Raw genomic sequence first — 57,671 nt, 5'->3', positions numbered from 1 at the left:
TCCCGGCCCGTACGTTCCCACGGTGCTCGCCGGCGCCGTGATCCTCGCCTCCGACGGCAAGGCCCACGCCGAGCTCCTGCCCGGCCTCGCGGACGGCACGCTGACCGGCGCGGTCGCGCTGGGCGCCTCGATCACCGGCAGCCGGGGCGAGGACGGCGCCCTGACGATCGGCGGCACCGCCGACCTGGTCCTGGGCGGCGCGTCGGCCGACATCCTGGTGCTCCCGGTGAGCACCGACCGCGGTGAGGAGTGGGTCGCGGTGGACGCCTCCGCGGCGACCGTCACCCCGGTCAGGGCGCTCGACCTCACCCGGGGGGTGGCCAGGGTCGAGCTGGACGCGGTCACCGTACCGGCGGGGCGGGTCCTCGACGGGCTGCAGGGGCCCGGGGTCCTCAACCTGGCCGCGATCCTGCTCGGCGCGGAGGCCGCGGGCCTCGCGTCGTGGTGCGTGACCGCGGCCGCCGGATACGCCAAGGTCCGCGTGCAGTTCGGCCGCCCGATCGGGCAGTTCCAGGGCGTCAAGCACAAGGCCTCCCGGATGCTCGTCGCCCTGGAGCAGGCCCGCGCGACGGTGTGGGACGCCGCCCGCGCCGCGGACGGGGCGGGCGCCGGCACGGGGGTCACCGAGGTGTCGGCCGACGAGCTCGCCTACGCCGCGGCGATCGCGGGGGTGGTCGCCCCCGACGCGGCCGTGCTCTGCGCCAAGGACGCCATCCAGATCTTCGGCGGCATCGGCTACACCTACGAGCACGACGCCCACCTGTACTACCGCCGCGCGCTCACCCTGCGCGCCCTGCTCGGTTCCTCGGGGGAGTGGGCCGAGTCGGTCGCCGAGCTCGCCCTGAACGGCGTGAGCCGGGAGCTGGAGATCGAGCTGCCCGAGGAGGCCGCCGAGCTGCGCGAGGGCATCCGGGCCGAGATCGCCGGGTTCGCCGCGCTGGAGGGCAAGGAGCAGAAGCGGGCGCTGGCGAGCGCCGGGTACGTCATGCCGCACCTGGCCAGGCCCTGGGGCCGCGACGCCAAGCCGCTGGAGCAGGTCCTCATCTTCCAGGAGCTCAAGGCCGCGAAGATCAAGCTGCCCCAGATGATCATCGGTGCCTGGGTGGTGCCGTCGATCGCCACGTACGGCACCCCCGAGCAGCAGGAGCGCTTCCTGCCGCCCACGCTGAGCGGCGAGATGATCTGGTGCCAGCTCTTCTCCGAGCCCGGCGCGGGCTCCGACCTGGCGAACGTGCAGATGAAGGCCGAGAAGGTCGAGGGCGGCTGGCGGCTCAACGGCCAGAAGATCTGGACCTCCGTGGCGCACTTCGCCGAGTGGGGCATCTGCATCGCCCGCAACTCCTCAGAGGGGTCCAAGCACGAGGGCATCACCTACTTCCTGGTCGACATGAAGGGCCCCGGCGTCACGGTCAGGCCGCTCACCGAGATGACCGGGGAGAACCTGTTCAACGAGGTCTTCCTCGACGACGTGTTCGTCCCGGACGACCTGGTCGTCGGCGAGGTGGGCCAGGGCTGGAAGGTCGCCAGGAACACGCTGTCCAACGAGCGGGTCTCGCTCTCGTCGGGTTCCGGCGGCACCGGCTCGTCCGTCCCCGACCTGCTCGGCCTGGCCGGGCGTCTCGGCCGGGAGCTCACCCCCGCCGAGCGTCAGGAGCTGGCGCGCGTGGTCTGCGAGGGTCACTCGATCGCCGCGCTCGGGCTGCGGGTGACCCTGAAGCAGCTGACCGGCCTGGAGCCCGGTGCCGACGCGTCGGTCCGCAAGCTGCTGTCCACCTCGCACGCCCAGCACGTCTCGGAGTGCGCGGTCTCGCTGCTCGGTTCCTCGGCCGTCATCGCCGCCGACATGAAGCTCGGCGACGCGGGCTACTGGAACCGCGCGGTGCTCTCCACCCGGGCCATGACGATCTACGGCGGCACCACCGAGGTGCAGCTCAACATCATCGCCGAGCGCATGCTCGGACTGCCCCGCGACCCCGAGCCGGGCAAGTGAGCCGCCTCCCGTCGTGAGAAGGGCCGTTCCCGCCCGCCCGTGATCCCACGGGCGGGCGCCGCCGGTCAGAGCCCGCTACGTCTGGTACGGGCGGGTTTTGGCCATTCGGTTAGGCTTCGCGCATGTCGATGCGGTTCCGGCCTGGTGTGGTCGTGCGGAGCGCCGTCGCCGGTGCGATCCCGTTGCGCTGGTTCGGCGCCGCGATCCGCCGGGTCTACCCCCGGCTGGACGCCGAGCTGGCCCGTGCCGAGGAGTTCGCGCCGCGCGGCGGTACCGCCGTCGACGTGGGCGTCTGGTACGGGCCGTGGACCGCGGAACTGCGGCGGCTCGGCTGTGACGTCGTCTCGATCGAGGCCAACCCCCGCCTGGCCGCCATGCTCGGGCGGACCTTTCCCGACGTCCGGGTGGTCGCGGCGGGCGCCTCTGACCGCTCGGGTACGGCGCGGCTGTGGATACCCGGCGGCGGGCGGGGAGCGGAGGCCACGGCCTCGCTCGTCCACGGGGAGGGGAAGGGCGTCCCGGTGGACGTCCCGACCGTCACCATCGACGAGCTGGACCTGAGGGACGTCCGGTTCATCAAGGTCGACGTGGAGGGCCACGAGCTCGCCGCCCTGCGCGGCGCCGAGCGGACCATTCGCCGGGACCGGCCCGTCCTGCTCGTCGAGCTGGAGATCCGGCACCAGGACATCGAGCCGGTCGTCGACCAGCTCGCCGAGTGGGGCTACACCGGCTCCGTGCTCACCGGCGGAACCTGGGTGCCGCTGGACGGCTTCGACCTGGCCGCCCACCAGAAGGCGGCGGTCGGCGAGGTGGAGCGGAGCTTCGTCTCCCGCCTTCTCAGACCCGGCGGCGAGTACGTGAACATGGTGCTGTTCCGCCCGGCGACCCGCTAGTGCGCTCCCCTCGCGCTCCCATCCCGCGCCCGGTTCTCGCCCCGCTCCTGGCTCCCGCCCTGGTGGGGCTGGTCCTCGGGGTGCTCGCGCTCTGGCCCGCGCTCGGTCCCGGTTTCGTGCTCCGCTACGACATGGTGTTCGTGCCCGACCCGCCGCTCCCGCCGGACGGCGGCGGCTTCCCCCGCGCGGTGCCGAGCGACCTCGTGGTGGCCCTGCTCTCGTCGGTCCTTCCCGCCCAGATCACGCAGAAGGCGATCCTGCTGGGGATCTTCGTGCTCGCCGCGACGGGCGCCGCGGCCCTGGTGCCCGGGGAGCGCCGGGTCGCCCGGCTGGCCGCCGCGGCGTTCTACGCCTGGAACGTCTACCTCGCCCAGCGGCTGCTGCTCGGCCAGTGGGCGCTGCTGCTCGGGTACGCGGGCCTGCCGTGGGCGGTGCGCGCGGTCACCCGCCCGGGGAGCCGGCGGACAGCCCTCGCCCTCCTCCCCGCGGCGGTCGGAGGCTTCCAGGCGATGCTCGTCTCGGCGATGACCGTACTGCCCGTGGCGGGCCGCCGGGCCCCGCGCACCCTGCTGGTCGTCGCCGTGCTGAGCCTGCCGTGGCTGGTCCCGGCGCTGGGCAGCGCCGCCGTCACCGACCCCGCCGGGGTGCGGGCCTTCGCGCCGCGCGCGGACGGGCCGCTGGGCACCCTCGGCAGCCTGCTCACCCTCGGCGGCGTGTGGAACTCCGGAGCCGCCGTACCGGGACAGGAGACCTGGTGGTCGGCCCTGGTCCGGCTGGCGGTGGCCGTGGCGGCGGTGGCGGGGTACGTCCTGCTCGAAGGAGGGTGGCGCGGCCGGGGCTCCGGCGAGGGGGGAGAAGGCGGGCGGCCCGCGTACTGGGGCGGGCTGGCGGTCGCGTCGGCGGCGGGGCTGGCGGTGGGGTGTGCCGGCGGCTTCCTGCCGGGGGTGGTGGAGGCGATGATCGGGCTGTGGCCCGGCTTCGGGCCGCTCCGCGACGGGCAGCTCTACCTCGCCCCCTTCGCGCTGCTGCAGGCGGTCGGCCTGGCCGCGGTGACCGCGCGGCTGTCCCCGGCGGTCCGCCCCGGCATGCTCGTGCTGCCCCTGCTGGTGCTGCCCACCTTCGCGCTGGGGGCGTTCGGCCGGCTGGTCGCGGTCGACTACCCCCCGGACTGGTCCAGGGTGCAGCGGATCGTGAACGCGGATCCCGCGCCGGGGGCGCTGCTGACGCTGCCGTGGGGGGCCTACCGGGCGTTCGGCTGGAACGGGGGCCGGGTGGTGCTCGACCCGGCGGTCAAGCTCTTCGAGCGCAGGGTCGTCTGGAACGACGGCCTGCCGGTCGGGCTGGGGGACGGCCGCACGCTCACCCTCGCCACCGAGGACCCGCTGGCGCGCCGGGTCGGCGCGGTCCTCGCGAGGGCCGGCCCGCTGACCGGGCCGCTGGCCGCGGAGGGGATCGGCCACGTGCTGATCCAGAGATCGAACGAGAACCTGTTCCGTGCCAGGCTCCCCGGCGCAAGGCTGATCTTCGCTGGTCAGGACCTGCTTCTCTTCCGCCTGTGATCCGTTGAGATGCAACTATGTCGTGATTTACCAGCTGGTAACATTATTTATCACATTTTTACCGATTGACTAGCTGAAGACCTGTATCAGGTTCTACTGTCGGGCAGACCGCACGACCACGCGTTGGAGGGAGAACTCGAGTGTTGCGAGTGATTGCCGCTCTGGCGGTAGGGGCGGTGCTGGCGGTCGGAGCCTCGGTGGCCGTCACGAACGTCGCGGCGCCCACCCCCGAGCCGCCCAACAGACCGCTCTACAACTACGGCACCAGGTGACGGCCCGGGGCCGCGGGCCGGCCCCGGCAGCCACCTGAGCGCCGGTACCCCCGACGCGAGGGAAACCCGTTCCGGGTCACGTCGACGCGACAGGGCCTGGCCGCCGCATGCGCGGATTCCCCCCGGCGCCGTTCTCGCGTGCCGTACGGCTGTCGTACGGCGAGTTCACGTGGACACCCGTCGTGCGGGGACATGCCGCACGGCGTCACAGGAGATGCAGGAGATAGGAGTGGTCGTGGCCGGACAGGGCGCCAGGGCGACCTCCCGGGCCTCGGGCCCGCCGCCCGCCGCGGGCCTGGTGGTCGCGACGGCGCGGCAGCGGCCGTCCATGCGCGGGGTGCGCGTCGCCGTCCTGAACTTCCGCGAGCCGCTGCAGTCCGTGGCGGGCGGCGCCGAGGAGTACGCCTGGCAGGTCAGCCGCTACCTGGTCGGGCAGGGGGCCTCGGTCACCTTCGTCACCTCCAGGGAGGCCGGGCAGCCCGCGGCCGAGGAGCGCGACGGCATCGCGCTGCGGCGGATGGGAAACCCGTTCCTGGTCTATCTCCTGGTCCCGCTCTGGCTGCTGTGGCGGCGCCGGCGCTTCGACGCCGTCATCGACTGCATGAACGGCATCCCCTTCTTCGCCCCCCTGGTCGTGAGACGGCGCACGGCGGTCGTCTCCCTGGTGCACCACGTGCACGACCGCCAGTTCCACGCCTTCTTCCCGCGCTGGCTGGCCCGGATCGGCTGCTTCGTCGAGGGGCCGGTCGCCCGGCTCGTCTACCGGCGTCGCGCGACCGTCACGGTCTCGGAGTCCTCCAGGAACGAGCTGCGCGAGCGGCTCGGCTGGCTCGCGCCGATCCAGGTCATCCCGAACGGCAGCCCGGTGGCGCGCCCGGTCGCGAGCGTCGGGGACACGGAGGGAGACCCCGCCGTGGTCTACCTCGGCAGGCTCGTGGGCCACAAGCGTGTCGAGCGGGTGGTGGACCTCGCCGGTGACCTCGAAGAGGCCTGGCCCGGCATCCACGTGCACGTCATCGGGCGCGGCGGCGAGCGGGAGCGGCTCGCTGCCCACGCCGCCCGCCGCGGGCTGGAGGGCCGGGTCCACCTGCACGGCTTCCTGCCCGAGGCCGCCAAGAACGCGATTTTGGGGGCGGCGCGGGTCAACGTCACCGCCTCGGAGTTCGAGGGCTGGGGGCTGACCGTGATCGAGGCCGCCGCGCTCGGCGTCCCGACGGTCGCCTTCGACGTCGCGGGACTGCGCGACTCGGTACGCGACGGTGTCACGGGCTGGCTGGTCAGGGAGGGTGAGGCGCTGGCCGACGTGGTGGACCGCGCGCTGCGGGAACTGTCGGACCCGGCCAGGCGCGGGGAGATCCAGCAGGCGTGCAGGCTCTGGGCCGCCGAGTTCACCTGGGGAAGAACGGGCGCTACGATGACCGGACTAATCACCACAGAACTATCTAAAAACGGTCGCCACCTCCATGTACCCGATCCCTGTCTCGCCACGGGTGAGACCGACCCGCCATAAGTGTCCGTGACCTCTCAGGCGTGGATCACCCGCCTGGCCGCGCCCCCCGCCACGTTCGGAGCCTCCGACACCGGGCTCCGCCTCCGGCTCAGGTTGCTCGCCGGATGCCTCTTCCTCGCGGCCGTCGCCTTCAACATGGCGCCGGGCATGCTCATCGCCGAGACGAAGCTGGACATGCCGATCAACCCGATCGGCTTCCTGTCCCAGGCGCTGAACATGTGGGACCAGGACTATCTGGGACACCTGCAGAACCAGGCGTACGGCTACATCTTCCCGATGGGCCCCTTCTACACCCTGCTGATCAACGCGGGCATGCCCCCCTGGGTGGTGCAGCGGCTCTGGGTGACGCTGATCCTGTGCGTGGCCTTCGTCGGCGTCGCCCAGGTGGCGAGGGCGCTGCGGATCGGCGGGCAGCTCGCCGGGGTGCTGGCCGGTCTCGCCTACGCGCTCGCCCCGCACGCGCAGGCGCTCATGGGGTTCAACTCGGTGGAGTTCGCCCCCAGCGCGGTCCTGCCCTGGGTGCTGCTCTTCCTCATCAGGGGAGCGCGGGGCGAGACGAGCCCGCGCAGGGCCGCCTGCCTGTCGGCGCTGGCGTTCCTGTTCGCGGGCGGCATCAACGCCGCCGCCGAGCTGGCCGTGCTCGTCGTACCGATGATCTACCTGCTGACCCGGGCGCGCGGCCCGCGCAAGCGGCGGCTGATCGCCTGGTGGCTCGGCGCGATCGCCGCGGTGTCGTTCTGGTGGATCGTCCCCCTGGTGATGCTGGGCCGGTACGTCTTCTCGTTCATGCCGTTCACCGAGAACGCGTGGACGACCACGGTCGTGGGCTCGCTGACCAACGTGCTGCGCGGGATGAACAGCTGGGTGGCCTTCCTGCCGGTGGACGGCCGCCCTTTCCTGCCCGCCGCCTACGAGCACGCCACGACGCCCTGGCTCGTGCTGGTCACCGCGCTCGTCGCCGGGCTGGGGCTGGCCGGGCTCACCCTCGCGCGCACGCCCGAGCGGGCCTTCCTGCTGCTGACCGCGCTCGCGGGCGTCGCCATCCTCGTCGCGGGACACGCCGGGCCGCTCGCCGAACCCCTCAGGGCGCTGCTGGACGGCCCGCTCGCGCCGTTCCGCAACCTGCACAAGTTCAACGCGCTCGTACGGCTGCCGCTGGTGCTCGGCCTCGCCGCGCTCGTCTCGTACGTGGGGGCGCGCAGGGCCCTCGTCCGCCTCCCCGTCGCGGTGGCGGGGGCCGGGCTGGTCGGGCTCACCCTCGTCCCCGTCGCCTCGGCGGGCATCGCGCCGAGCGGCGCGTTCGCCGACGTCCCCGAGCACTGGCGGCAGGCGGCCTCCTGGCTGGACGACCGGGCCGACCAGGGCACCGTGCTGGTCCTGCCGGGAGCCCGGCGCGGCGAGTACACCTGGGGGCGACCGCTCGACGAGCCGTTCCAGCCGCTGCTGAAGAAGGCCCGCTGGGTGAGCAACACGATCGTGCCGTGGGGCACGGCCGGCTCCAACCGGCTCGTCAAGGCGATCGACGACCGCTTCGCCAACGGGCAGGGGTCGGAGGGGCTCACACGGACGCTGCGCCGGATGGGCGTGCGCTACCTGCTGATCCGCAACGACCTCGACAGGGTCGCCTTCGGCGACGCGTGGCCCGCCCGCGTGCACGAGGCGCTGGACCGTTCTCCCGGGCTGCACCGGGTGCGCGGCTTCGGGCCCACGGTCGGCTTCGAGGACTCCTCGACCGGCGCGGGCTGGCTCGACCAGCCGTACACGTCCCTGGAGATCTACGAGGTCGCCGGGGCGCGTCCCGTGGTCGGCACGGTCGCCGCGGAACGGCCGCTGCGGGTCTCCGGCGGTCCCGAGGCGCTGCTCACCATGGCCGAGGAGGGCGTCCTCGGCGACGACCGGCCGGTGATCCTCGGCGACGACCCCGGCGCGGACGCGATCCCGGCCGCCGACACCGTGCTCACCGACACCATGCGGCGTCGCGAGCTGGTGGTGAGCGACCTGCGCAGGCCGTACGGCGAGACGATGACGCCGGACGAGCCCTACGAGGGCCGGGGGCCCGCCCACGACCTCACCGACCCGGCGTGGGCCGAGCCCAAGACGGTCGCCGTCTTCACCGGGATCAGGGGCGTCACCGCCTCCTCCTCGCAGTCCAGGCTCGGCGTGACCCCCGGGACCCGCGACGGCGGGCAGCAGCCGTACGCCGCGGTGGACTTCGACCTGCGCACCGGCTGGCGCTCCACCGGCTGGGAGCCGCCCACCGAGCAGTGGCTGGAGGTCCAGTTCACCGAGCCGATCTCGGTGCCCTCGATGCAGGCCGTCTTCGAACGCTCGGAGAACGCGGTGACGGTCTCCGAGGTCATGGTCGAGACCGACACCGGCAGGGTGCGCACCCGGCTCGGCCTCGGCGCGCTGTGGGAACGGCTGAACGTCCCGCCGGGCAAGACGTCCCGGATCCGGATCCGGGTCACCGGGGTCCTGCGCGACCCCAATCCCCGGGTCGGCATCACCGAGCTGGCCATTCCCGGGGTCCGCCCCGGGCGCACGCTCGTGGTGCCGGCCGCCTCCTCGGCGGACCCCGCGTCGCCGGGACAGACGGTCGTGACCAGCCGGACGGACACCGCCCCCGGCTGCATGCTCGGCTCCTACGCCTGGACCTGCTCCGACAGGCTGCGCTTCGTGGGCGAGGACGGTTACGCCTTCGACCGGTCGGTTCCCGTCGCCACCGGGAGGCGGGTGCTGGAGGGCAGGGCGGTGCTCACCGACCAGCGGGTGGCGGAGACCCTGCTGATGCCCACCGGGAGCTTCCCGCGCGCCACCGCCTCCTCCACCGCGGGCGACATCCCGGCCACCGGCGCCTACGCGGCCTTCGACGACGACCGCAGGACCATCTGGTACGCCGGTGACAAGGACCTGGCGCCCTCGCTCTCCGCCGAGCTGGGCAGGAAGGTGACCCTGTCCCGGCTGCGCGTGGACTTCCCCGACACCAGGCTGGGCGCCCCACCGGTCCGGGTCACCATCGAGACCGACGGCGGCATCCGGTACGCCTGGGCCTCGAAGGACGGTTGGATCCGCTTCGCGCCGATGAAGGCGAGCCGGGTGAAGCTCACCTTCGCCGCCCTCGGCTCCTGGCGGATGGAGGTGCTCGGGGTGGCCGTTCCCGGTGTCGCGCCGCTGCCCACGCTGGACACGCAGCCGGTGAGGATGCCCTGCGGGTTCGGCCCGACGCTCACCGTCAACGGGGTCGAGACGCCCACCGAGATCCACGGCGGGACCCTGGGCGACCTGCTCAACGGCCGTCCGGTCGGCTACCGGGCCTGCGAGGCGGTGTGGGCCCAGGGCGGCACGCTGCGGGTGCGCGCCGCCGCGCTCCAGGGCTTCCGGGTGGACTCGATGGTCCTGCGCGCCACCGGGAGCGCCGGGAGCGCCGGGAGCACGGCGGCGGTGACCCTGCGGCCCGCGACCGTCGAGAGGTGGGGCGCCGGGGAGCGCCGGGTCAAGGTCTCCACGACGGAGCCCTCCTACCTGGCGCTCGGCGAGAACTTCAACCGGGGCTGGCAGGCGTCGTTCGGCGGGCGCGTGCTGGAACCGGCCCGGCTGGACGGCTGGCGGCAGGCGTGGCTGCTGCCCCCCGGGAGCGGGACCGTCGTGATGACGTACGCTCCCGACGGCCTCTACCGGACGTCGCTGATCGCGGGCTGGGCGCTGGTCGCGCTGGTCGTCGTGCTCGCCCTGGCCCGCCGCCGCAGGGTCAGGGACCTTCCCGCGTCACCGCCCGCGGCACTGCGGGCGGCCTGGCTGTGGCCGCTCGCCCCCGCGCTGGGCCTCCTGGCCGAGGGCTGGGCCGGTGCCGCGCTGACCGGCCTGGTGGCGGCGCTCGCCCTGTGGCTGCGGGGCGTCGCCGGGGCCGGGCACAGCACGGGCGGCCTGCCCTACCGGATCGGCCGGGTGCTGCTCACGCCGTTCCCGGTCGCGGCGGCGCTCGGCGCGGCCGGTCTCGCGCTCGGCTACGGCGGGGACGCCGGGGCGGTGGCGGCGCAGTACCTCTGCCTGGTCGCGCTCGGCCTGCTGCTCGCCGCGGCGCGCGTGCCGCCGCCGCCCCGCTCGTGGCTGCCGGCACGGGCACGGGCGCAGGACGGTCCCCTCCAACCCGCGGAGCGACGATGAACGACCAGAGGTCGCGCGGCGTGCTGCTCCTGGTCGCCGGTGCCTTCCTGATCACGCTGGCCGCGCTGGTGCGCCTCTACATCTACCCCAGCGGCCTGCTCCTGCCCGCCGAGCAGGACCGGATCACCAAGCTGACCACCGAGTCCGGCTCCTACTTCGACACCGCCACCCTGCGCACGCACCGGGGCGTCCCGCTGGAGACGGTCGTGGCCAGGTACGGGGACACGGTCAGGTCCACGCCGGACGTCGCCGTGTGGACCGAGTTCGTCTCTCTCGCCACCCGCGACGGGCGGCGCGTCGACTACCACGAGCGGCGCGCCGCCTTCGACCGCCGTACGGGGCTGGCGGTCAACTGCTGCGAGAACTACGTCGACGAGAACGCGAACCCCGCCCCGCGCGGGCTGGTGTTCCGCTGGCCCTTCGGCACCCGGCCGGTCGCCTACCAGGTCTACGACCCGCTCGTCCGGCGCCCGGTGACCGCCCGCTTCGAGGGAATCGAGACCCTGTACGGCGTCCGGGTCAACCGCTACGCGCAGCGCCTGGTCAACGAGCGGCTCGTCCAGCAGGCCATGGAGCTGCCCGGATCGGTCCTCGGCCTGGGCGGAGGGAAGCCGTTCCCCGTCAACGCCTACCTCGAAGGGACCCGCACCTTCTGGGTGGAACCGGAGAGCGGCATGGTGATCGGGTTCAGGGAGAACCTGGTCAAGACCCTGCGCACCCCCGACGGCCGGGGGCGGCTGGTCGCGCTCGCCGCCGACATGCGTACCAGTGCCGGGGACGAGCGGTGGAACGCCGGGGAGGCGCGGCAGTTCCGCCGCTGGACGACACTCGTCAACCAGGTGATCCCGCTGTCGTGCGCCGTACTCGGCGCGCTGCTGCTGGCGGCGGGCCTGCGCGTGCAGGCACGCGCCTCCACTCCCACGGGTTCCACTCCCGCGGATCCCGTTCCTGGAGGCTCCGTTACCGCGGGCTCCGGGAGCGGAGGCGCGGACGGCACCGGTGAGGGGGAGGGAGACGGGGTCAGCGGCGGCGGAGGCGGTGAAGCCGTTGGAGCCGGTGGAGCCGGTGGAGACGCAGCGCCGGAGCCTCGACCAGCCGGTGGCTGAGGTCGGCGAGCAGCACGGTGAACGCGGTGCACACCACCAGCGTCGTCAGCAGGCCGCCGGTGAAACTCTGCCGGCCGGTCAGCTCGTACCAGCCCACGATCACCACGAACTGCCACAGGAAGACGCCGTAGGAGATGCGGCCGAGATAGCGCATCACCCGGTTGCCGAGCAGCGAGCGCAGCGGCGAGGGTTCGGGGGTCTGCAGGGCCACGGGGGCCAGCAGGGCCAGCACGAAGACCGTGTAGAGGGTCATCTCGAAGATGTCCGTCCACAGGTCCTGGATCTCGAAGAGGCGGCCCCCCGCGACGGGGCTGGCCGCGACGGCGTAGACGAGGGCGGCGATGATCCAGCAGGTCACCCACGACTCGCGCAGCCCCCTGGTCAGCCGCCGCACCGGGGCGTCCGGGTCGGTCTCGGCGTGCGCCCAGAGCGAGACGACGGCCAGCGCCATGCCCGTCGCGAAGTAGAGCATCGACCGGGGGAGCCAGAGCCCGAGTTCGGGCCGGTGCACCGGGACGTGGCTGAAGATCGCCCAGAGGGGGGAGACCAGGGCGAGCGCGCAGATGCCGGTGAGCAGCAGCCGGGCCCTCGCCACCGGGTCCGCGCCGCGCCGCGCCAGGGCGCGCAGCGCGACGGCGATCAGCGGGAGGGCGAGATAGAAGGTCATCTCGACCGAGAGGCTCCACATCTGCCCGAGCCCCGGCGGGCTCGCTCCGGCCCACCACGGGTCGGGGACGTAGTTCTGCACCAGCAGCAGGAAGGGCAGCCAGCTGACCGGGTCGGCCGCCCGCGGCCACGACCACAGCGACAGCGCGACGGCGACCACGAGCCAGTACGCGGGCAGGATGCGCAGCGCCCGCTTCCACAGGTAGTCGCCGACGCCGGGCGGCGCCGCGCCCTCCGTGCCTTCCACGGCCTCCCGGGCCCAGGGCCGGTAGAGGAGGAAGCCGGAGAGCAGGAAGAAGATCGGCACCGCGATGTCGCCCCGGGAGAGCAGGGCGGGGAGGAACCCCTCCCGGAGGGAGGCGCCCGTCGTGCTCGCCACGTGGTATACCAGAACGCCGAAGGACGCGACCGCGCGGACGCCGTCCATGGCGTCGAGATGCCCGCCGACCACAGGGAGATCCCGCACGTTCCCGCCGGTCGGCTCCCGGTGAACCGGCATAGAACCTGTTTCGGTCACTTTTTGGCATCCCTGGTGACGTAGATGATTCCCGGCACTAACATATCGCGAAATGGAACTTGTTATAGGGCGATCGGGACACCTGTATAGCGGACGGCCCCTGGAGGAGCGATGCGTCGCGTCATCGGTTTGGTGTTGATCGGAATCGGGGCATTCCTCATTGTTCTCGCACCGCTCGTGCGGTTCCAGGTGGCGGCCAGTCTCATCGCCGCCCCCGCCGACCAGTACGGCATCAGCAAGCTGGAGGCCGTCGACGCCCAGTACTTCAGCCCCGGGGACCTGAAGGTGATGACGGGCGACCTCGACATCACCGTCACCACCAGGGGCGACGTCGCCGCGGCCGAGGGCGACCGGGTCGTCTGGGAGGAGGCGATGGCGGTCAACGACGTCACCAACCAGAACCCCCTTATCTCGTTCGTCGAGCGCCGCAGCGCCTTCAACAAGTACACCGGCGAGGGCGTCAACTGCTGCGACGTCAGCATCGACAAGGACCCCGTGCGGCTCCAGGGCCAGATCTACAAGTGGCCCTTCGACGTCGAGAAGAAGACGTACAGCGTGTTCAACGCGACCGCCCAGAAGGCGTTCGACGCCAGGTTCGTCGGCGAGGAGCAGGTCGGCGGGCTCACGGTCTACCGGTTCGAGCAGACCGTGCCGCCGACCAAGACCGACACCATCACCGCCCCGGCCTCCGTCCTCGGCATGGACGACCCTGGCGACGTGCAGGTGGACCGGATCTACGACGGCGTCAACACCTACTGGATCGAGCCGGTCACCGGCTCGCCGGTGCGGCAGGAGCAACAGCGCCACGAGGTGCTCAAGACCCAGGACGGGATCGAGCGCTCGCTGGCCTTCGTCGCCACCGCGAAGATGACCCAGCAGACCCAGGACGACCTGGTCAAGAACGCGGTCGACGGCAGGAACACCATCACGCTGCTCAAGACCACGATCCCGGTGGCGCTCCTGGTGGGCGGCCTGGTCCTGGTCGTCGTCGGCTTCCTGCTCATGAGGCGCCGCGGGAACGTCTGAGAGACGGCCGGGAGACGATCGGGCCTCTGACGAACCACGGAGGGAGGCCGCGGGCACACGCCCGCGGCCTCCCTTTTCTCACGTTCCCAGAAGGGGTGTCACTGGAACACGTTCCACCTTTCTTTCCGCTTCATTACTCGCGAGTAGCTTTGGGTTGTGGCGAACGAAAATATTCTGGAATAGAACGTGTTGCAGTTTGTTCCCGGCCGGTCGTACAGTCGTGGTATGCGGACACGTGTTACCGACATGCTCGGGATAGAGTTTCCGATCTTCGCGTTCAGTCACTGCCGTGACGTCGTCGCCGAGGTCAGCCGCGCGGGGGGGATGGGCGTGCTCGGCGCCCTCTACTTCACCCCCGAGGAGCTCGAAATGGAGCTCAAGTGGATCGACGACCACGTCGACGGCAAGCCGTACGGCGTCGACGTGGTCATGCCCGCCTCGTACGCGGGCTCCGACCTCGGCGTCGACTCCCCCGAGGACCTCGTGGGACGGCTCCAGGGGATGATCCCCCAGGGGCACCGGGACTTCGTCGACGGCCTGCTCGCCGCCCACGGCGTGCCGCAACTGTCGGCCGACGCGGACGCGGGGAGGGTGCTGCTCGGCTGGACCGACGCCACCGCCCGCCCGCAGGTCGAGGTGGCCCTCCGGCACCCGATCGCGCTGCTCGCCAACGCGCTGGGCCCGCCCCCCGCCGACGTGGTCGACCAGGCCCACGCCAAGGGCGTGAAGGTCGCCGCGCTCGCCTCCACCCCCCGGCACGCCGTCAAGCAGGTCGAGGTCGGCGTGGACATCGTCGTGGCCCAGGGCACCGAGGCGGGCGGGCACACCGGGGAGATCTCCACGATGGTCCTCATCCCGCAGGTCGTGGACGCCGTCGACGTCCCCGTACTGGCCGCGGGCGGCATCGGCGACGGCCGCCAGATGGCGGCCGGGCTCGCGCTCGGCGCCGAGGGCGTGTGGACGGGGTCGATCTGGCTCGCCGTGGAGGAGGCCGACACCTCCGAGGTGGTCAAGCGGCGCATCCTGGCGGCCACCTCGCGCGACACCGTGCGCTCGCGGTCCTGGACCGGCAAGCCCGCGCGGCTGCTCAAGAACGAGTGGACCGACGCCTGGGAGTCCCAGGAGTCGCCCGGCACGCTCCCGATGCCGCTGCAGTTCATGCTGATCTCCGAGGCGCTCCGCCGGATCGGCCGCTCCGACGCGACCGAGCTGGCGACCTTCCCCGCCGGGCAGATCATCGGCACGATGAACCAGGTCAGGTCCACCAGGGACGTCGTCTTCGGCATGATCGAGCAGTATGTCGAGGCAATGGAACGATTGGGCCGCATTACCGGCGAGTAGGTAGCTCATACCTGGACGAATGGGCTAAGAACTCATCAGAGCCGATGAGTTTGGAGAATGATGGCGTCGCCCCAGGTCACCGACCGTGCCCCCGATCCTCTGGCGAGGGCTTCCCGGCCCTTTCCCGGGAGCCGGCGGGTGTTCGGCGTCGCGCTCGTTCTCGTCGCGGCCCAGCTGGTCTGGCGGGCCGTGGTCCTGCACCGGGGCGGCTTCTTCGGCGACGACCTCAACATGGTGGGCCGGGCCGCGGCCGAGCCGTTCGGGCTCGACTACCTCTTCGGCGTCTACTCCGCGCACGTGATGCCGGTCGGGATGATCGCCAACAAGGTCGTCACCTCGCTCGGCGCGTACAACTGGACGGTGACCGCGGCGGCGCTGCTGCTCTTCCAGCTCGCCGCCTCGCTCGCCGTGTACCGCATGCTGCGCGTGCTGTTCGGGGCCCGCTGGGCGATCCTGGCGCCCCTGTCCCTCTACCTGTTCACGCCGCTCGCCCTGCCCGCCTTCTACTGGTGGGCGGCGGCGGTCCAGGCCCTGCCGCTGCAGGTCGCCATCGCGATGGCGGTCGCCTCCCACGTGACGTTCCTGCGGTCGGGGCGTGGCGTGGACGCGGTCGTGACGGGGCTGTGGTTCCTGTTCGGGCTCGGCTCCTTCCACCTCAAGGCCGTCTTCGCCATCCCCCTGCTGCTCGTCCTGGTCACGGTCCTGTACTTCCCGGTCCGCGAGCGCCTGCGCTCCCTGGCGGTCGTGTTCGGCGCGTACGCGGTCATGGCGGGCGCCTACTCGGTCCTGTTCGTCCTGCAGCTCGACCGCCTGCACGGCCAGACCATCGGGGCGCCCGCGTCGGAGGTGGCGGGCCGGGCCATGGCGCGGATGCTGGGTGTCACCCTCCCCGTGCTCGCGGCCGGGGGCCCCGGACCCTGGTGGTACAAGTTCTACGCGGTCCCGCCGCAACTGATGATCGGCGCCGCCTGGCTGCTCGTCGCGGTGGTCGTCGCCGTCACCCTGTTCTTCCGGCGCGGGGCGTGGAAGGCGTGGCTGATCCTCGCCGTCTATCCGCCCCTCCTCATGGTGCCGATCCTGGCCGGACGCTCCCTGGACCGCGCCCTGGGGGAGGAGGCCCGCTACCTCGCGGACGTGACCCCGGTGATCGCCCTCTGCCTGGCGCTGGCGATGCTCCCGCTGCTGGGCGAGGCGCGCCCGTACCGCAGGCGGATCCCGGCCCGCGCCGCCGTCAGGACCGCCTGCGCGCTGCTGGCGGCCGGGGTCGCCGCCTGCTCCGTCTACTCCGCGCACAGATACGTGACGGGGACGGAGCCGGGCCGGGCCGAGATCCGCTCCTACCTCGCCTCGGTGCGGGCCACGCTGGCCGCCGCCCCGCCGGGCAGTGACGTCTACCCCCAGCAGACCCCCTACGACCAGTTCGGCTTCGGGTACGGGGACGAGGGCCTCAGCAACCTCACCCTCAGTCCGCTGGCCCCGCCCGAGCTGGCCGCCCTCATGCGCAACCCCCGGCCGGCCGCCGCCCCGCTCGTGCTCGACCGCACCGGGCGCCGTCTCGTCCCGGCCCGTCTCGCCGGCCCCTACGTCGCCGCCCCCGGAGGCTGCTTCCCCCAGCGGGGCGGCGTGATCTCGGTTCCCCTCTCGCACAAGGGCGGCATGGTCGTCCTCGGCCTGGACTACCGCTCCACCGCCCGGACGGCGGCCTACGTACGCGTCGGGAAGCAGGAGACCGAGGTCGTCTTCGAGCAGGGAACCGGCAGGATCCACATCCCCTTCACGGCCCCCGGCGCCTCCGTACGACTGGAGATCCTGTCGGCCGAGACCCAGGTCTGCGTCATCGGCGGCCTCTTCGGCGGCCCGGTCCCGCGCTAGACGAGAAGAGCCGCACCCGATTCGGTCACCGGCACGGCAGGCCGCCGGCGGATCCGCGGTCGCCCTGCGCTCCTCGCGGGCGGTGCCGCGGCGTCGCACCCTTCTGTCTGAAAGGTCACGACTTTCGTCGATTTGTGGCAAAAAGGTATGGGCAAGCGGAAGATCTTATTTTATATTACGGCCCAGAGCAGCGTTAGCCCCTCCGTGTCACATCGAACAAGACCCGGCATCCGCCATTCGACCAGTCGTATCGGCGATGCCGCACCCCCACGCCGCGCCGAACGCGGCACCCTCACCGAGATGGGACCGGCCATGCGGAAATTGCCCCTGTTATCCGTCTCAGTGCTCACCGCACTCTCATGGGTCGTCGTCCCCGCTCAGGCGCGCGCGGCGGTGCCGCCGCAGGAGCCGGGCGTCACCCTGCGCACCTACGACGTCCAGGTCGAACTGTCCAAGCTCTGCACGCTCAAGCCCGGTCAGACACCCAACGTGGACAAGCTGATGCCCACGGTCGACTGGGTCTCCGACGCCGACTTCGGCCTGACCGACATGTTCGTCACCGAGGCCGTCGGCAACATCTCCATCGCCGCCGCGGGCACGTACGAGTTCCGGCTCACCAGCGACGACGGCTCCCGGCTGCGCATCGACGACACCGTCGTGATCACCAACGACGGGCGGCACGGGCCGATCGCCGTGGACGGCACGATCACCCTGACCGCCGGCTACCACGCGTTGCGCGTCGACCACTTCGAGCACCTGTACGGCCAGCAGCTCAAGCTGGAGTGGAAACCACCCGGATCCTCGGAGTTCACCCTCGTGCCGAACTCGGTGCTGAGCACGGACGCGGACGTGGTGCGGGTCACCGCCCCCGGGCGCAAGGAGTGCGAGAGCGGCGCCGACTCGCCGGGCGACGGGCTGCCGCTGGAGTCGGTACACCCTGACTTCACGCTCACCGACCTGCGACCGGCCGGTTTCCAGCCGCAGGTGACCGCGATGGACTGGCTGCCCGACGGCCGGCTGGCGATCGCCACGTGGGGTGGCTCGGAGACCAAGCTCGGCGAGGTCTACCTGCTCGACAACGTCACGGGCAAGACCTCACCCGCGCAGGTGACCACCAAGAAGATCGCCGGCGGGCTCCAGGAGCCCATGGGCATCAAGTACGTGGACGGCAAGCTCTACGTGTCGGAGAAGTCCCGGCTGGTGGAGCTGAACGACACGAACGGCGACGAGGTGGCCGACAACCTCAGGACCGTGGCGACCTGGCCGTTCGGCGGCAACTTCCACGAGTTCGCGTTCGGGATGCTCTACCGCGACGGCCACTTCTACATCAACCTCTCCGTCGCCATCAACTACGGCGGCGCCACCACCGACCCGCAGCCGGCGCGGGACAGGGGCACGACCATCAAGGTCGACAAGGCCACCGGCGAGATCGAGTACGTCGCCGGCGGTCTGCGCACGCCCAACGGGCTCGGCTGGGGTCCGAACGACGACCTGTTCGTCATGGACAACCAGGGCGGCTGGCTGCCCGCCTCGAAACTGGTGCACGTCAAGGAAGGCCGGTTCTTCAACCACTACACCAACCCCGACGGCCGGTTCGACAACAACCTCGTGAGCGCGCCCGTGCTCTGGCTGCCGCACAACGAGATCGCCAACTCCCCCAGCACGCCGCTGCTCGTGAAGCAGGGCCGGTTCGCGGGGCAGATGTTGTTCGGCGACGTCACCTACGGCGGGCTCCAGCGCGGCTTCCTGGAGAAGGTCAACGGCGAGTACCAGGGCGCGGTCTTCCGCCTCACCCAGGGCCTGGAGGCAGGGGTCAACCGGATCAGCCTGGGGCCCGACGGCGCCATCTACGCCGGAGGTCTCGGCGCCGGCGGAAACTGGGGCCAGACGGGCAAGCTCACCTACGGGCTGCAGAAGCTGACCCCCGGCGACGACAAGGCCTTCGACATCCTGAAGATGCGGGCGATCAAGGACGGCTTCGAGCTGGAGTACACCCAGCCGCTGTCGGCCGAGACCGCCGCGTCGCTGGCGACCAAGTACCAGGCCACCCAGTGGCGGTACGCCGCGTCCTCCACCTACGGCGGCCCCAAGGTGGACGAGGAGCCGCTGACCGTCACCTCCGCGGACCTGACCTCCAACGGGAAGAAGGTCACGCTCAAGATCGCGGGCCTCAAGCCGGGGCGCGTGGTGCACCTGCGGTCACCGCGTCCGTTCAGCTCGGCATCGGGGCAGCCGCTGTGGAGCACCGAGGCCTGGTACACCCTCAACTCGATGGTCGACGGCCCGGAGACGGACACCGTGTACGAGGCGGAGAGCGCCTCGCACAGCGGCGGCGCGAAGCTGAACACCGACCACCTGAGCTACTCGGGAAGCGGCTTCGTCGACGGCTACCAGGCCGTGGGAGCGGCCACGCAGTTCGCCGTGAACGTGGCCAGGGACGGCACGTACCACGTGGGCCTGCGCTACTCCAACGGCCCGCACCCCGCGCCCGGCACCAAATCCCTGAGCGTGTACGTCAACGGGACCAAGGTCAGGCAGGTTCCGCTGCCCACCACGGAGACCTGGGACCTGTGGGCCACCCGGGTCGAACCGCTCACCTTGCGGGAAGGCGCCAACCTCATCACCTACAGGTTCGACAGCGGCGACAAGGGCAACGTCAACCTCGACTCCGTCACCGTGGCCGCGCAACGGGTGTTCGAGGCGGAGAACGCCACGCTGAGCGGTGGCGCGAAGGCGAACCAGAACCACCAGGGCTACACCCACAAGGGCTTCGTCGACGGCTACTGGAACGAGGGCGCGAGCACGTCGTTCTCCGTGTGGTCGGACTCGACCGGCCCGCACAACGTGGGGCTCCGCTACGCGGCCGACGCCGGCAGGTCGGTGAGCGTGTACGTCAACGGCGAGAAGGTCAGGCAGGTGCGGCTGGCCGCCACCGGCGGCTGGGACACCTGGGCAGTCCAGACGGAGCCGCTCAACCTGAACCGGGGCACGAACACGATCGCCTACAAGTACGACTCCGGCGACACGGGCAACGTCAACCTCGACCACATCACCGTGTCGAAGGCGCAGCGGATCACGCTGTTCGACGGGTCCAGCCTGGCGGCGTGGGAGAAACGGGCCGGCGGGGCGGCGACCTGGCCGGTCGCGAACGGCTTCGTGGAGTCCTATGGCGGCGACATCCGTACCCGGCAGACGTTCGGCGACTTCAAGCTCCACGTCGAGTGGTACGAGCCGGACTACCCGCCGGACGTGACCGGGCAGCAGCGTGGCAACAGCGGCGTCTTCCTCCAGGAACGCTACGAGGTTCAGGTCCTCGAGTCGTACGGTGACACCACGCCGGCCGCCAACGAGGCGGGCTCGATCTACTCCAAGCGCGCGCCCGACCGCAACATGGCCACCGCCCCGGGAACGTGGCAGACCTACGACATCACCTTCCGCGCGGCCCGCCACACCAGCGCGGGAGTGAAGGTCGACGACGCGCGGGTCACGGTCGTCTGGAACGGCGTGGTGGTGCACGACGACGTGGCCATCGACGGCGGCACGGGCGACAACATCCCGGAGAGCGCGGCGTCGGGCGGGATCCGCCTCCAGGACCACGGTGACCCCGGCGAGAATCCCCGCTTCCGCAACGTGTGGATCGAACCCGTCTCCTGACCTCATCCGGCCGGCAGGCCGTCCCGCCCTTCGCGCGTGGCCGGCCTGTCGGGCCATGAGCACGCCGCTCCTGGCCGCCGCGTTCCCGACACGGCCACCGGCGCGATCCGGAACCCGGCTCCGTCCGTGGCGGTGCCGTTCACGCCGGCTCGGGCCGTACCGCCTCCCCGGCCAGCTCCTGGACGCCCTTGAGGAGCCTGTCCACGTCGGACTCGTCGGTGTACGGCGCGATCCCGGCCCGGATCGCCCCGGTATCGCCGAGGCCCAGGCGGCGGGAGCACTCCAGCGCGTAGAAGCTGCTCGCGGGAGCGTTGACGCCGCGCTCGGCCAGGAAGCGGTAGGCGTCGGCCGGCCTGACGTGGTCGACGGAGAACAGCGTCGTGGGGGTACGGCTGCGCGACGCCGCGCCGTGGAAGGTCACCCCGGCGATCCCGGCCAGACCGGCGTCGAGCCGGTCGAGCATCACCCGCTCGTGCTCCTCCAGCGCGGCCATCGAGCGGGCCAGACGTTCGCGCCGGGTCCCCTCGCCGGGCACGAGGCCGGCGAGGAAGTCGACCGCCGCCGTCGTGCCGGCGAGCAGTTCGTACGGCAGCGTGCCCAGCTCGAAGCGCTCGGGCACCGCGTCGCTGGAGGGGAGCAGCTTGTCGGGGCGGACGGTCTCCAGCAGGCCGGGGTCGGCGGCGAGCACGCCCAGGTGCGGGCCGAGGAACTTGTACGGCGAGCAGGCGTAGAAGTCGGCGCCCAGCCGTCCGACGTCGACCAGGCTGTGCGGCGTCAGGTGCACGCCGTCGACGTAGAGCAGCGCCCCGGCCTCGTGCACCCGCTCGGCGATCGCCGGGACGTCCGGGCGGGTGCCCAGCAGGTTCGACGCGGCCGTGACGGCCACCAGCCGGGTGCGCCCGGTGAGCAGGCCGGAGACGGCCTCGACGTCCAGCTCGCCGCTCGCCGGGTCGAAGTCGGCCCAGCGCACCGTGACCCCGCGCGCCTCGGCGGCCTGGACCCAGGGCCGGATGTTCGCGTCGTGGTCCAGGGTGGTGACCACGACCTCGTCACCGGGGTGCCACTCCCTGGCGAGCGCGCGGGCCATGTCGTAGGTGAGCTGCGTCATGCTGCGGCCGAACACGATGCCGCCCGGCGTACCGCCGAGCAGGTCGGCCATCGCCCGGCGCGCCCCCGTCACGATCCCGTCGGCGCGCCGCTCGGCGGTGGTCTCGACCCCCCGGTTGGAGACGGCGGACCGCAGCGCGCCGGCCACGGCCTCCGCGACCGGCTCGGGCACCTGCGAGCCTCCCGGCCCGTCGAAGTGCGCCGCGCCCTCGTCCAGCGCGGGAAAGCGCGCCCGTACGGTCGCCACGTCGTATGTCACGAATTCTCCAATATCATGCGGATCTATCAGCTTTTCAACAGATTTGTTCCTTGAGTCGGATCTTCATGGTACGAGGAGAAGGTCACGGCCGGATTTGTCTCTTGTTCTCGGAGCGGTCGGAGTCGAAGGCGCGAGTCGTACGCGGGTGGGTTCCGAATTTCGGGGCGGGAGGAGTCCCCGTGCCGGGGTGTGCACCGTACACGCCAAGACGGACACCGTACCGGGACGACGGGTGCGCCGCACCGCGACCCTCTGTTCGGGAAATCAGCTGTTTCCGCTGCCGGCGGAGATGAGGGTATTTCCCGAACACGGCAAGCCTGAAACCGTCGCCCTGTATGCCTCCCTTCTGGTGGCTGATCTCGTTCGGGCGTTGCGACCTGGCTGAACTTCGGTCTCGGTGGCTCGCGGGGCGTTCCTGACACCTGGTCCCGGTAGGTGGCCCGGGGCCACGCCGCGCGGGAAGACCGAGAGAGGTCATTCGCCCCGGTAGGCGGCCGGGCGCTTCTCGCGGAAGGCCCGGGAGCCCTCCTTGGCGTCCTCGGAGCCGATGACCGGCCAGCCGATGGCGTCGGAGACCTTCAGTGCCTCGTCCTCGGGCAGGCCCAGGGTCTCGCGGTAGGCGCGGAGGATGGCCTGGACGGCGAGGGGGCCGCACTCGGCGATCTGGGCGGCGATCTCCAGGGCGGCCGTCAGCGCCTCGCCGTCGGGGACGACCCGGTTGACCAGGCCCATGGCCAGCGCCTCCCGCGCGGTGACGGCGCGGCCGGTGAGCAGGATGTCCATGGCGAAGGCGTACGGGATCTGGCGGGGCAGGCGGATCGCGGAGCCGCCCATGGGGAAGAGGGCGCGACGGGCCTCGAACAGGCCGAGGGTGGCGGACTCGGCGACCACCCGCATGTCGGTGCCGACGAGCAGCTCGGTGCCCCCGGCCACGGCGTACCCCTCGACCGCGCAGACGATCGGCTTCGTCGGCAGCGCGCCGGAGTCGCGGAGCAGGCCCTTCCAGTGGAAGTCGGGGATGGCCGCGGCCCGCTCCCTGACCCGGGCGTCCTGCGACGGGCTGCCCATGGCCTTCAGGTCGGCGCCCGCGCAGAACGTCCCGTGCGCGCCGGTCAGCACGGCGACGCGGACCTCGGGCTCCTCCGAGACGTACGCCCAGGCGTCGGCCAGACCGACCAGCATGTCGGTGGAGAGCGCGTTCCTCGCCTCGGGCCGGTCCATGGTGACGACCACGACGTGACCGTCGCGCTCGACCCGGCAGTGCGGTGTGCTGATCGGCAGGAGTTCCACGGGACGACCTCCGTTGATTCACCAGGTGCTGATGGGAAATTCTGGATGCGTATCGTTCCCGCGCGGCCTGGCCGCCCGGGGTGGGACCGGGGTTCCGGCGACGCCGGGCGAGACGCCTTCCGGGGATGCCGGTCCTGCATTGAAAGGGCGGGGCCCGTGCTCAGTCAAGCGCTTGCTAGGCGTACCTCACGGGGTTAGTCTGCCCATGCGTACAAGAACAGATTCTTGTTCTAAATACCCCGTTCCGCCAGGGCTTGTCGCGATAAAGAGAACGTGATTCACTCCGGCGTGCCGGGGCCTTTCCAACCGAGAGGATTTCCGATGGGTACGCTCGGTTTCTGGAGATTGGCGCAGGCGGACCCCGAGTGGGTGGCCGCCGTCGACCCGGACGGCACCGAACACCGCGCCGGCGACCTGCTCGCCCGTGCCAACCGCCTCGTCCACGGCCTGAGGGAACTCGGCCTCAAGGCGGGCGACGGCATCTGCGGGCTCGTGCCCAACGGCTCCGACGGGCTCACCCTCTACCTCGCCGCCCTGCAGGCCGGCTGGTACTACACGCCGATCAACTGGCACCTCACCGGACCCGAGATCGGCTACATCGTCGCCGACAGCGAGGCGCGCGCCTTCTTCGTCCACGAGCGCTACGCCGAGGAGGGACTGCGCGGCGCCGCCGAGTCGGGCATCGCCGCCGAGCGCGTCTTCGCGTTCGGGCGGGTCGAGGGGGTGCGGTCCGCCGCGGAGCTGACCGACGGGCGACCGGACACCGCCCCCGCCGACCGTACGGCGGGCGCCACCATGCACTACACCTCCGGCACCACCGGCAAGCCCAAGGGCGTGCGCCGCCCGCTCAGCGGCCTGGACCCGGACGACGCCGCCGAGCTGATGTCGTTCCTGCTCACCCTGTTCGGCATCACCCCGGGCAAGGAGAACGTCCACCTGGTCACCTCGCCGAACTACCACACCGCCGTCACCCAGTTCGGGGGGACGGCCCTGCAGATGGGGCACACGCTCGTCTACATGGACAGGTGGGACGCCGAGGAGACGCTCCGGCTCTGCGAGAGGTACCGGGTCACCAACTCGCACATGGTCCCCACCCACTTCAAGCGCCTGCTCGCGCTCCCCGCCGACGTGAGGTCCAAGTACGACCTCTCCTCGCTCAGATGGATGATCCACGCCGCGGCCCCCTGCCCGGTCCCCGTCAAGTGGGCCATGTTGGAGTGGTGGGGCGACTGCATCTACGAGTACTACGCGGCCACCGAGGGCGGCGGCACCATCGCCACCCCGGAGGGCTGGAGGAGCCACCCCGGCACCGTCGGCACCGCCTGGCCGATCAGCGAGCTGCTCATCGTGGACGAGAACCTGGAGCCCGTGCCGACGGGGACCCCCGGCACCATCTACATGAAGATGATGGGCGTCCAGTTCGAGTACAAGGGCGACCCGGCGAAGACCGCGGCCAACCGGTTGCGCGACCACTTCACCGTCGGCGACATCGGCTACCTGGACGAGGAGGGCTTCCTCTTCCTCTGCGACCGCAAGGCCGACATGATCATCTCCGGCGGGACCAACATCTACCCGGCCGAGATCGAGAACGAGCTGATGGTCCACCCCAAGATCGCCGATGTGGCCGTGTTCGGCATCCCCGACGAGGAGTGGGGCGAGCAGATCAAGGCCGTGGTCGAGCCCGCGGCCGGCGTCGTCCCCTCGCCCGAGCTGGCGGCCGAGCTCGTCGAGTCGCTGCGGGGCCGCCTGTCGAGGATGAAGTGGCCGAAGTCCGTCGACTTCATCGCGGAGATGCCCCGCGAACCCAACGGCAAGCTCCTCAAACGCAAGCTGCGTGACCCGTACTGGGAGGGACACGAACGTGCCATCTAGCGAAGACACCCGGGCGCCGCTGCGGGCGCGGCACGTGCTGGAGTTCCCCGGCGGATACACGCGCACGACGGGACCGGTGATCGGGCGCTTCCTCACCGAGCTGCGGGACGGGCGGCTCGTCGGGGTCCGCACGGCGGGCGGGCGCACGCTGGTGCCGCCGCTGGAGTACGACCCGGAGACCGGCGACGCGGTGACCGGCGAGTTCGTCGAGGTCGGCCCGGCCGGCACCGTCGAGAGCTGGGCGTGGGTGACCACCCCGAGGAAGAACCACCCGCTGGACCGGCCGTTCGCCTGGGCCCTCATCCGGCTGGACGGCGCCGACACCTCGCTGGTGCACGCGGTGGACGCCGGGGACGTCAGGGCGATGCGTCCCGGGCTGCGGGTACGTCCCCGCTGGCGGGCCGGGCGCACCGGGCACGTCACCGACATCGAGAGCTTCGTCCCCGAGGTCACCAGGATCGTCTCCGAGGTCAGCGCCGAGTACACCGTGACGCCGGGCCTGGCGCTGACCCGCTTCCTGGAGGGGGTCGCCGAGGGCGTCCTCATCGGCTGCCGGTGCGGCACCTGCCACAAGGTCTACGTGCCCTACCGGCTGTCCTGCCCCGAGTGCGGGGTGGCGGTCAGCGAGGAGGTGGTCGTCCCGGACACCGGCACGATCACCACCTTCGCCATCAACAACCTGCCCGACCCGCGGGCCCCCGAGGTGCCGTTCGTCTCGGCGTACATCCAGCTCGACGGCACCGACATCCCGATGATCGCCCTGGTCGGCGGGATCCCGGCCCACGAGGTGCGCCAGGGCATGCGGGTGCGGGCCGTGTGGGTGCCCGAGGAGGAGCGGACGATGTCCATGTCGAACATCAAGTGGTTCGCCCCCACCGGCGAGCCGGACGCGGAGCTGTAGATGCGGGAGATAGCGGTCGTCGCGTTCGCGCAGACCCGGCACAGTGCCGTCGACGAGGGACAGAGCGAGGCCGAGCTCATCCTGCCCCCGCTGGAGGAGGTGAGGGCCGCCACCGGGCTGCGGAAATTCGGTTTCACCTGCTCGGGGTCGTGCGACTACCTGGCGGGCGCGCCGTTCTCGTTCGTCTCCGCGCTCGACGCGCTCGGCGCCTGGCCGCCGATCTCGGAGAGCCACGTCGAGATGGACGCGGCCTGGGCGCTGTACGAGGCCTGGGTCAGGCTCCAGCACGGCGACGTCGACTCGGCCCTGGTCTACGGCTTCGGCAAGTCGTCCCAGGGGGACCTGCGGGAGATCATGACGCTCCAGCTGGACCCGTACTACCTGGCCCCCCTCGGGCTGGACCAGGTCTCCTTCGCCGCGCTGCAGGCGTCGGCCACCGGGGCGGACCGGGCCGAGCTGGACGAGATCGTGCGGCGCAGCCGCGCCGACGGCAGGGCCAACCCGTACGCTCTCGACCTGCCGGACCCCATCCCGGATCCCACTGCGGAGGAGGCGGAGGTCGCGCCGCTGCGGCCGTACGACATCGCCCCGATCACCGACGGCGCCGCCGCGGTGGTGCTGGCGGCCGGTGACCTGGCCAGGGAGCTGTGCGAGCGCCCCGCGTGGATAACGGGGATCGCCCACCGTATAGAGCCGCACTACCTGGGCATGAGGGACCTCGCCCGGTCGGCCTCCGCCGCCGACGCCGCACGCGCGGCGGGGGCCGGCAAGGGTGACGTCGACGTGGCCGAGCTGCACGTCCAGTTCAGCCACGAGGAGCTCATCCTGCGCGAGGCGCTGGAGCTCCCCGAGGGCACGCGCGTCAACCCGAGCGGCGGCCCCCTCGCCGCGAACCCGGTCATGGCCACCGGCCTCATCAGGATCGGCGAGGCGGCCGGGCGCATCATGGACGGCACCGCGGGCCGCGCCCTCGGGCACGCCACGAGCGGCCCCTGCCTCCAGCACAACCTCGTCACCGTGATGGAGGCTTAGAGATGGGCAACCCCTGCGCGGTCATCGGTGTCGGCCAGACTCACTACACGACCAAGCGGCGCGACGTCTCCCTCGCCGGGCTGGTCCGCGAGGCGGCCCTGCGCGCGCTGGAGGACGCGGGCCTGACCTGGAAGGACATCGACGCGGTCGTCATCGGCAAGGCGCCCGACCTGTTCGAGGGCGTGATGATGCCCGAGGCCTACCTCGCCGACGCGCTGGGCGCCGCGGGCAAGCCGATGATGCGGGTGCACACGGCGGGCTCGGTCGGCGGGTCCACCGCGCTCGTCGGCGCCTCGCTGATCCAGGGCGGCGTGCACGACCGGGTGCTGGTGGTGGCGTTCGAGAAGCAGTCGGAGTCCAACGCGACCTGGGCCCTGTCCACCCACCTGCCGTTCAGCGCCTCGCTGGTCGTCGGCGCGGGCGGCTACTTCGCCCCGCACATCCGCGAGTACATCCGCCGCTCCGGCGCCCCCGGGCATGTCGGCCACCTGGTGGCCGTCAAGGACCGGCTCAACGCGCTGAAGAACCCGTACGCGCACCTCAAGATCCCCGGCATCGACCAGAAGATGGTCGAGTCGACCCCGATGCTCTGGGAGCCGATCCGCTACCTCGACACCTGCCCGTCCTCCGACGGCGCCTGCGCGATGGTGCTGGCCGCGGAGGACAAGCTCACCGGCAGCACCCCCGCCTGGGTCCTCGGCACCGCGATGCGCTCCGAGCCGATCTTCCGTGCGGGCCGCGACACCGTGAACCCGCAGGGCGGCAAGGACTGCGCGGCCGACGTCTACCGGCAGGCCGGGATCACCGACCCGCGCCGGGAGATCGACGTGGCGGAGGTGTACGTGCCCTTCTCCTGGTACGAGCCGATGTGGCTGGAGAACCTCGGCTTCGCCGCCGAGGGGGAGGGCTGGAAGCTCACCGAGTCCGGGGCCACCGCCCTGGACGGCGACATCCCGTGGAACGCCTCGGGCGGCGTGCTGTCGAGCAACCCGATCGGCGCCTCCGGGCTGATCCGGTTCGCCGAGGCGGCGCTCCAGGTGCGGGGGATGGCGGGGGAGCACCAGGTGGACGGCGCCAGGCGGGCCCTCGGGCACGCGTACGGGGGAGGCGCGCAGTTCTTCGCGATGTGGATGGTCGGCAGCGACAAACCCTGATCCCCCAGGAGGGGTGCGAATGGAGTTCAACCACGCGGATCTGTTCGAAGGACTCGCCGACGCGATCGGGGACCGCACGGCCGTCGTCTGCGGCGACCGGCGCGTGACCTACGCCGAGCTGGACGCGCACGCCAACCGGCTCGCCCACTTCCTCCAGAGCAGGGGCGTGCGCCCCGGGCAGCACGTCGGGATCCACCTGTACAACGGCGTCGAGTACGTGGCAGGTCTGCTGGCCGCCCTCAAGATCCGGGCGGTGCCGGTCAACGTGAACTACCGCTACGTCGAGGCGGAGCTGCTCTACCTCTACCGGGACTCCGACATCGTGGCCCTGCTGTTCGACGTGGAGTTCGACGCCCGGGTGGCGGCCACGGCCCCGGACGCCCCCCTCCTGGAACACCTGATCGCGGTGGGGGGACCGTCCCGGGTCGAGGGCGCGGTGCCGTACGAGGAGGCGCTGGCCGGGCAGCCGGAGACGCGCGGGTTCCCCGAGCGCTCGGGCGACGATCTCTACATCATCTACACCGGCGGCACGACCGGCATGCCCAAGGGCGTGATGTGGCGTACCGAGGACCTGTTCTTCGCCTTCGGCGGCGGCAACCCCTACGGCGAGCCGCGCGCCACCCCGGGCGAGGTGATCGAGGCGGCCGCCGCCGCGGGCGAGATGACCATGCTGGCCGCGGCCCCCCTGATGCACGGCGCCGCCCAGATGGGCACGTTCATCACCTGGTGCATGGGCGGCACGATCGCGTACGTCCGCAAGTTCGACGCGGCCGAGGTGCTGCGGACGATCGAGCGGGAGAGGGTCCTGACGCTCAACATCACCGGGGACGCGATGGCCCGGCCGCTGGTCGAGGAGATCGCCACCGGCGCCTACGACCTGTCCTCCCTGTTCGCGCTGAGCTCCACCGGCGCGATCCTCAGCGGTTCGGTGCGCGAGCGGCTGGAGGAGCTGCTGCCCGGCAAGATGATCATCGACAGCTTCGGCTCCACCGAGTCCGGTTACACCGCCTCGGCGGTTCCCGGCTCCTCGCCCGAGTCGGGGCTGCGCTACCAGCCGAACCCCCACGCCCGCCTGGCCGTGCTCAACGAGGTCCTGGAACCGGTCAAGCCCGGCTCGGACGAGCTGGGCACCGTGGCCAGGAGCGGCCGCATCGCCTCCGGCTACTACAAGGACGAGGCCAAGACGGCCCGCACCTTCGTGACGGACGGGGACGGGGTCCGCTGGCTGCTGACCGGCGACATCGCCAAGGTCGAGGAGGACGGCACCATCGCGATCTTCGGCCGGGGCTCCGCCTGCATCAACACCGGCGGGGAGAAGGTCTTCCCCGAGGAGGTCGAGGCGGTGCTCAAGGGCCACCCGGCGGTCTTCGACGCGGTCGTGACCGGCATCCCGGACGAGCGGTGGGGCAACCGGGTGGCGGCGGTGATCGAGCCGCGCCCCGGCACGGCGCCGACGGCCGAGGAACTGGAGGCCCACTGCCGGGAGAAGATCTCCGGCTACAAGGTGCCCAGGACCTTCGCCTTCGTCGACGAGATGGTCCGCTCCCCGGCGGGCAAGGCCGACTACCGCTGGGCCAGGACGACCGCCGAGGCCGCCCGTTCCTGACGGTCCTCCCGATGTCACCCGCCTCCCCGTGTCCCCTGGCGAGCCGATGAGCGGTCAGGGGCCCGGCGGTGGTTCTTCGGGCGACGAGGGCGACGGCGGTCGGGGGTCCGGCGGTGGTTTTCCAGCGATGACGGCGACGGCGGTCAGGGGTCCGGCAAGGGTTTTCTGGCGATGACGGTGACGGCGATCAGGTGGTCGCGGTGCAGCCGGAAGGTGCGGCGCATGGCGAGGACGCGTCGGCGGGCGTCGGGATTGGCGAGCAGGTTCCGGATGAAGCGCAGCGCGCCGAGCGGGCCCTCGTCGGCGATGATCCGCCGTGGCCGCAGCAGGGCCATGGGCGCGGTGTCGACCCGCTCGACGACCAGTCCGTGCGCCTGGAGCAGGGACCGCCATTCGGTGATCGTCTGAGGGCGGGCGTTGACCTTGACGGCCCGGGCGAGAGCCTGGCGGATGCCCGTCTTGGCCGCCTCGGGCAGCGGGTCGGGAGTGAGCCCGAGTTCGTGGACGGCGTAGCGGCCGCCGGGGCGCAGCAGGCGGGCGGCCTCGGCGACGACGGCGTGTTTCGCCCGGTCGCCCCGCATGGTGAGCATGGCCTCGCCGATCACCACGTCGGCCGAGGCGTCGGGCAGCCCGGTGGCGGCGGCGTTGCCGAGGACGACGCTGCCGTGCCCGGCGACGACGCTGCCGGCCGCGGCCACCGCCGCCGGGTCCTGCTCGACGCCGAGGTAGGAGCGCGGGTGCCGGTCGAGGATCTCCCGCGCGGTACGCCCGAGCCCTGGGGCGAGCTCGACCACGTCGGCACCGGTGATCCCCGCCCGGGCCAGGAGGACCCGGGTGAGTTCGGCGCCGCCGGGGCGCAGGACGCGTTTGCCGAGGCGGGCGAGGAGGGAGTGGCCCGGCGCGTCGCCGTCGGCGCGGTCACCCGGCAGGGATGCCCGGCCGGCCGTCCGTGGTTCGGGGCCGGTTGCCGGTGGTTTCGGGTCGCCCGCCCGTGGTCCGGGGCCGGTCGCCCGCGACCCGAGCGGGGGCGGAGGCGGGACCGTGGTCATCGGGCGGGGCCTCCGACGACGGGCTCCAGCACCAGAGCCTGGCGGCTGCGGTGGACGGTGAGGTAGCCCAGCCCGTCCGGTCCGGCGGTAAAGGCGCGCCGGGAGCGCCTGGGCAGCCACACCAGCGCGCCGGGCCGCAGGTCCAGGGTGTCGAGTTCGGTGGTGAGCCGGCCGGTGCCGTGCAGGACGTGCAGGAGGACGTCGAGATCCGGGCCGGTGTGCGCGTCGATGGTGGCCTCCGGGGCGAGCTGGATGACGTTGGCGTCCAGGTCGCGCTCGCGCATCTCCAGTTTCCAGGCCGCGCCGGTCACGCCAGGGGTGACCGTGCCGGTGTCGTGCAGGACGCGGGGCAGCGGGGTGGCGGCCAGTTTGGTGATCCGGATCCGCCAGGTCTTGGGGCCCTTGTCGAGATAGTCCCAGCTGTAGCCGCCGGGGTGCTCGGCGTCGAACTCGTCGCGCAGGTGCCGGGGATCGTGGTTGTTGACCAGCACGAAGGAGTCGCCGACGGCGAGGGCCCCGTAGGTCGCGAAGATCGTCGGATGCTTGTCGGGCTTGCTCAGGGGGCGTACGTCAAGTTCCTGGTCGTTCATGGTTTTTCCTCTCGTCCCCCTATTTATACAACTGGATTTTGTATAAACTCAAGTCCATGACCCATATGATCGGACAGCCGTGTGTGGCCGTGCCTGACTGGGCCCGCGTGGAGGAGCGGCCGGTGGAGGGCACGTCATGACCGAGATGCAGGCGTTCGCCATCGGCGCCGCCGTGACGTTCGTCTGGCTCGGCATGGTGCTGGCGATCTCCTTCCTGGAGGCGCCGCTGAAGTTCCGTGCTCCCGGTGTGACCACGAAGATCGGGCTCGGCATCGGACGGCTGGTCTTCCGCGCCCTCAACACGGTCGAGGCCGTGCTCGCCACCGTGCTCCTGAGCGTGCTGGCGGTCGAGACCGCCGTCGTCTCCAGCCTTCCGCCGTCCGGCGCCGTCACCCCGGCGGCGGTCGCGGTCCTGACCCTGGCCGTGCAACTGGCGGTGGTACGGCCACGGCTGGCGCGCAGATCCGACCGCATCCTCGCCGGCCGGGACGCGCCGCGCTCGAAGGGCCACCACGCCTACATCGCCCTGGAGGTCGTCAAGGTCGTCGCCCTGCTCGTCGCCGGGGTCGTGCTCCTGATGAGCTGAACGCCCCCCGCGTGCGGGTTCCCGGTCCGGGGAGGGCTGGAGGGGAGATGGGGAGGACCGGGAAGAAGCCGGGAGGGGCCGGGAGGGGGAAGGCCGCGTACTCCGGGGAGGCGTGAACCGCCCGGATGCCCGATCCGTTTCCGGGATGTGATGCGTTTTCTGCGGACCGTCGTCCTGCTCCCGCTCCTTCTCGTGGTCGGCTGCTCCGGGAACGGCACCACCGTCTCCGTCGAGACCACCGCGCCCGCCGGGGAACGGCCCGGTGCCGTCGTCGTCCGGTACGTCAGCTGCGGCGGGATGACGTGCGAGGGCGGCGACAGCATGAGCGTCACCGCCGACGGGCGGGCCGTCTCGCTGCGCGACGCGGAACTCGTCGTCGTCCCGCTCCCGGAGGCCGAACTGCGCGACCTGCGGGCCGGGCTCGTCGAATCCCTGGCCGGGCGGGAGGGCACGATCGACCGTACCGGAGGGGCCACCGACCAGCCCTTCGCGGTCGTCACCGTGGTGGACTCCGGCGGGAAGACCCACGAGACCCGGCTGGAGGGGACGCCGACGGCGGAGGACGAGCCGGTCGTCGCCGCCACCGAGCGCCTCTCGAAGCTGACCGCCAGGATCCGCTCCACCGGCACGCCCGACGTCACCGCGCCGATCACGGTGACGATGTACGAGGACCCGAGCGCCCGGCCAAGGCGGCAGGCGACCTGGCCCGAGGGGATCACCACGCCGATCGAGGCCGCGACCGGCGGCAATTTCGGCACCCGGACCTACCGGGGACGCGAGGCGACGACGCTGCGCACCGCCCTGGGGAAGGCGGGGGACAACGTGACGGTGGCCACCGGGGGCAAGACCCTGATCGCCCGCTGGGAGGCGGTGCTTCCGTGATTTCGGGTGGAACCCGCGTACCGTCCCCGTAACGCGAAGGGTTGTATTCAGGGCGAGCCGGTTCCGGATACAGGGGGCAGGCGTCGCCGGCCTTCGCGTTCGGCTATCGCGCCTGCCCGGTCGGCACCTGCCGCCACATCTCCCGCGCCTCGCGGAGCGTCCACCGCCCGGCGAAGGCGTGCTCTGGCGGCCTGTTCTGGATCATGTAGGCACCGCCGCAGGAGATCAACTCGTAGAAGACCATCCGGCAGGAGCATGTGTGCTCCACGACGCGGTAGCGACCCTGCGGTACCGAATCCCCGTCGAGCGTCTGGCGTTCCGAGGTGACGCGTACCGGGTGTGCGCTGACACCAGGGCAGGGCCATTCGCTGCGGGCGTCCTTCGGATCGCGGTTCGGGGTCTCGCGTGCGCCCCCGCTCGACACGGCATGTACAGAACCCTTTTCACCCTTTGGCAGGCGTCTGCCGGTGACAGCGTGATCACGAATCCTGCGTTCCTCTGAAGACGTGGAGAAAACCCTGGTCGGTAGGAAGACGGCCTGCGGTGCCGGTCGCGGTGGCGTTCCGAGCGGGACCGGCAGGGCATACACGTAGCGGATCGGTCAGGACGGAGGTGGAAGACGGCTGCGTCCCGCCTGCCCCGGCCGGTTGGTCTCTGGTTAGGAAAGCGCTTACCTTAGGAGGATGGTCCGGCGTGGCAGGATCCGTTGAGGAAAGGCTTTCGTTTTGATCCACTCAATCGACCCCAGGACCGGCGAGTCCGTCGGAGATCCCTTCCCCCTGACCTCGGACGACGAGGTGGACGCGATCGTCGGGGCGGCTCTCGCCGCCGGGTCCGCCTGGCGTTCCGCGGACCGGGCGGCGGCGCTCGACGCGGTCGCGGCGGCACTGGAGGTGAACGTCGAGGAGCTCTGGCGGGCGGCAGACGCGGAGACCGCGCTCGGGGAGACCCGGCTGCGCGGGGAGGTGGCGCGGGCCGCCGGCCAGTTCCGGCTCTTCGCCCAGGTGCTGCGGGACGGCGGGCACGTGGAGGCGGTGATCGACCACGCGACGGCCCAGCCGCCGGTCCCCGACCTGCGGCGGATGAACCACCCGCTGCCCGGCGTGGCCGGGGTCTTCGCGGCGAGCAACTTCCCGTTCGCCTTCTCGGTCGCGGGCGGCGACACGGCCTCGGCGCTGGCCGCCGGATGCCCGGTGGTGGTCAAGGCCCACGACGGGCATCCGGCCACGTCGGAGCTGTCGTGGCAGATCATCCGGCGCGCCCTGCCCGACCCGGACCTGCTCGGCCTGGTCCGCGGGCTCGACGCGGGGAAGCGGCTGGCCGTACACCCGTCCGTGGCGGCCGTCGGGTTCACCGGCTCCATCCCCGGGGGCAAGGCCATCCAGGCGCTCATCGCCGAGCGTCCCGACCCCATCCCGTTCTACGGCGAGCTGGGCAGCGTCAACCCCGTCGTCGTGCTGCCCTCGGCCGCCCGCGACGGCCTCGCCCAGGGCTTCGCCGCATCGCTCACCCTCGGCACCGGCCAGTTCTGCACCAACCCCGGGTTGGTGTTCGTCCCCGACGACGCCGAACTCCTGGTCTCCGTCTCCGAGGCGGTCTCCGGGACCGTGGGCGGGCCGATGCTCACCGAGCGGATGCAGGGCGGCTACCTGCGCGGGCTGGCCAGGCTCGGCAAGCTCACCCCGCTCGCCGAGGGGCGGCCGGGCGAGGGGGCGTTCGCGGTGACCCCGCAGGTGTTCGTCACCGATCTGGCGACGTTCGCCGCGGACCTGCCCGATCTCGTGGAGGAGTGTTTCGGCCCGGCCGCCCTCGTGGTCGTCTACCCCGACCCCGCGGACCTGCCTCCCGTACTGGAGAGGCTGGACGGCTCGCTGACCGCCACCATCCACGCGACCGACCCCGCCGAGGCGCGCGGGAGCGCCGAGGTGCTGCTCAAGAAGGCGGGGCGGCTGATCTGGAACGGCTGGCCGACCGGGGTGGCGGTCCGCTGGGCCATGCACCACGGCGGTCCCTGGCCCGCCAGCACGGCCGCCGCCCACACCTCGGTCGGCGCCGCAGCGATCCGCAGGTGGCTGGTGCCGACCGCCTACCAGGACTGGCCGGCCGAGCTCCTGCCGCCCGAGCTGCGCGACGACAACCCGCTGGGCATCCCCCGCCGGGTCGACGGGGTCCTCGTCGAGGGACGCGCCTGACATTTCCCGTCGCCTGACATTTCCCGTTGTCTGGCGGCCCCGCCGCCTGACGTTCCCGCCGGTCTCCGGGCACCCCGGAGACCGGCTCGGCGCCGTTCCCTTTCGCGTCGCTCACGTTTGTCTCGTCTCCTTTCGTGCAGCTCCCGTTCGCGCGGTTCCGGCCCGGCGTCTGCTGGTTCTTCGAGGTTGAGCGGGGCCGTCCACGCTAAGATCGCTCCCCGTGCTTCCGGATGGTTTATGGCGGATTATCAGGATTGGGATAGTAGGCCTGATCCTTGCGGCGGCGGCCGCGGGCCTGGTGCTCGGCGACGCCTGGCTCTGGATGGCCGCCGAATGGTCGCCGCCGCCCTATACGGAGGTTTACGCGCCCGACGGGTTTGACACCCCGACGACTGTGGCGCTGCTCGTGGCCGCCCTGGTGAAGGCCGCGCTCCTGTGGCTGATCCTGCGTGCCCCCGCGCCGGGACCGCTGGACCGCCGGGAAAAGGCGCTGCGCCGCCTGCTGTATCTGGCGGTGGCGTACACCCTCGTGCCGTGGTACCAGACCGGGCTGCTCCCCGACGCGGTCGAGGCGGCGCTGCAGCTCGCGCTGTGGACCGCGATCGACGTCCTCTACCTGCTCGTCATCCGCTGGCGGTCCCGCATACTGCGCGCGGCGGCCGGGGTGATGTTCGCGGCCGGGGTGGCCGGGATGGCCAACGAACTGCTCGACGAACTCGACCTTCCAGAACTTGGATCGGGCGTCGTCGTCGGACTGGGCCTGATGCTGGCCGGAGTGGCGGCGACCATCCTCACGATCGTCGGGCAGCGGCGCGACGGGCGGTGGAGCCTTGGCACGCTGGTCGCCGGGTGGTTGTCGCTGGGCGTCTACGCGCTGGTGATCCCGCTCAACTTCCTCACCGAGGGGATCTCCGGTGGGAGGCTGGCGATTCTGGTCATGATGGACGCGGCGGGGCTCGTCAGCACCGTGTGGATCGCGGCGACCGCCCGTGAAATGCCCGCCGGGGGCCACCCGGCGGACCTTCCGCCCGCGCGGCGGCGCGTGGTCCGCGTCGCGGTGGCGGCCGTGGCCGTACTGCCGGTCATCGCACTGATCCACCCGGAGCAGACCCCGCACCTCACCTACACCGGCTGGTCGATGGACTGCTATGCCCGGCCCAGCTTCGGCGACCTGAAACCCGCGGAACGCGACGCCGCGTTCCTGTGCCGGGCGCGGAGCACGGACGGCGGGGGCCCGCCCATGTTCCCGGACAGCCTGTCGGACCAGCAGATCCTCGCCTCCGGGCGGGCGCTGTGCCGTGCGAAGGACCCCGACGAGCAGAAGGCGATCCTGACGCGGGCCGGGAGCGAGCGGTCCGCCTGGGGCGTGGACCGGTGGGACCTCGTCTACATCTGCCCGGAGATCGTCGGCGCGACCCATCCCGAGCTGCTGCGGTCGACCGCGGAGGCGGAGGCGGCGAACACCGCCTACATCGCCGAGGAGAACGCGAAGTGCCGCGACCCGTGGCCCCGGACGAAGGGGGTCGTCCAGGCCACGGCCAAGTACTTCCTGTTCGCCGACGGCGATCACGGCTATCAGGTCCACGACCCCGAGGACGAAACGGCCGGCGAGGCGGCGGAGCAGGCGATAGACAGGCTCTACGACGACAACACCCTCATCGGGGTGGCCGGTAGCACGGTGCTCATCGGGCACATCGAGGACGTCATCGATCTGTGCCTTACGGTGAAGGCCCTGCGCACCGCGCCACCACGGCGGACGGCCGGATGGGATCAGGTCAACGAGGTGCCGATCGTCAGCCGCAGCGGCAGGCTCACCGTGCCGGAGATGGGCGAGGGCGGGGACGTGGGCGCGGGTGCCCCGATGCCGAACCTGGCGATCGCGGGGAAGGGCCGCTATCGGCTCCGTGTCTACGTGCGGGTCGACGCGGGGGAGGAGCGGCACCTGGTCGTCGTGTTCCCGGGTGCGTCGAGGAAGAGGCTCACGCTGAAGCCGTGAGCGGTGGCGGGACGCGTACGGCTTCCGCGACCCCGCGAACCGGCGGTTCCGCACCCGCCGCGCCACCCCTCGCAGGAGCCGTGGACGCCTCGGCCCTGCCTGACCTCCCAAGGCCGGGTCTGTTTCGGCTTGCTCTAACACCTAATTAAAACGTAACAACAAAAAGAGTCTTACCAGAGTGTGGTTCTGTCGGAAATGTCGTGTTAATCGGCCATTGACGGTCACGAAATGCTGATCTACTGTCCAGTCAGCTTTAAATCGATTTACTCCGTCTTGGTTCGCCCTGCCTTTTCGCCCCCCACGGATCGCAAGGAGACGGCATGCCATTCCCCTCCCTCCACCCTGGCCGGTTACGCACGGTCCTCTGGACACTGGCCCTCTGCGCGCTGGTGGCGGGGCTGCTGCCCGCCGTCGCCGCCCCGGCGCGGGCCGCCGCCCCGGTCGGGCTCGCCGGGGCGAGCTGGATCTGGTCCCCCGGCGGCGACGCGCGGCAGTCCGTCCCCGCCGGCACCCGCTACCTGCGGCGTACGTTCACCGTCCCGGCGGGCGCCGTCACCGAGGCGCAGCTCGTCGCGACCGGGGACGACACCCTCGACGTCTGGCTCAACGGGGTCCCGCTGGCGACCTCGCCCCGGGCCGAGCACTCCTGGCGGCGGTCGCTCTACGTCGACCTCGCCGCCGCCGTCCGCTCCGGCGCCAACACCCTCGCCGTGGCGGCCCGCAACACCTCGGCCGGAGCGGCCGGGGTGATCGGCAGGCTGCGGGTCGTCACCGCGGGCGGCACGGTGGAGCTGGTCACCGACGGCGCGTGGAAGGCCGCCGAGACGGTCACCCCCGGCTGGACCGAGCCCGGGTTCGCCGACTCCTCCTGGCCCGCCGCCGCCGTCTCCGGGGCGTACGGCATCACCCCCTGGAACAGCGACGTCGCCGCCCCCGACCTCGCCGCGGCCTCGCCGCTGACGGTCACCGCGCCCGTCACCGAACGCCGGGCCACCCCGATCGGCGTCGACACCGCCCGGCCCCGGTTCGGCTGGCAGCTCACCTCGAGCGCCCCCGGGCAGATCCAGGCGGCGTACCAGATCATCGTCGCCTCGACGGAGGCCCGCGCGCAGGCCGGTACCGGCGACGTGTGGGACAGCGGGCGCGTCGCGTCGGGGAAGTCGGTGGACGCGGCCTACGAGGGCGGCGCGCTGGCCTCCCAGACCCGCTACCACTGGCGGGTACGGGTCTGGGACACCCAGGGCCGCGCCGCCGGGTGGGGCCCTGCGCACTGGTTCGAGACCGGCCTGCTCGCCCCGGCGACGGAGTGGCGGGCGGCCTTCGTCGGCGCGCCCGGCACCGCTCCCGGTCTGTCCGGTGCGAGCTGGATCTGGTACCCGGAGGGCGACCCGGCGGTGAGCGCGCCGCAGGCCACCCGGTTCCTACGCCGCCAGTTCACGCTCCCCTCGGGGGCGATCACCCGGGCCAGGCTCACCGTCACCGGCGACGACACCGCCGACGTGTGGGTCAACGGCGTCCAGGTCAGCACCTCGCCGCGCGCCACCGACTCCTGGAAGTCCGCCGCGGTCGTCGACGTCGCCTCCCGGCTCCAGGCCGGGACCAACACGCTGGCCGTCTCCACCCAGAACACCACCGTCTCCCCGGCCGGGGCGATCGCCGCGCTGGAGGTCGTCGCCGGCGGCGCCACCACCCGGATCGTCACCGACGGGGCGTGGAAGGCCTCGCAGAGCGGCCCGTCCGGCTGGCAGCAGCCGGGCTTCTCCGACGCCTCCTGGCCCGCGGCCCGGGTCGTCGCCGCCTACGGCTCAGGGCCGTGGGCCTCGAACGTCTCGGCCGCCGAGGCGGCCCCGTACGTCAGGAAGGGGTTCGCGCTCGGCAAGCCGGTGGCCGAGGCGCGGTTGCTGGTCACCGCGCTGGGCCTGCACGAGACCCGGATCAACGGAACGAGGGTCGGCGAGGAGGTCCTCGCCCCGGGCTGGACCGACTACGACAAGCGCCTGGCCTACCGCGCCTTCGACGTGACCTCGCTGGTCCGCCAGGGCGACAACGCCGTCGGCGCGCAGCTCGGCCGGGGCTGGTACGCCGGATCGCTCGGCTTCGCCGGAAGCCAGAAATACGGCACCCAGCCCTGGTACTCGGCGCAGCTGCGGGTCCGCTTCACCGACGGCACCGAGACCACCGTCCTGACCGACTCCTCGTGGCGGACCGCGCCGGGACCGATCACCGCCGACGACCTCTACCACGGCGAGGAGTACGACGCCCGCGCCGCCCGCACCGGCTGGGACACCTCCGGGTTCGACGACTCCGGCTGGAGCGCGGTAAGGGTGCGCGCGGAGGCCGAACCCACCCTCGTGGCGGCCGTCGACCCGGGCGTGGTCGTGCAGCAGGACATCGCCGCGCGGTCGGTGACCCAGCCGAGGCCCGGCGTGTGGGTGGTCGACCTGGGGCAGAACTTCACCGGCTGGAACCGGTTGCGGGTACGCGGCCCGGCGGGCACCACGGTGACCATGCGGCACGCCGAGGTGCTCAACGCCGACGGCACGATCTACACCGCCAACCTGCGCGCCGCCCGGCAGACCGACAGGTTCACCCTCGCCGGGACCGGCGCGGACGAGGTGTACGAGCCGAGGTTCACCGTGCACGGATACCGGTACGTGGAGCTGACCGGCTTCCCCGGCACGCCGACCACCGCGAGCCTCACCGGCCGGGCCGCCTGGACCGGCGGCGCGCCGACCGGCGTCTTCGACTCCTCCAGCGCGCTGGTCGACCGGCTCCAGCACAACATCGTGTGGGGCGCCCGCTCCAACATGCTGTCGGTGCCCACCGACTGCCCGCAGCGCGACGAGCGGCTCGGCTGGACCGGCGACATCGCGATCTTCGCGCAGACCTCGACGTTCAACTTCGACGTCCACGGACTGCTGGACAAGTTCTCCGACGACCTGACCGACGCCCAGCGCGCGGACGGCGCCTTCACCGACGTGGTCCCCGACGTCTGCTGCGGCGCGGGCAAGGCGGGCTGGGCGGACGCGGGCGTCATCGTGCCGTACACGCTGTGGCAGCGCTACGGCGACCTGCGCGTCGTCGACGAGCACTACGCGGGGATGAAGCGCTGGGTCGACTACTCGCGTTCCACCTCGGGGTCCGACCTGATCCGCAACCAGGACACCTACGGCGACTGGCTGAACGTCGGCGACAACACCGCCAACGACCTGATCTCCACCGCCTACTTCGGGTACAGCGCCCGGCTGCTGTCGCGGATGGCCGCGGCCACCGGGCGGACCGCCGACGCCGCCTCCTACGGCACCCTGGCCGACCAGGTGGCCCAGGCGTTCACCGCCAGGTTCGTCGCCGCCGACGGAACCGTGTCGGGCGACACCCAGACCGGGTACGTGCTGGCGCTGTCGTTCGGGATGGTGCCGCAGAACCGGGCCCAGGCGGTGGCGGACAGGCTCGCCGCGAAGGTGGCCTCGCGTGACGGCCACCTCAGCGTGGGCTTCCTGGGCGTGGAGAACCTGCTGCCCGTGCTGGCCGAGAACGGCCACCTCGGCACCGCGTACCAGATCCTGCTGCAGCCCGACTATCCCGGCTGGGGATACATGAGCAGTCGCGGGGCGACCACGATCTGGGAGCGCTGGGACGGCATCCGCACCGACGGCTCCTTCCAGGACCCGGGGATGAACTCCTTCAACCACTACGGCCTCGGCTCGGTGGGCGACTGGCTGTACCGGACGGTGGGCGGTCTGGGCCCCGACACCCGCGACCCCGGCTACCGCCGGATCACGATCGCGCCGCGCCCCGGCGGCGGGCTCACCTCGGGCAGGTCCGACCTGCGGACGCCGTACGGCAGGGCGCTCAGCGACTGGTCGATCGGGGGCGGGACGCTGACGCTGCGGGTGGAGATCCCGGCGAACGCCACGGCCACCGTCCGGGTCCCCTCGGCCTCGGCCGCGGCGGTCACCGGCCCGCCGGAGGCGGTGCCCGTGGGCCACGAGGGCGGCGCGGCCGTCTTCCGGCTCGGCGCCGGCTCGTACACCTTCACGGCGCCCGCCTGACAGGCGGGAACACCCGCGGGCCCCGGGGAGCCGGGGCCCGCGGGGGCGGACCCGGGTGCCGTCCGGGGGCGCGCGGCGGTCCTCGGCGGACCGCCGCACGCTCGCGTGCGGCGGCCGTCAGCGGATCTCGCCCACGCCCGCGTGCCGGGAGACCGAACGGATCACCGACGAGGCCGGGTCGATCCCGGTGTGCAGGGTCGGGGTCCAGCCCGCGTCCGTGCCGAGGTCGGGGTCGTTGACGGCGTTGTGGACGGCGACGAGGTCGACGGGGGCGACCCGGCCGCCGACGCGGAGCAGGTTCCCCCGCGCGGTGAGGGCGGTGCCGCCCCAGTTGTAGAGGAGGTCCGCCGGGTCGACCGCCCGGCCCAGCCGGAAGAGGTTGTTCTCGGCGAAGATCTTCGACTGCACGCCCACGCCGAGGGCGTACTGGAAGGTGGAGGCGTCGGGGATCTCGTAGTAGTTGTTGTAGACGTGCACCTGGCCGAAGCGCACGCGCGGGAGCCGCTGCAGCACGTTGTCGAAGTGGTTGTGGTGGACGGTGACGTTCAGCTTGCCCGTGTCGTTCGCCGGGTTGTTGGTCGAGCCGATCAGCATCGTCTTGTCGTGGCCGGAGAACCGGTTCCAGGAGGCCGTGACGAAGGTGGAGGCGTGGGTGATGTCGAGCTGCCCGTCGTGCACCTGGTAGGGCCTGCCGAAGTACCGCGGCTGCCCGGAGTCCGGGTTGTCGCCGTCGGTGAAGGTGTTGTGGTCCACCCACACGTGCGTCGAGCCGGTCACCGAGATGTTGTCGTAGAGGGAGTTCCAGTTGCCCTCGGCGCCGTCGGTCGGGGTCCACCGCGGGAAGCAGTCGGCGGTGTCCTCGAAGAGGATGTTGCGGATGATGACGTTGTCGACCTTGTCGACGTGCAGGTTGACGCCGCGGATCCGCGCGTTCCCGCCGAGGCCGACGATGGTGGTGTCGGAGCCGACCTTGAGCTTGATATCGGCGGTCTGCCTGGCGGCCGAGGCGACGCGCGCGTCCTCCAGCGGGCCGGAGGGGTCGGTCTCCCTGCCCCACACCGCGGGGTCGTACGCGGCGAGGTAGGCCTCCAGGGTGTAGCCGCCGGTGGCGTAGTCGGCGCAGGTCCTGTCGGTGTCGACCGTCCCCTTCACGTAGATGATCTTCGGCGAGGGGGCGGCGAGCGCGGTGGCCAGCTCGGTGCGGGTGGAGACGGTGTGCACGTTCGACGCGGGCGCGGCGGCGCCACCGGTCGTGCCGGGGCCCTCGGCGGCCCAGCCGTCGTTCGCGGGCAGGGTCCGGCGGCCCAGGTCCGGCCGCCGGCCGGCGGTCTCCGGCGAGGTGGTGCCGCCGGAGGCGGTGGTCTCCGGGATGTCGGCCCTCAGGGCGGTGGCGGACGCGGGCGGGGCGGCGAGGATCGCCAGGGACAGCAGGGTGGTGAGCGCGACGGCTCGTTTCACGGGAATTCCTCCGCGGGTCAGGTGGGAGGGAGGCTCCGTACGGCCCCCGAGAGCCTTCCGGATGGTGGAGGCGGGCGCGCCCAGGTCAGGGATGGACGCGCCCGCCTCGCTGTGACGGCTCGGCCGCCGTCGCGCCGCGTGTACGACGCCTGCGCTTCGGTCAGCCTGGCCGCGAACGTGTCCAGGAGGTTCCGGGGGCCGGGCCGCCGCCGGAGGGCGGCCGCCCCACCCCGGGACGGCGCTCGCTCCAGGGCACCCGGAGTTCCGAGTAGAGCGCCAGCCGTTCCGCGCTCGTCGCCGTCACCTCGGCGATCCTGGGCAGCACCCGGCGCTCGTCGCCGATCTCCTGGAACACGTCAGGTATGGCCAGGGGCTCGGGCGCCAGCCGCACCGCGTCGAGGACGCGCATGAAACCGGCGGTCCTCTCCAGCGGTACGAGCAGGCCGGTGCCGTCGCGGACGTGCGCGACGAGGTTCTCCAGCAGGTCGGTTCTGGGGTGGACGATCGAGGTCCCGTCGAACTCGACCCGGTCCTCGGTGTAGGTCAGCCGGATCCGCCCGCTCTCGCCGTGCACGATGAGGTACGGCTCGTGCCGCCGGTCCGCGCACAGCGAGACCGCGACCGTCACGACCGTCCCGTCGTCCATCCGTATCCGCGCGCACGAGGTGTCGTCCGCCTCGATCATGTTGGCCCGGTAGAGCTCGACCTCGACGTCCTCGACCTCGGCGCCGGAGACGGCCAGCGCGGTCGCGGTGGCGTGCGCGAGCGGGTTGGTGAGGACGCCGTCCATCACGGGAACGCCGCCGACCTCGCGCCTCCCGGCCCACGGCGTCCGGCCGTAGTAGGAGTAGGGGCGCTCCCAGGCGCCCGCCGCGCCGATCCCGGTGACCCGGCCGATCGCCCCTTCGGCGACCATCCGCCGGACGGCCGGGATCGCCTCCGAGCCCAGGCTCTGGAATCCCACCTGGCAGGCGAGCCCGGTCTCCCCGGCCACCGCGACGATCCGGAGGTAGTCCGCGTACGTGGCGGCGGGCGGCTTCTCCAGCAGGACGTGCGAGCCGGCGCGCAGCGCCTTCTCCGCCAGCTCGGCGTGGGTGTGGATGGGCGTGCACAGGATGGTCACCTCGGCGCCGGTGCGTCCGATCAGCCCGGCCAGGTCGCCGGAGAACTCGGTCCCCTCGGGCAGGTCGCCGACGGGCCGCACGTCGCACACCCCGGCCAGGTCCACCAGCCCGGCCTCGGCCAGCCGCCGGACGTTCGACAGGTGCCACCAGCCGTGCCCGTGCGCCCCGGCGAGCACCACGCGAACCGGTTCCATCACGCCACCTCCCATCGCGGTCCCGGACTCCAATGTCCTGCAACCGGTTGCAAGAAACATTGAGGACATCTTCCGGCAACGTCAAGGGCCCAATTTGGTAAATCACTCCTCATCTGCGGATTTTTCGGTATTTCTGATAGTCGGCGGTGTGCAACCGATCCCGTACCGCTTCGCAAAGCATCTGATTCCGGCGTTGACAGTCACGCAACCGCTTGCACTAATGTGCTTCAGGGCCCCGGTGCCGGGCCAGGGCGAAGGAGCATGGTGGCAGCGACGATCAGGGACGTGGCGCGGGCGTCGGGGGTGCACGTCTCGACGGTGTCCCGCACCTTCTCGGCGCCGCATCTGGTCAACACCGAGACCCGCAGCCGCGTGCTCGCCGCCGCCGAGGATCTCGGCTACCGCCCCAACCGCGCCGCGCGGGCCCTCACCACCGGCAGGACCCACAACATCGGCCTCATCGTCGCCGACATCTCCAACCCGTTCTTCCCGCCGCTGATCAAGGCCGCCCAGGCGCACGCCAGGGCCCGCGACTACCACGTGTTCGTGGCCGACACCGACGAGGACCCGCAGGTCGAGGAGGAGCTGATCCAGACCCTCGCCAAGCAGGTCGACGGGGTCCTGCTCTGCAGCCCCCGGCTGTCCAACCGGGCCATAGAGCGGCTGCACGCCGACGTGCCGTTCGTGGTGGTCAACCGGCGGATGAAGGGCCTGCCGACGATACTGATGGACGTCGGCCAGGGCGCCCGCCTCGCGATCGAGCACCTGACCGGCCTCGGCCACCGCAGGATCGCCCTGCTCTCCGGGCCGAGCGGCTCGTGGACCAGCGGCGAGATGCGCGCTGCCGCGACCGCGATGGACGGCGTCGAGCTGGTCACCCTCGGCCCGAACGCGCCCACCGAGCAGGGCGGCCTCGCCGTCGCCGGCGAGGTGGTCGCCTCCGGGGTGACGGGCGTGCTCGCCTACAACGACCTGGTGGCCATCGGGCTCATCGAGGGCCTGTACGAGCGCGGCGTGCGCGTCCCCGACGACATCAGCGTGGTCGGCGTCGACGACATCGTGTCCGGGCGGCTGAACCGGCCCAAGCTGACCACCGTGGCCATGCCCACGGCCGCCGCCGGGCGGATGGCGGTGGACCTGCTCCTGCAGTCGTTCGGCGACGGCGCCACCACTACCCTGGCCACTCTGGACACCAGCCTGGTCGTCCGTGAATCCACCGGAGAGGTGCGCACATGAGCTTCGGAACCACCCCGTCGGGTGAGCGGGTCGAGCGGCACGTGCTGTCGAACGGGCGGATGCGCGCCGCGATCCTCAGCTACGGGGCGATCCTGCAGTCGCTGGAGGTCTCCGGCGTCGACGTCGTCCTCGGCTACGACAACCTCGGCGACTACCTGACGCGCAGCCGCTACTTCGGCGCCGTGGTCGGCCGGTACGGCAACCGCATCGCGGGCGGGCGTTTCACCCTCGACGGGCGCGACCACGAGCTGCCGGTCAACAACGGCCCCAACAGCCTGCACGGCGGGACGCACGGCTTCGACACCCGGGTGTGGCGGATCACCGGCGCCTCGGACACCACCGTGACCCTGGAGCACGTGAGCCCGGACGGCGAGCAGGGCTACCCCGGCACGCTCACCGTCTCGGTCACCTACACGCTGACCGGCGACGCGATCCGGCTCGACTACCACGCGGCCACCGACGCGCCGACCGTGCTGAACCTCACCAACCACTCCTACTTCAACCTCGCCGGGGGCGGTGACATCCTCAAGCACGTGGTCCGCATCGACGCCGACCACTACCTGCCGGTCGACGCCACGCAGATCCCGACCGGGGAGCTCGCCCCGGTCGCCGGCACCCCGTTCGACTTCACCTCGCCGTACGAGATCGGCGAGCGGATCGCCGACCCCCGGCTGGGGGGCGGCTACGACCACTGCTACGTCCTGCGCGGCGGCATCGAGGTCCGCGAGCCGGCCGGAGGGCTCACCATGGAGGTCACCACCACCGAGCCGGGCGTGCAGTTCTACACGGGCAACTTCCTGGACGGCGTCGCCACCGCGTACGAAAAGCACGCGGGCCTGTGCCTGGAGACCCAGCACTTCCCCGACTCGCCGAACCAGCCCCACTTCCCCTCGGCGGTCCTGCGCCCCGGCGAGCGGTTCGCCTCCACCACGACCTACCGCTTCGTCTGACGGGCCCCGGGCGGGGTCCTTCCCCCGGCAGGTCCCGGGGCCGATGTCCGGCCGGGCTCCCCGGCGGGCCGGGAGGGGAAGGCCGGGGGGGGCGGCGGGGACGCCGAGGCTCGCGACTCAGGCCTTGGCCACGGAGTTCTCGCCGCCGAAGGCCGCGAGGGCTCCCAGGCCGAGATAGACGAGGCCGCTGGTGACGTCCAGCCGGCGGCGGGCGCGGGCCGAGCGGCGCAGGCGGCCCGCCATGGCCGAGGCGAGCAGGGCGAAGGCGCCGTCGCTGGCCATGCCGAGCACCGTCCAGATCAGGCCGAGCAGCACGATCTGCGGGGCGATCGGCCCGGCCTCCGGATCGGCGAACTGCGGCAGGAAGGCGAGGAAGAAGATCGCGGTCTTCGGGTTGAGCACGTTGACCACGAAGCCCTCCCAGAACATCCGGGATCTGGTCGCGGTCCGCGGCTCGAAGGACTCCTCCCCGTTCGAGCGGGTCATGAGCTTGCGCACGCCCAGCCAGACCAGGTAGGCGGCGCCGAGATACCTCACGATCGTGAACCCGGTCGACGAGGCGGCGAGCAGGGCGCTGATGCCCAGGGCGGCGGCGGCCACGTGGACCAGCGAGCCGAGGTGGATGCCGAGCACCGACACCAGCCCGGCGGACCGGCCCTGGGCGACGCTGCGGGTCACGATGTAGAGCACCGCCGGCCCCGGCACGAGCAGCAGGGCGAGGGTCGCGGCGGCGAAGAGCGCGAGTGTCGACAAATCCGGCATATCCGGATCGTAGGGGCCCCGGTTCCGCCGGCGCCTCGCATTTTCACCGCCGGACGGACCCCGCCCGGAGCAGGTAGCCCAGCAGGACGGCCGTACCGGCCAGAGCCTGGGCGGCCAGGAAGCCGGTGAGGGAGGACGGCTGGAGGCCCAGGGCGAGCGCCAGCGGGAGGCATCCGAGCACCGCGAGATCCACGCCGGTCAAGCCCCAGATGAGCGGGCCCGTCGGTATCGACCCTCCCATCGCCTCGATGATCGGCATGGAGTGGTCGATCGGGTTCCGGCGGGCCATCCGCAACCCTCCGGCGGCCAGCGCGGGGGCGGCGAGTGGTCCGAACAGCCACCACGGGCCCGTGCCGAGCACGCCCGTCAGGGACACGCAGGCCAGGGCGACGGTCAGCCAGGCACCGCCCAGCAGCGCCGGCAGCAGCGATCTGGCGGCCAGGGCCTCGCGGGCGCCGACCCCGAGGAGCCGGGCCAGAGCCGGGTTGTCGCCGTCGCGGCGCGCGCCCGAGACGCCCGCCACCGCGGCGGCCAGCGCCCCGGCGAACACGACTCCCGTCACGACCGCGCCTGCCTTGCCGGCCGTGAGCGCCACCGGCGCGGGCAGCGCCGCGCCCCCGAGCAGGGCGGCCAGCCGGCCCGGGCGCCGTCCCAGGCGGCGCCAGTCCTGCCAGGCCAGGGCGAGCGGTGCGGGCAGCGACGGCCAGGGGCGCGAGCGCAGGGTGCGCCGCCGCCAGTGGTTGTCCTCGGCGATCCAGGTCAGGGCCGCCGGGTCCATGCCGACGGCGGCGGTGGTCACGTGACCCGCCCGGGTGGAGGCGGAGAGCACGGCCCGCGCCGGAATCCCGGCCAGGGCCGACCACGCCCTCCACACGAGCAGGGCGGCCGCCGCAGCGGAGAGGGCGGCCACCGGAACGCCCTGTGACGCGGGCGCGTTCGCGACCTCGGCCACGAGGCGCCGCGCCGGGCCGCCCGCCGCCGCCAGCGCCGACAGCGCCGCCAGGAGGGCGGTCACGACGACGGCCGCGTTCAGCCACGGCTGCCAGCTCTGCGACGACTGGGAGAGCACGGTCAGCGCCATGCCGCCGGCACTCGCCGAGACCCCCAGGATCACGGCGGTGACCAGCCGCAGCGCCAGCCGGTCCGGCGCGCCCAGGACGGCGAGCGCGCCCACCCCGAGCGCGATCCCGGCCAGGACGGACACCGCCAGGAGGATCGTCGCCGTCCGGCCCAGCACGCCTCGGCGGTGCAGCGGGGACAGCAGCAGCCAGGCGGCATCGGCGGCAGGCAGCGCGACGGGACCGAGCGCGCGGGCGGCGAGGAGAAGACCGGCGTAGGCGAGCATGACCAGGGCGAGGCCGGCTCCCATCCGCGACGGGTCCACCCGCCGGGAGAGCGAGGCGAGCTCGGCGGAGACCGGCTGGACCAGCACCGCGAGCAGCATCGCCAGCCCGAACAACCTCGTGTAGCGGTCCAGCCAGCTCACGGGGGCGCCGCCGCGCACCCTGACGAAGGCGCGGACGCTCCGGACCGTGGCCACACCCTGCTCCGCGTTCACGCTCGGCGTCGCGTTCGTACCCTGCTCCGTGTTCATGTCCGCTCCGGGTCCGCATCCGGCGTCGCGTTCACACCCTGCTCCGCGTTCGCATCCGGCGTCGCGTTCATTCCGTGCTCCGCGTTCATGGTCGGGCCGTCACCTGCCCGGCGGCCAGCACGACCTGGCGGGCCCGGGTGTTCTCGGCGAGCCGGTGGTCGTGGGTCGCCATGACCACCGTGCCGCCGGCGCCCGCGTAGTCCGTGAGGAGCGTGGCCAGGCGCCCGCGGAACACCTCGTCGAGCCCGCGCTCCGGCTCGTCCAGGAGCAGCAGCCTGCTCGGCCTGAGCAGGGCGGCCGCCAGCGAGAGCCGCTGCCGCTGGCCGGTGGAGAGGGTCGGCGGTGACGCGTCGGCGCGCTCCAGGAGATCGAACGACTCCAGCGCCGCCTCGACCTCCAGCCGGGCCGGAGCGTGGACGGCGTGCATCAGCTCCAGGTGCTCGCGTGCCGTCAGACCTGGGTACCAGGCCGGTTCGTCCTCGACCAGGGCGACGTCACGCCAGAAGCCGGCGTCGTCCCTCGGAGGGCCGCCCAGGACCCGCAGGGTGCCGGAGGGTGTGGGGTGCAGCCCCGCCAGGCAGCGCAGCAGCGTCGACTTTCCCGCGCCGTTCGCGCCGATCACGGCGACGACCTCGCCGGGGGCCGCCGTCAGGGCGACGTCGCGGAGCACGGGGTTGCCGCCGAGCTCCACGCTGAGACCGCTGACCGTGATGATCGCTGTGGACACCGTTCGAGACTAGCCACCGCCGGCCCCGCGCGGGCCACGACGATCGCCCGGGTTCGGCCGGTGACGGCCTGCCCGCGCGTGCGACGGGCACCGGTCACGGGCGTTCTACGGGGACATCACCGGAGTCATCGCGGTCACCGAGGTCACCGGAGGCGCCGGGGGTACGGAGGTCACCGAGGTCAGGGCGGTCAGCAGGGCGGTGGTGGCCGGGGGGTCGGGGGGCTCGCCGTAGGTGGCGGCGTAGACGTGGCGGGTCGAGCCGGGAAGCTCGATCATGTTGATCTTCGGATGCCGGTGGGCGTGCAGGGCGAGCCCCGGCAGGGCGCTCACCCCGATCCCGGCGGCGACCAGGGCCTGGACGGCGACGACGTCGTCGGTGGTGAAGGCGATCTCCGGCTCGAAGCCGGCCCTGGCGCACAGCTCCAGCAGGTGGGTGCGGCACCGGTCGCAGCCGCCGATCCACCGGGAGTCGCGGTAGGAGGTCAGCTCGCCGGCCGGGCCGGCGGTGACCAGGTAGCTGGGGTCGTCCAGCAGGTGGAGCAGCCGGATCCCGTCGGCCTCGGGGGCGGTGTCGTCGTAGCGGAAGATGACCGCCACGTCCACGTAGCCGGCCTTGAGCATCCGCAGCGCGTCGGGCGGCTCCGTCTCGGTCAGCCGCAGCTCCAGGCCGGGGTGCCCCCCGGCGAGGACGGCGGCGGCCTCCGGCACGAACGTCCCCAGGGCGGAGGGGAAGGCGGCCAGCCTGACCCGCCCGGCACGCAGGCCCACGTGCGCCGACAGTTCCGCGGACGCGGAGTCGAGGCGGCCGATGATCTCGACGGCCCGCTCGGCGAGCAGCCGGCCGGCCTCGGTCAGCCGGATGCCCCGGCCGACCCGCTGGATCAGCTTGGCCCCGGTCTCGGCCTCGAGCTTCGCGAGGTGGTGGCTCACCGAGGGCTGGGAGTAGTGCAGCTCCCTCGCCGCCGCGGTCACCGAGCCGTGCCGGGACACCGAGGCGAGGACGCGAAGTCGCACGATATCGAGCATGTATTAACTTTATCTATGGATGAGCGGGAAGATGGGCATTGGACGCTATGTATCTCCTCGCCGCATCCTTGAGGCATGACAACCTTGACGCTCACCCGCCCGGGCCTGGCCGAACTGGTCGCGGGGGTCCGAGACCTCGTGGACCCGTCCGCCGACGCTCGGACCACGGCCTTCACCGTGGCCGGGCTGCTGCGTGAGAGGCTGCCGTCCCCCGGGATCCTCACCGAGGAGGAGCGCCTCGGCGACCCCGACCGCTATGTCGGCCACACCCTCCACGCCGAGGAGAACTTCTCGATCGTGGCCGTGGTCTGGCGGCCCGGACAGAAGACCGCGATCCACGACCACATCGCGTGGTGCGTGTTCGGCGTGCTGCAGGGCGTGGAGTACGAGACCCTCTACCGCGACCACGGCGACCACCTGACCGAGATCGGCAGGGCCGCCAACCAGACCGGTGAGGTGAGCGGTTTCGCCCCGCCCGGTGACATCCACCGCGTCCACAACACGGGTGACGAGACGGCCATCTCGCTCCACATCTACGGGGCCGACCTCAGCGCCGCCCCCACCAGCGTCCGCCGCGTCTACGAGCTGCCCGTTCGCTGAACGGGTCGTTCCGCGCCCCGCCCGTCCGGTGAGGCGGGGATCACGGGCCCGGCTTCCCCATCGAGATCGAGCCGGGCCCACCCCCGGCCACCCGCCGCGGCGTGGCCGTCGAGCCGTCCCGAGTCCGCCGGCGAGGCGTGCCATCAGAAGTTGGACACCACCGCGGTGAACACCTGGTCGATGCTTCCGGATTCGCGGGAGTCGTACGCGGCGGCGGCGGTCGCCTCGGAGATCTGCCTCAGCACGCCGAGGTCGGCGTCCTGGCCGTAGGCGATCGTGAACATCCGCACCGTCTCCTGACCCGGTTCGGTACGCAGGCCGGGCAGCAGGTTCTCCAGGGAGAGGCTGTCGGGGTCCTCGTTCTTACCGTCGGTCAGGAAGACCACCGCCTTGATCGCGTCACCGTTCCGCAGCTCGCGCACCTGCTCGTGGGCCGCGAACGCGGTGTCGTACAGGCCGGTGCCGCCGTCGGGGGTGAGGCCGTCGAGCCTGGCGCGCAGCCTCCCGCGGTGGGCGGCGTCGACGGCGGCCAGCGGGGCCAGCTCCAGGTGGTCCTTTGCGCCGTCGCGCTCGGTAGAGAACATCCACAGCCCGACCCTGTCGTGCGGGCCGAACCGGGACAGCGCGTTGATCGCGGCCTGCCTGGCCAGGTCGAGCTTGCTCTTGCCGGTGCCGGGCACGGGGGCGCCCATCGAGCCGGAGACGTCGAGGACCAGGAGGACGTTCGCGGGTTTGCGCAGGTCGGCCCAGCCGGTGAGCATCTTGTCGAGCACGTTCGGGGCGGGCGGGCTCAGCGTCGTCTTCGGCTCGGCGGGCAGCAGCCCGTTCGCCTGGGTGATCAGCTTGCCCGCCTTGCCGTCGTGCGAGCGGAAGGCGAACTCGGCGAAGCGGGCCTGCTGCTCGGGAGCCCGCAGGTGCGCGAGGAAGTCGGCCGCCACCGCCCGCTTGGCGTCGTCGACCCACGGGGCGGTCAGCACCGCGTACGGGTTGTCGGACATGAGCGTGCCCTCCTTGGGATAGATCGCCGCCAGCGGCACCCTGGGCTTGGCGTGCCTGCCCAGCGTCGCGGGGTCACCGGTCGGGTTGCCCTGGTTGTAGTCCCAGACCGACTTCTCCTCCACGGCCACCGCGGAGATGTAGCTCAGGCCCGCGCCCGCGTCGTCGGCCCGCTGGAGGTTCGACAGGAACGTCAGCGTCGTGTCGCCGTAGTGCACGATCGAACGTTCCACATCCCGCACGAAGTCCCTGACCTTCGCGTCGGCCACGTTCTTCTCCGTCAGGTCGCCGGACAGGCCGGTCGCCGCGAAGTAGGCGCCGACGGTGGCGTTCAGGCCGCTGGTGGAGAAGTTGGGGTTGGTCTTGCCGAGTTTGAACCGTCCCCATTCGGGGTGGCCGTACTTCGCCCACGACCCGGCGGACACGGCGAGCAGATCGGACCAGCCGAGCTTCCTGGCCGGCCAGCCCAGCGCCTCGGCCATCGGCAGGGGCATCGCGACGACCAGCGGCGTCGTGGCGATCGACGGGTTGTCGGCGACGAGGGAGGCGGAGTCGTTCGCCGAGGCGCGCTGCTGGAGCAGGGTGATCCAGCCGCTGCCGGCGGGCGACCACACGTCGGGGCGGGGGCCGTCCCGGCGCTCGTCCCAGCCCCTGGCCAGCGCCTGCATGGCGTCGCCGCTCGCCTTGGTCTCGACGACGACGTCTGCGCACCGCCCGCCCACTCGCCTGCCGTTGTAGCCGGAGGCGATCGTCCGCAGCAGTTCGGCCTTCTCCGACGAGGCGGCGACGGTCAGGGTGACGCCCCCCTCGCAGGCCTTGGGCTGTTCGGTGGCCCCGCGTGCCGTTCCGGCTCCGGGCGCGTTCGCGTCGACGAGGATCCGCAGGGCGACGGTCAGGGCTCCGGCGAGAATGATCGCGACGATGAACGGGGCGAAGTTCCTCCGCCGTCGCTGCGGTTGCTGGTACAACCCTGCCTCCCGGGGAGATGTCTGTACCTGTCCGACGAACGACTCGCCCCGAGAGTTCTCCGCGACCGGAGTTCGTCGCGGATGCCGGAACCGGCGTGCTCCGAGGCGCTCCCGCGGTCGGGTGAGCGTCTCGGGTGACCGCACGCCAAGGGCCCTCCCGGCGATCGCCGGGAGGGCCCGATCGTCGGACCTCGGGCGTCAGACCGCCGTGGAGCCGTACTCCTGCAGGAAGAGCGCCTCGGCGGTGGCGGTGCGGCGGAGCTCCTCGATGTTCACGCGCTCGTTGGGGGCGTGGATCGCCGCGTCGTCGTCCTCGGCGCCGAAGAGCAGGATCGTGGCGGCGGGGAACTGCCTGACGAAGGTGGAGACGAGCGGGATCGAGCCACCGGCGCCGACGTCGCGCGGGGGACGGCCGAAGGCCCGTTCCATCGCCCGGTTCAGCGCGGAGCGGGCCGCGCCGCCGGTGTCGGCCAGGTAGCCGGAGCCCATGGTGTAGTCGCCGACGTCCACCTGGACGCCCCAGGGGGCGACCTGCCGCAGGAAGTCGACGACGGCCTCGACGGTGGTCTTCGGGTCGCCGGCCGGGGGCACCCGCACGGTCACCCGGGCCCTGGCGACGGCCTGGACGGCGTTGATCGCGCCGGAGACCGTCGGCACGTCCAGGCCGGTGACCGTGATCGCGTACGAGGCCCACAGGCGGTCGGCCAGCGAGCCGGAGCCGACCGTGGAGACGCCGTCGAGCACGCCCGCGGTGGCACGGAAGTCCTCCTCCGACGGGCCGGAGCCGAGGAAGCTGCCGCGCGGCAGGCCGGGGACGCGGATGTCGCCGTGGTCGTCGTGCAGGGCGGCCAGCATCCGGATCAGCGCCGCGAGGGCGTCGGGGGCGGCGCCGCCGAACGAGCCGCTGTGCAGCGACTCCTTGAGGGTGCGCACCTCGATGGTGAAGCCGCCCACGCCGCGCAGCGAGGTCGTCACCGCGGGGTCGCCCACCCGGGGGTTGCCGGTGTCGGCGACCACGATCGCGTCGGCGCGGAACAGCTCGGGGTTGCGCTCGACGAAGGATTCCAGGCGCTCGCCCGCGTACTCCTCCTGGCCCTCGACGATGACCTTGACGCCGACCGGGAAACGCCCCTGGAAGGCGCGGAGCGCCGCGACGTGGGAGATGACGCCCGACTTGTCGTCGGCCGCGCCGCGGCCGTGGATCGCTCCATCGATCTCGGTCGGCTCGAAGGGCGGGGTGCGCCAGAGCGCGAGGTCTCCGGTGGGCTGCACGTCGTAGTGCGCGTACAGCAGCACGGTCGGCGCGCCGGGCGGGGCGGGGGCCTCCGCGTAGACGGCGGGAAAACTGCCCTCGACGGGGATCTGCTGGACACGCGGCAGGCCGGTGCTCCGCAGCAGTTCCTCGGTCACCGCGGCGGCCGCGTGCACGGGCTCCTCGGGATGGCCGGGGAAGGCCACCGAGGGGATGGCGACGAGCCTTCTGAGGTCCGCTATCGCCTGGGGCATGCCGGCGGTGACGGCGTTCTCGATCTCGTCAGGAGTCACGACTTTCCCCCGCATCTCAATATCTGGTGCGTCCTATTGGATCACAGCCGCAGGTACGGCCGCTCTCGTGCACGATTCCAGCACACCAGGGTTCCGCCAAGTGGAACCGGGGTTTGGGCAATGGTCGGGCACTCTTCTCACCTGATCGCGGATTTCGTCGTTGTTACATGGACGTTTTGCGGATTCCGAGGTTCTCGCACTTTAATGCCACGTTTTCACTTGGCAAGAGCTGTTCTGGCAGGCAGACTGTTGGAAGCTCAGCTCAACGAGGGAAGATCGTGATGACGCACCCTGAAAACACCGACGTGACCTCGCTCATGAAGGCCGCGCAGGACAACCTGTGGATGCACTTCACCCGGCACAGCTCGTACGAGGGCGCCGAGGTGCCGATGATCGTGCGCGGTGAGGGCTCCTACATCTACGACGTGCACGGCAAGCGCTACCTCGACGGCCTCGCCGGCCTCTTCGTGGTCCAGGCGGGTCACGGCCGCAGCGAGCTGGCCGAGGCCGCCGCCAAGCAGGCCCAGGAGCTGGCGTTCTTCCCGCTCTGGTCGTACGCGCACCCCAAGGCCGTCGAGCTGGCCCAGCGTCTCGCCGCCGAGACCCCCGGCGACCTCAACCGTGTCTTCTTCACCACCGGCGGCGGCGAGGCCGTCGAGAGCGCGTGGAAGCTCGCCAAGCAGTACTTCAAGATCACCGGCAGGCCGCTCAAGCACAAGGTCATCAGCCGCCAGATCGCCTACCACGGCACCCCTCAGGGCGCCCTGTCGATCACCGGCATCCCGGCCTTCAAGCAGATGTTCGAGCCGCTCGTCCCGGGTTCCGTCAGGGTGCCCAACACCAACCACTACCGCGCCGACGAGATCACCGGCGTGCCGGGCATGACGCCCGAGCAGTACGGCTACTGGGCCGCCGAGCGCGTCGCCCGCGCCATCGAGATGGAGGGGCCCGACACCGTGGCCGCCGTCTTCGTCGAGCCGGTGCAGAACGCGGGCGGCTGCTTCCCGCCGCCCCCCGGATACTTCAAGCGCCTGCGCGAGATCTGCGACGAGTACGACGTCCTGCTCGTCTCGGACGAGGTCATCTGCGCCTTCGGCCGCCTCGGCACCATGTTCGGCGGGCAGAAGTTCGACTACGTCCCCGACATCATCACCTGCGCCAAGGGCATGACCAGCGGCTACTCGCCGATCGGCGCCATGATCGCCTCCGAGCGCCTCTTCGAGCCGTTCAAGAACGGCACCGAGATGTTCGCCCACGGCTACACCTTCGGCGGCCACCCGGTCTCCTCGGCCGTCGCGCTGGCCAACCTCGACCTGTTCGAGCGGGAGGACCTGCTCGGCCACGTCACCCGCAACGAGCCGGTCTTCCGCTCCACCCTGGAGCGGCTCCGCGACCTGCCGATCGTCGGCGACGTGCGCGGCTCCGGCTACTTCTGGGGCATCGAGCTCGTCAAGGACAAGGTCACCAAGGAGACCTTCGACACCGAGGAGTCCGAGCGCCTCATCAGGGGCTTCCTCACCCCCGCCCTCTACGAGGCGGGCCTGTACTGCCGCGCCGACGACCGGGGCGACCCGGTCATCCAGCTCGCCCCGCCGCTCATCTGCGGCCCCAAGGAGTTCGACGAGATCGAGTCCATCCTCCGATCGGTGCTGACGGAGGCATGGAGCCGCCTCTGAGCGCGCACGGCCGCGCCCCCTCCGGACCGCCACGCGCGGCCCGGAGAGACGCGCCGCACCCGCCGGGGGTCGCGCCGTCCGGGCCTCCCCGGCCCGCCGCGCCCTCGCCGGCGCTCGCCGTCCGGCGCCATGTCCGCCGGAGTGAGACCGCACCGCACCCGCGGAAGCCTCGCTGTGCCACTCCGTCGAAACAACGAAAGGAAATCCCATGAAGATCGGCGTGCCTGCCGAGGTCAAGAACCACGAGTACCGCGTCGCCGCGACCCCGGCGGGCGTGCACGAGCTCGTCCGTCACGGCCACGACGTCTACATCCAGCGCGGTGCGGGCCTCGGCTCGCACCTCACCGACGAGGAGTACCTCTTCGCCGGGGCCAAGATCCTCGACAGCGCCGACGAGGTGTGGGACCAGGCCGAGATGATCCTCAAGGTGAAGGAGCCCATCGCGGAGGAGTACCACCGCATGCGCCCCGGCCAGGTGCTCTTCACCTACCTGCACCTCGCGGCCGGCCGCGAGTGCACCGACGCCCTCCTCGACCGCCAGGTCACCGGCATCGCGTACGAGACCGTCCAGGTCGGCAACACCCTGCCGCTGCTCGCCCCGATGTCCGAGGTCGCGGGCCGGCTGGCCCCGCAGGTCGGCGCCTACAACCTGATGCGCTTCAACGGCGGGCGCGGCGTACTGCCCGGCGGCGTGCCCGGCGTGGCCCCCGCCAAGGTCGTCGTCATCGGCGCGGGCGTCTCCGGGCTCAACGCCGCGCAGATCGCGGTCGGCATGGGCGCGGACGTCACCGTCCTCGACCTCAACATCGACCGCCTGCGCTTCGTCGACGCCATCTACCAGGGCCGTCTCAAGACCCTCGTCTCGACCTCGTACGCGATCGAGAAGGAGGTCCTGGAGGCCGACCTGGTCATCGGCGCCGTGCTGATCCCCGGGGCCAAGGCCCCGACCCTCGTCTCCAACGAGCTGGTCTCCCGCATGAAGCCGGGCTCCGTGCTCGTCGACATCGCCATCGACCAGGGCGGCTGCTTCGAGGACTCCCGCCCGACCACGCACGCCGAGCCGACCTACCAGGTCCACAACTCGATCTTCTACTGCGTGGCCAACATGCCGGGGTCCGTCGCCAACACCTCCACCTACGCGCTGACCAACGCCACGCTGCCCTACGCGGTCAAGCTGGCCGGTCTCGGCTGGAAGACCGCGCTCCAGCGGGACGCCTCCCTCGCGCTGGGCCTCAACACCCACGCGGGACGGCTCACCAACGAGCAGGTCGCCATCGCCCTCGGCCTGCCGCACGTGCCGGTCTCCGAGGTCATCGCCGCCTGAGACCGGGGTCCGTACGTCCCGCGCCGGCCGGGCGCGGGACGCGTGACCCCGCCGGGCCGCGGGGGCCGGTTCGCGAGGGGAACGGCGCCGGTCACGGTCTCGCCCCCTCCCTGCCCACGCCTCGTTCACGCCTCGTTCACGGAGACCAGCCGGAACGCAGGGCGCGTGCGGTGACCAGGACGTGCTCGATCTCCACCGGGGTCGGCCAGGGGGCGCCGCCGGGGCGCAACAGCGTGGCCCGTACGGACGCCAGGTGCTCGATCGCGCCCGACGGCAGCCCGCTCCGCTCGGTCAGCCACGCCGTGACGTCGGTGTGGTCGCGCAGCGGCCGGGTGACGAACTCCCAGGTGCCG

Annotated in this window: 41 protein-coding genes (2 of these 41 cut by a window edge); 26 read left to right on the top strand and 15 right to left on the bottom strand. The window is 72.1% G+C overall.

Annotated elements, in window-relative coordinates; genetic code table 11:
• From ACVCAG_RS15645 to ACVCAG_RS15615, 7 genes are all read left to right on the top strand, one after another.
• On the top strand, nucleotides 1-1,990 hold the 3' portion of the coding sequence (locus ACVCAG_RS15645; protein ID WP_440084072.1) for an acyl-CoA dehydrogenase family protein. It extends 248 nt beyond the left edge of the window; only the last 1,990 of its 2,238 coding nucleotides appear in the window; its start codon lies beyond the left edge, outside the window; it ends in the stop codon at nucleotides 1,988-1,990.
• A 122-nt stretch (nucleotides 1,991-2,112) separates the two neighbouring features.
• Complete coding sequence (locus ACVCAG_RS15640) at nucleotides 2,113-2,883, top strand: FkbM family methyltransferase (protein WP_440084071.1); 771 nt, start codon at nucleotides 2,113-2,115, stop codon at nucleotides 2,881-2,883.
• Nucleotides 2,883-4,442 carry a hypothetical protein gene (locus ACVCAG_RS15635; RefSeq protein ID WP_440084070.1) on the top strand — a complete coding sequence of 520 codons (1,560 nt, stop codon included), beginning with the start codon at nucleotides 2,883-2,885 and terminating at the stop codon, nucleotides 4,440-4,442. Before ACVCAG_RS15640 ends, ACVCAG_RS15635 begins: the two co-directional genes overlap by 1 nt.
• A gap of 140 nt (nucleotides 4,443-4,582) precedes the next feature.
• Nucleotides 4,583-4,714, top strand: a complete 132-nt coding sequence (locus tag ACVCAG_RS15630) for a hypothetical protein (RefSeq protein ID WP_344745256.1) — start codon at nucleotides 4,583-4,585, stop codon at nucleotides 4,712-4,714.
• Nucleotides 4,715-4,928: 214 nt separating this feature from the next.
• Entirely contained in the window at nucleotides 4,929-6,224 is a 1,296-nt protein-coding gene (locus tag ACVCAG_RS15625) for a glycosyltransferase (protein WP_440084069.1), read from the top strand.
• Nucleotides 6,225-10,388, top strand: a complete 4,164-nt coding sequence (locus tag ACVCAG_RS15620) for an alpha-(1->3)-arabinofuranosyltransferase domain-containing protein (protein ID WP_447189966.1) — start codon at nucleotides 6,225-6,227, stop codon at nucleotides 10,386-10,388. It begins immediately after the preceding gene.
• On the top strand, nucleotides 10,385-11,494 hold the full coding sequence (locus tag ACVCAG_RS15615) for a DUF3068 domain-containing protein (RefSeq protein WP_440084067.1): 1,110 nt from the start codon (nucleotides 10,385-10,387) through the stop codon (nucleotides 11,492-11,494). The genes ACVCAG_RS15620 and ACVCAG_RS15615 overlap by 4 nt, the downstream gene beginning before the upstream one ends.
• On the opposite strand, the gene ACVCAG_RS15610 is transcribed toward ACVCAG_RS15615, so the two are convergent.
• Complete coding sequence (locus tag ACVCAG_RS15610) at nucleotides 11,409-12,626, bottom strand: acyltransferase family protein (RefSeq protein WP_440084066.1); 1,218 nt, start codon at nucleotides 12,624-12,626, stop codon at nucleotides 11,409-11,411. The genes ACVCAG_RS15615 and ACVCAG_RS15610 overlap by 86 nt on opposite strands.
• Nucleotides 12,627-12,809: 183 nt before the next feature.
• Between ACVCAG_RS15610 and ACVCAG_RS15605 the strand changes: the two genes are divergently transcribed.
• From ACVCAG_RS15605 to ACVCAG_RS15590, 4 genes are all read left to right on the top strand, one after another.
• Complete coding sequence (locus ACVCAG_RS15605) at nucleotides 12,810-13,703, top strand: DUF3068 domain-containing protein (protein ID WP_447189965.1); 894 nt, start codon at nucleotides 12,810-12,812, stop codon at nucleotides 13,701-13,703.
• Between the two features lie 225 nt (nucleotides 13,704-13,928).
• A complete protein-coding gene (locus ACVCAG_RS15600) occupies nucleotides 13,929-15,044 on the top strand; it encodes a nitronate monooxygenase (RefSeq protein WP_440084064.1) in 1,116 nt (371 codons plus the stop codon).
• A 138-nt stretch (nucleotides 15,045-15,182) separates the two neighbouring features.
• Entirely contained in the window at nucleotides 15,183-16,916 is a 1,734-nt protein-coding gene (locus ACVCAG_RS15595) for a hypothetical protein (protein ID WP_440084063.1), read from the top strand.
• Between the two features lie 342 nt (nucleotides 16,917-17,258).
• A complete protein-coding gene (locus ACVCAG_RS15590) occupies nucleotides 17,259-20,570 on the top strand; it encodes a family 16 glycoside hydrolase (protein ID WP_440084062.1) in 3,312 nt (1,103 codons plus the stop codon).
• A 139-nt stretch (nucleotides 20,571-20,709) separates the two neighbouring features.
• On the opposite strand, the gene ACVCAG_RS15585 is transcribed toward ACVCAG_RS15590, so the two are convergent.
• The gene (locus ACVCAG_RS15585) at nucleotides 20,710-21,936 is read right to left on the bottom strand and encodes a cysteine desulfurase-like protein (RefSeq protein ID WP_440084061.1); all 1,227 of its coding nucleotides are present in this window, start codon (nucleotides 21,934-21,936) and stop codon (nucleotides 20,710-20,712) included.
• Nucleotides 21,937-22,410: 474 nt separating this feature from the next.
• Complete coding sequence (locus ACVCAG_RS15580) at nucleotides 22,411-23,226, bottom strand: crotonase/enoyl-CoA hydratase family protein (RefSeq protein ID WP_440084060.1); 816 nt, start codon at nucleotides 23,224-23,226, stop codon at nucleotides 22,411-22,413.
• Nucleotides 23,227-23,547: 321 nt separating this feature from the next.
• On the opposite strand from ACVCAG_RS15580, the gene ACVCAG_RS15575 reads away from it, so the two are divergent.
• The 5 genes from ACVCAG_RS15575 to ACVCAG_RS15555 are packed head-to-tail and all read left to right on the top strand — an operon-like array spanning nucleotide 23,548 to nucleotide 29,791.
• Nucleotides 23,548-25,098 carry an acyl-CoA synthetase gene (locus tag ACVCAG_RS15575; RefSeq protein WP_440084059.1) on the top strand — a complete coding sequence of 517 codons (1,551 nt, stop codon included), beginning with the start codon at nucleotides 23,548-23,550 and terminating at the stop codon, nucleotides 25,096-25,098.
• Entirely contained in the window at nucleotides 25,088-25,999 is a 912-nt protein-coding gene (locus ACVCAG_RS15570; RefSeq protein ID WP_440084058.1) for an OB-fold domain-containing protein, read from the top strand. Before ACVCAG_RS15575 ends, ACVCAG_RS15570 begins: the two co-directional genes overlap by 11 nt.
• Nucleotides 26,000-27,031: a thiolase domain-containing protein gene (locus ACVCAG_RS15565; protein WP_440084057.1), complete on the top strand. Its 1,032-nt coding sequence runs from the start codon at nucleotides 26,000-26,002 to the stop codon at nucleotides 27,029-27,031. It begins immediately after the preceding gene.
• A gap of 2 nt (nucleotides 27,032-27,033) precedes the next feature.
• Nucleotides 27,034-28,185, top strand: a complete 1,152-nt coding sequence (locus ACVCAG_RS15560; RefSeq protein WP_440084056.1) for a thiolase domain-containing protein — start codon at nucleotides 27,034-27,036, stop codon at nucleotides 28,183-28,185.
• Nucleotides 28,186-28,204: 19 nt separating this feature from the next.
• Nucleotides 28,205-29,791 (top strand): acyl-CoA synthetase, encoded by a 1,587-nt coding sequence (locus ACVCAG_RS15555; protein WP_440084055.1) that lies wholly within the window; start codon nucleotides 28,205-28,207, stop codon nucleotides 29,789-29,791.
• 143 nt (nucleotides 29,792-29,934) lie between these two features.
• Here the strand turns inward: ACVCAG_RS15555 and ACVCAG_RS15550 are convergent, their stop codons facing one another.
• Nucleotides 29,935-30,840: a methyltransferase domain-containing protein gene (locus tag ACVCAG_RS15550; protein WP_440084054.1), complete on the bottom strand. Its 906-nt coding sequence runs from the start codon at nucleotides 30,838-30,840 to the stop codon at nucleotides 29,935-29,937.
• Nucleotides 30,837-31,430 (bottom strand): DUF2249 domain-containing protein, encoded by a 594-nt coding sequence (locus ACVCAG_RS15545; RefSeq protein WP_440084053.1) that lies wholly within the window; start codon nucleotides 31,428-31,430, stop codon nucleotides 30,837-30,839. Before ACVCAG_RS15545 ends, ACVCAG_RS15550 begins: the two co-directional genes overlap by 4 nt.
• Nucleotides 31,431-31,566: 136 nt before the next feature.
• Here ACVCAG_RS15545 and ACVCAG_RS15540 point away from each other — a divergent pair, with 136 nt between their 5' ends.
• Both ACVCAG_RS15540 and ACVCAG_RS15535 read left to right on the top strand, forming a co-directional pair.
• Entirely contained in the window at nucleotides 31,567-32,016 is a 450-nt protein-coding gene (locus ACVCAG_RS15540) for a hypothetical protein (RefSeq protein WP_440084052.1), read from the top strand.
• 150 nt (nucleotides 32,017-32,166) lie between these two features.
• On the top strand, nucleotides 32,167-32,898 hold the full coding sequence (locus ACVCAG_RS15535) for a hypothetical protein (protein ID WP_440084051.1): 732 nt from the start codon (nucleotides 32,167-32,169) through the stop codon (nucleotides 32,896-32,898).
• A 103-nt stretch (nucleotides 32,899-33,001) separates the two neighbouring features.
• Here the strand turns inward: ACVCAG_RS15535 and ACVCAG_RS15530 are convergent, their stop codons facing one another.
• Nucleotides 33,002-33,322, bottom strand: a complete 321-nt coding sequence (locus ACVCAG_RS15530; RefSeq protein ID WP_440084050.1) for a hypothetical protein — start codon at nucleotides 33,320-33,322, stop codon at nucleotides 33,002-33,004.
• A 301-nt stretch (nucleotides 33,323-33,623) separates the two neighbouring features.
• On the opposite strand from ACVCAG_RS15530, the gene ACVCAG_RS15525 reads away from it, so the two are divergent.
• The 3 genes from ACVCAG_RS15525 (at nucleotide 33,624) to ACVCAG_RS15515 (ending at nucleotide 41,138) form a co-directional block, all read left to right on the top strand.
• Nucleotides 33,624-35,090 (top strand): aldehyde dehydrogenase (NADP(+)), encoded by a 1,467-nt coding sequence (locus ACVCAG_RS15525; protein WP_440084049.1) that lies wholly within the window; start codon nucleotides 33,624-33,626, stop codon nucleotides 35,088-35,090.
• Between the two features lie 394 nt (nucleotides 35,091-35,484).
• A complete protein-coding gene (locus ACVCAG_RS15520) occupies nucleotides 35,485-37,086 on the top strand; it encodes a hypothetical protein (protein WP_440084048.1) in 1,602 nt (533 codons plus the stop codon).
• 320 nt (nucleotides 37,087-37,406) lie between these two features.
• Nucleotides 37,407-41,138 (top strand): family 78 glycoside hydrolase catalytic domain, encoded by a 3,732-nt coding sequence (locus ACVCAG_RS15515; protein WP_440084047.1) that lies wholly within the window; start codon nucleotides 37,407-37,409, stop codon nucleotides 41,136-41,138.
• A gap of 117 nt (nucleotides 41,139-41,255) precedes the next feature.
• On the opposite strand, the gene ACVCAG_RS15510 is transcribed toward ACVCAG_RS15515, so the two are convergent.
• Both ACVCAG_RS15510 and ACVCAG_RS15505 read right to left on the bottom strand, forming a co-directional pair.
• Nucleotides 41,256-42,596, bottom strand: coding sequence for a pectate lyase family protein (locus ACVCAG_RS15510; protein ID WP_440084046.1), 1,341 nt, complete (start codon nucleotides 42,594-42,596; stop codon nucleotides 41,256-41,258).
• Between the two features lie 160 nt (nucleotides 42,597-42,756).
• Nucleotides 42,757-43,914 (bottom strand): Gfo/Idh/MocA family protein, encoded by a 1,158-nt coding sequence (locus ACVCAG_RS15505; protein ID WP_440084045.1) that lies wholly within the window; start codon nucleotides 43,912-43,914, stop codon nucleotides 42,757-42,759.
• Nucleotides 43,915-44,178: 264 nt separating this feature from the next.
• Here ACVCAG_RS15505 and ACVCAG_RS15500 point away from each other — a divergent pair, with 264 nt between their 5' ends.
• Together ACVCAG_RS15500 and ACVCAG_RS15495 are read left to right on the top strand one after the other, a co-directional pair.
• Nucleotides 44,179-45,150, top strand: a complete 972-nt coding sequence (locus tag ACVCAG_RS15500; protein WP_440084207.1) for a substrate-binding domain-containing protein — start codon at nucleotides 44,179-44,181, stop codon at nucleotides 45,148-45,150.
• Nucleotides 45,147-46,100: an aldose epimerase family protein gene (locus ACVCAG_RS15495; protein ID WP_440084044.1), complete on the top strand. Its 954-nt coding sequence runs from the start codon at nucleotides 45,147-45,149 to the stop codon at nucleotides 46,098-46,100. The genes ACVCAG_RS15500 and ACVCAG_RS15495 overlap by 4 nt, the downstream gene beginning before the upstream one ends.
• A gap of 117 nt (nucleotides 46,101-46,217) precedes the next feature.
• On the opposite strand, the gene ACVCAG_RS15490 is transcribed toward ACVCAG_RS15495, so the two are convergent.
• The 4 genes from ACVCAG_RS15490 to ACVCAG_RS15475 all read right to left on the bottom strand — a co-directional run bounded on the left by ACVCAG_RS15490 (nucleotide 46,218) and on the right by ACVCAG_RS15475 (nucleotide 50,209).
• Nucleotides 46,218-46,862 carry a LysE family transporter gene (locus tag ACVCAG_RS15490; RefSeq protein ID WP_440084043.1) on the bottom strand — a complete coding sequence of 215 codons (645 nt, stop codon included), beginning with the start codon at nucleotides 46,860-46,862 and terminating at the stop codon, nucleotides 46,218-46,220.
• 43 nt (nucleotides 46,863-46,905) lie between these two features.
• Complete coding sequence (locus tag ACVCAG_RS15485) at nucleotides 46,906-48,456, bottom strand: DUF6297 family protein (protein ID WP_440084042.1); 1,551 nt, start codon at nucleotides 48,454-48,456, stop codon at nucleotides 46,906-46,908.
• An 85-nt stretch (nucleotides 48,457-48,541) separates the two neighbouring features.
• The gene (locus ACVCAG_RS15480; RefSeq protein ID WP_440084041.1) at nucleotides 48,542-49,183 is read right to left on the bottom strand and encodes an ATP-binding cassette domain-containing protein; all 642 of its coding nucleotides are present in this window, start codon (nucleotides 49,181-49,183) and stop codon (nucleotides 48,542-48,544) included.
• A gap of 105 nt (nucleotides 49,184-49,288) precedes the next feature.
• Nucleotides 49,289-50,209, bottom strand: a complete 921-nt coding sequence (locus ACVCAG_RS15475; protein WP_440084040.1) for a LysR substrate-binding domain-containing protein — start codon at nucleotides 50,207-50,209, stop codon at nucleotides 49,289-49,291.
• A gap of 75 nt (nucleotides 50,210-50,284) precedes the next feature.
• Here ACVCAG_RS15475 and ACVCAG_RS15470 point away from each other — a divergent pair, with 75 nt between their 5' ends.
• Complete coding sequence (locus tag ACVCAG_RS15470; RefSeq protein ID WP_440084039.1) at nucleotides 50,285-50,809, top strand: cysteine dioxygenase; 525 nt, start codon at nucleotides 50,285-50,287, stop codon at nucleotides 50,807-50,809.
• A 143-nt stretch (nucleotides 50,810-50,952) separates the two neighbouring features.
• On the opposite strand, the gene ACVCAG_RS15465 is transcribed toward ACVCAG_RS15470, so the two are convergent.
• Nucleotides 50,953-52,773 carry a substrate-binding and VWA domain-containing protein gene (locus tag ACVCAG_RS15465; protein WP_447189964.1) on the bottom strand — a complete coding sequence of 607 codons (1,821 nt, stop codon included), beginning with the start codon at nucleotides 52,771-52,773 and terminating at the stop codon, nucleotides 50,953-50,955.
• 198 nt (nucleotides 52,774-52,971) lie between these two features.
• A complete protein-coding gene (locus ACVCAG_RS15460; RefSeq protein ID WP_440084037.1) occupies nucleotides 52,972-54,318 on the bottom strand; it encodes a M20/M25/M40 family metallo-hydrolase in 1,347 nt (448 codons plus the stop codon).
• Nucleotides 54,319-54,599: 281 nt separating this feature from the next.
• Here ACVCAG_RS15460 and ACVCAG_RS15455 point away from each other — a divergent pair, with 281 nt between their 5' ends.
• Together ACVCAG_RS15455 and ald are read left to right on the top strand one after the other, a co-directional pair.
• On the top strand, nucleotides 54,600-55,994 hold the full coding sequence (locus ACVCAG_RS15455; RefSeq protein ID WP_440084036.1) for an aspartate aminotransferase family protein: 1,395 nt from the start codon (nucleotides 54,600-54,602) through the stop codon (nucleotides 55,992-55,994).
• 208 nt (nucleotides 55,995-56,202) lie between these two features.
• Complete coding sequence (ald, locus tag ACVCAG_RS15450) at nucleotides 56,203-57,318, top strand: alanine dehydrogenase (RefSeq protein WP_440067317.1); 1,116 nt, start codon at nucleotides 56,203-56,205, stop codon at nucleotides 57,316-57,318.
• A 136-nt stretch (nucleotides 57,319-57,454) separates the two neighbouring features.
• On the opposite strand, the gene ACVCAG_RS15445 is transcribed toward ald, so the two are convergent.
• Nucleotides 57,455-57,671, bottom strand: partial view of an SEL1-like repeat protein gene (locus tag ACVCAG_RS15445; RefSeq protein ID WP_440084035.1) — the final stretch only. 1,196 nt of this gene lie beyond the right edge of the window; 217 of the gene's 1,413 nt are visible here — the last part of the coding sequence; its start codon lies off the right edge, out of view; the stop codon is at nucleotides 57,455-57,457.

The organism is Streptosporangium sp. G12 (genome assembly GCF_052983175.1).
This window is presented reverse-complemented; position numbering and strand designations above follow the sequence as displayed.

Excerpts from the sequence above, each read along its gene's own strand:
- ACVCAG_RS15640 (WP_440084071.1), top strand. The coding sequence starts at position 2,113 with ATGTCGATGCGGTTCCGGCCTGGTGTGGTCGTGCGGAGCGCCGTCGCC.
- ACVCAG_RS15625 (WP_440084069.1), top strand. The coding sequence starts at position 4,929 with ATGCAGGAGATAGGAGTGGTCGTGGCCGGACAGGGCGCCAGGGCGACC.
- ACVCAG_RS15615 (WP_440084067.1), top strand. The coding sequence starts at position 10,385 with ATGAACGACCAGAGGTCGCGCGGCGTGCTGCTCCTGGTCGCCGGTGCC.
- ACVCAG_RS15600 (WP_440084064.1), top strand. The coding sequence starts at position 13,929 with ATGCGGACACGTGTTACCGACATGCTCGGGATAGAGTTTCCGATCTTC.
- ACVCAG_RS15575 (WP_440084059.1), top strand. The coding sequence starts at position 23,548 with ATGGGTACGCTCGGTTTCTGGAGATTGGCGCAGGCGGACCCCGAGTGG.
- ACVCAG_RS15565 (WP_440084057.1), top strand. The coding sequence starts at position 26,000 with ATGCGGGAGATAGCGGTCGTCGCGTTCGCGCAGACCCGGCACAGTGCC.
- ACVCAG_RS15560 (WP_440084056.1), top strand. The coding sequence starts at position 27,034 with ATGGGCAACCCCTGCGCGGTCATCGGTGTCGGCCAGACTCACTACACG.
- ACVCAG_RS15555 (WP_440084055.1), top strand. The coding sequence starts at position 28,205 with ATGGAGTTCAACCACGCGGATCTGTTCGAAGGACTCGCCGACGCGATC.
- ACVCAG_RS15550 (WP_440084054.1), bottom strand. The coding sequence starts at position 30,840 with ATGACCACGGTCCCGCCTCCGCCCCCGCTCGGGTCGCGGGCGACCGGC.
- ACVCAG_RS15545 (WP_440084053.1), bottom strand. The coding sequence starts at position 31,430 with ATGAACGACCAGGAACTTGACGTACGCCCCCTGAGCAAGCCCGACAAG.
- ACVCAG_RS15540 (WP_440084052.1), top strand. The coding sequence starts at position 31,567 with ATGACCGAGATGCAGGCGTTCGCCATCGGCGCCGCCGTGACGTTCGTC.
- ACVCAG_RS15535 (WP_440084051.1), top strand. The coding sequence starts at position 32,167 with ATGCGTTTTCTGCGGACCGTCGTCCTGCTCCCGCTCCTTCTCGTGGTC.
- ACVCAG_RS15515 (WP_440084047.1), top strand. The coding sequence starts at position 37,407 with ATGCCATTCCCCTCCCTCCACCCTGGCCGGTTACGCACGGTCCTCTGG.
- ACVCAG_RS15505 (WP_440084045.1), bottom strand. The coding sequence starts at position 43,914 with ATGGAACCGGTTCGCGTGGTGCTCGCCGGGGCGCACGGGCACGGCTGG.
- ACVCAG_RS15495 (WP_440084044.1), top strand. The coding sequence starts at position 45,147 with ATGAGCTTCGGAACCACCCCGTCGGGTGAGCGGGTCGAGCGGCACGTG.
- ACVCAG_RS15490 (WP_440084043.1), bottom strand. The coding sequence starts at position 46,862 with ATGCCGGATTTGTCGACACTCGCGCTCTTCGCCGCCGCGACCCTCGCC.
- ACVCAG_RS15485 (WP_440084042.1), bottom strand. The coding sequence starts at position 48,456 with ATGAACACGGAGCAGGGTACGAACGCGACGCCGAGCGTGAACGCGGAG.
- ACVCAG_RS15475 (WP_440084040.1), bottom strand. The coding sequence starts at position 50,209 with ATGCTCGATATCGTGCGACTTCGCGTCCTCGCCTCGGTGTCCCGGCAC.
- ACVCAG_RS15470 (WP_440084039.1), top strand. The coding sequence starts at position 50,285 with ATGACAACCTTGACGCTCACCCGCCCGGGCCTGGCCGAACTGGTCGCG.
- ACVCAG_RS15455 (WP_440084036.1), top strand. The coding sequence starts at position 54,600 with ATGACGCACCCTGAAAACACCGACGTGACCTCGCTCATGAAGGCCGCG.
- ald (WP_440067317.1), top strand. The coding sequence starts at position 56,203 with ATGAAGATCGGCGTGCCTGCCGAGGTCAAGAACCACGAGTACCGCGTC.